The organism is Naasia sp. SYSU D00057, assembly GCF_017916505.1.
Lineage (GTDB): Bacteria > Actinomycetota > Actinomycetes > Actinomycetales > Microbacteriaceae > Naasia.
Window position 1 is genome coordinate 733,245 of sequence record NZ_JAFMSZ010000001.1, and the last position, 56,331, is coordinate 789,575.

Below are 56,331 nucleotides of genomic sequence, written 5' to 3' on the forward strand. Positions count from 1 at the left end.
ACCTCTGCGACCGCCACGGCGGGCCCTTCACCGTCGAGGACGAGGAGCTGCTCTCGGCGCTGGCCGCGTCCGCCGGGATCGCGATCGACAACGCTCGCCTCTTCGGGGAGACACAGCGCCGGCAGCGGTGGGCGGTCGCCTCGGCCGAGGTGAGCGCCGCTCTCCTCGACGTGGACGGCGCCGACCCGCTGGGCCTCATCGCCGAGGCTGTGGCGGGGATGACCGACGCCGGACTCGTGCTGCTCATCATGCCGACCTCGGTCGACGCCCTCGCCGTCGAGTACGCCTGGGGCGAGGGCGCCGACGCCGTGTCCGGCCGCGTCTTCCCGAAGGAGGGAACGGTCAGCGGCAGCGTCATCGACAGCGGGCACCCGCTCCTCGCGACCTCCATCCCCACGAGGACCTACGGCGACGTCGAGCTGCTCGGCGGGCCCGCCATGGTCCTCCCCCTGGCGGGCGGCGGGCGCCCGCACGGCGCGCTGGCCATCATCCGCCGACTCGGCGCACCCCGGTTCCAGGCGTCGGATCTCGACATGGCGACCGACTTCGCGTCGCACGCGAGCGTCGCGCTCGAGCTCCGGGACGCCCGCCGCGCCCGGGAGCGGGTCGCCCTCCTCGAGGATCGCAGCCGCATCGCCCGTGACCTGCACGACAACGTGATCCAGCGCCTCTTCGGCGCCGGCCTCGCCCTGCACTCGATCGACATCGCCGGGGTGCCTCCTGCGGCGGGCACCAAGATCGCGATGGTCGGCGAGCTGGTGGACCAGGCGATCGCGGAGATCCGCAAGTCGGTCTTCGCCCTGCGCTCCACCCAGCCGGACAACGGCACGCCGCGGCACCGTCTCCTCGACGTGCTCGGAGAGGTGGCGAGCGCGTTCCCCGCGCCCCCGCGGATCACCTTCGAAGGTCACGTCGACCGGTGGGCCCCCGACTCCCTCGTCGACGACCTCGAGGCCGTCGTGCGCGAGGGCCTCGCGAACGCGGCCCGCCATGCGGAGGCCCAGGCGGTCGAGGTCACGGTCGCCGCCGACGAGCGCCAGATCGCCGTGCGCATCGCCGATGACGGCGTCGGGCCGAACGGCAGCAGCCGGAGCAGCGGCATCGGCAACCTCGAGGACAGGGCGCGGGCCTGGGGCGGCGTCAGCAGCCTCGCACCTGGCGAGAGCGGGGGCGCCGTGCTCGAATGGAGGGTCCCGACACCGACCGGAAGGGGAGCGGGATGATCCGCGTGTTCCTCGTCGACGACCACGAGCTGGTGCGTCGCGGCATCGCCGACGTCATCGAGCGGGAAGGCGACATGACCGTCGTCGGGGAGGCGGGCGACGTGCGCTCGGCGCTCCTCCGCGTGCCGGCCACCCGTCCGGACGTCGTCGTCCTCGACGTGCGGCTGCCCGACGGCACGGGCGTCGACGCCTGCCGCCAGCTGCGCTCGTCCCGGCCCGACCTGCCGTGCCTCATGCTCACCGCCTTCGAGGACGAGTCGATCGAGGAGGCCGCGCTGCTCGCCGGCGCTCAGGGGTGGCTGCTGAAGGACATCCGCGGCACGGGACTCGTCGCCGCGCTCCGCCGCGTCGCCGCCGGCGAGCAGCTGATCCGCGAGGACCTCCGCCGGCGGGTGCGCGACCGGCTGCTCCGCGAGGCGCACGGCGCCGAGGAGGCCGAGGTCGAGCTGACGCTGCGCGAGCGGCAGATCCTCAAGCTCATCGCCGAGGGGCTGACCAACCGGCAGATCGGCGAGCGCCTCCAGCTCGCCGAGAAGACGGTCAAGAACTACGTGTCGGGCCTGCTCGACAAGCTCGGGCTGGAGCGGAGGACCCAGGCGGCGGTCTACGGGATGCAGCACCGAGGCAACGCCGCTCGGGACCAACGGCCCTGATCCGTCCTCGGCGCGTCGGCGATCCTCGGGGGACGGAGCGCCCGCTCCGTCCCGCTCCCCTCCCGAATCCTGGAGCCCGCTGTGACCGCTGTCGCCCCCGTCCTCCCGCCGATCGTCCGAGTCGCCCCCATCGAGCTGCTGCCCGCGCTGCACAGCGTGCGCACCTACTCGGTGCCGATTCCGGCGGGCCTGGGGGCCGACCGGCTCCCCTGAGCCCGCTCGAGACTTGAGCACGCTCGGACTCGGGCCTGCTCGGGACTTTCGGCCCTACGGGCCCCTCGCGCCTGCGGTCAGCCTCAGGCCAACTCGACGAGGAGTGAGGGGCGCGCATGGGCATTCGCAGGGTCACGGTCGGCGTCGACGGAAGCCCGGGCAGCCGGGCGGCGATCGACTGGGCTGTCGAACGCTCCCGGCATACCGGGATGACGCTCGAGCTCCTCTCGGTGATCCCGGATACGCGCGGCGACTCGGAGTACGAGGCGGCCGTCCGCCGGTACTCCGAGGGGAACCTCGCCGACTGCATCAGCGCGGTCAAGGCGGGCGCGCCCGGCCTGGCCGTCACGTCCGCGATCCGCGCCGGGTCGCCGACCGCCGAACTGGTGCGCGCCAGCGAGGAGACCGACCTGCTCGTCGTCGGCACCGACAAGTCGAGCAAGGCGCGCCGGCTCGTCTACGGCACGGTCCCCCTGCGGCTCGCCGCGCTGAGCGCCTGCCCGCTGGTCGTGGTGCCGAGGTCCTGGCGGCCGGGACGCGAGAGCGTGGTCCTCGCCGTCGGCGACGAGGAGACGCACCCGAACACCGTCGCGTTCGCGGCGGCGGAGGCCGAGGCGCGCGATCTGGCGCTCGACCTCGTGCACGTGTGGAGCGCAGCACCGAACTACCCGACGCCGATGTACCTCACCGACTATCCGTGGGAGCACGTCGTCGAGTCGAGCCGCCGCGTGCTCGAGGACGCGCGCGCCGAGGTCGTGGCGGCGCATCCGGACCTGACCGTGACCACGCATCTGGAGGAGGGGCCGACGATCCCGCGGCTCGTCGAGGCGGCGGAGAACGCCCAGCTGCTCGTGGTCGGCCGCGGCGGACGCGGCATCTTCCGGGACATCCTGCAGCTCGGCTCGGTCGCGCACGACGTGCTCCTCAACCCGCCCGCGCCGATCGCGGTCGTCCCCTCGGAGCGGAAGCAGCATCTGCCCCGGCGCGAGGACCGCCGCCCCACCTCGTCCGTCGCCGGCTGATACCCTCGCCCCCGTCGAGGCGCACCGGCGCGCCGGAAAGGCTCGACGTCGGCCGCGGAAACGGCGAGGCTTACGCACATGACGACCGCACCCGACGCCGTCACCCTCGACGACGACGTCCTCGCCCGCCTCGACGCCTGGTGGCGCACCGCGAACTACCTCTCCGTCGGGCAGATCTACCTCCTCGACAATCCGCTGCTGCGCCGCCCGCTGCGCCGGGAGGACGTGAAGCCGCGCCTCCTCGGCCACTGGGGCACGACGCCCGGACTCAACCTGCTGTACGCCCACCTCAACCGGGCGATCCAGGAGCGCGACCTCGACGCGATCTACGTGACCGGCCCCGGACACGGCGGCCCGGGGATGGTGGCGAACGCCTACCTCGACGGCACCTACAGCGAGCTGTACCCGGACATCGCGCTGAGCGAGGACGGGGTGCGGCGGCTGTTCCGCCAGTTCTCGTTCCCGGGCGGCATCCCGAGCCACGCGGCGCCCGAGACGCCGGGCTCCATCCACGAGGGCGGCGAGCTCGGCTACGCCCTGTCCCACGCCTACGGGGCCGTCTTCGACAATCCCGACCTGGTGGTCGCCGCGGTGGTGGGCGACGGGGAGGCCGAGACGGGTCCGCTCGCCACGAGCTGGCACTCCAACAAGTTCGTCGACCCGCGGAACGACGGGGTCGTGCTGCCGATCCTGCACCTCAACGGCTGGAAGATCGCGAATCCGACAGTGCTCGCCCGCATCCCGGAGGACGAGCTGCTCGACCTGATGCGCGGCTACGGGCACACGCCGCTGCTCGTCTCGGGCGGCTTCGACGGGGAGGACCCGGCGCACGTGCATCGGCGCCTCGCCGCGGCCCTCGACACGGCGCTCGACAGCATCGCCGACATCAAGCGCCGCGCCGCCGACGGCACGCTGGAGGGCCGCCCCTCCTGGCCGATGATCATCCTCCGCACTCCGAAGGGCTGGACCTGCCCGAAGGAGATCGACGGCCATCCGGCGGAGGGCAGCTGGCGGGCGCACCAGGTGCCGCTCGCCAGCGCCCGCGACACCGAGGAGCACCTGCGGCTGCTCGAGGGCTGGCTGCGCTCCTACCGCCCGGAGGAGCTGTTCACCGAGGAGGGGGCGCCCGTCGAGCGGGCCACCGCGCTCGCGCCCTCGGGAGATCGGCGGATGAGCGCCAACCCGGTCGCGAACGGCGGCCTGCTGCGCCGCCCCCTCGTGCTGCCCGACTTCCGCGACTACGCGGTGGAGGTGCCCGCCCCCGGCGCCGCCGTGCACGAGCCCACCCGGGTGCTCGGCGAGTGGCTCGCCGACGTGGTCCGCGCGAACCCCCGCAACTTCCGCATCTTCGGCCCCGACGAGACGGCGTCGAACCGGCTCGGCGCCGTGCTGGAGGCGACGAGCAAGCAGTGGAACGCCGAGTACGCCCCGGACGACGAGCACCTCGCCCGGTCGGGTCGGGTCATGGAGATGCTCAGCGAGCACCAGTGCCAGGGCTGGCTCGAGGGCTACCTGCTCACGGGCCGGCACGGGCTGTTCAACAGCTACGAGGCGTTCATCCACATCGTCGACTCGATGCTCAACCAGCACGCCAAGTGGCTGAAGGTGTCGCGGACGATCGCGTGGCGGCGGCCCATCGCGTCGCTCAACTACCTGCTCTCGTCCCACGTGTGGCGGCAGGACCACAACGGCTTCTCCCACCAGGACCCCGGCTTCATCGACCACGTCGTCAACAAGAGCGCCGACATCGTGCGGGTCTACCTGCCGTTCGACGCGAACACGCTGCTCTCCGCGTACGACCACTGCCTGCGGTCGGTCGACTACGTGAACGTGGTGGTGGCGGGCAAGCAGCCGTCCTTCGACTGGCTGCCGATGCCCGACGCCATCGCGCACATGACGCGCGGCCTCGGCATCTTCGAGTGGGCGGGCACCGAGGTCGACGGGGAGGAGCCGGACGTCGTGCTCGCCTGCGCCGGGGACATCCCGACCCTGGAGGTGCTCGCCGCGGTCTCGATCCTCCGGCGCGAGATCCCGGACCTGCGGATCCGGGTCGTGAACGTGGTCGACCTCATGCGGCTGCAGTCCGAGGGCGAGCACCCGCACGGGCTCAGCGACCGGGAGTACGACGCGGTGTTCGGGCGCGACGTGCCCGTCGTGTTCGCGTACCACGGCTATCCGTGGCTCATCCACCGCCTCACCTACCGCCGCGCGAACAACACCCACCTGCACGTCCGCGGATACAAGGAGGCGGGCACCACGACGACGCCGTTCGACATGGTCATGCTGAACGACATGGACCGGTACCACCTGGTGATGGACGTGGTGGACCGCGTGCCGCAGCTCGCGGCCCGCTACGGCGCCCTCCGGCAGCGGATGCAGGACGCGCGCGTCGCCGCCCGTCTCCACACTCGGGAGCACGGGGAGGACATCCCCGAGGTCGCGGACTGGACGTGGGACGGGACGACGGCGAGCCGGGACGCGAACGTCGGCGTCGGCCAGGTCTCCATCGCCTCCACCGGTGGGGACAACGAGCAGTGAGCGTCCCGCCGCCGCCCCCCGACACTCCCCGCCGGGAGGCGCCGCCGCGCCCGCCCCGGCCGCCGATGTCCGACCGGACGCCGCCGCCCATCCCCCGCGCCGCCCCACTGCCCCGCACCATCCGCGTCGGGCAGGCGCTGTGGACCGCCAGCCTGCTCGCCGGGATCCTGGTGCTCGTGCTCGCGGTGCTGCGCCGCACCGACCAGTTCGAGCGGCTGCGGACCTTCGTCGGCGACCTTCAGGCCGACGCCGCCGACAGCACGATCGACACCGTCGCGACGGTCGCGTTCTGGACGGCCGTCGCCGTGCTCGGCGTCCTCACCCTGATCGAGCTGGCGCTGCGCGGTCGTGCCGAGCGCCGCGCGGGCGCACGCTGGGCACTGCTGCTCGTGCTGCTGCTCCATGCCGGGGCCGCCGTGCTCGGCGATCCCCTCGTCGCACTCGGCCCACTCGCGCCGCCGTCCCGCGCGCTGCTCGCGGTGCAGCTGGGCCTCGCGGCCGCGGCGCTCGTGCTCACGGCGATCGGGGCCCGCTCAGTCGCCCGTCAGCACCAGGCCGGGAGTCAGGGGCGCTGATCGCTCGGCGAGCAGCGCCTCGCAGCTGCGGATGACCACCCGGCAGACCTCGACGGTCGCCCGGTCCGCGAGCGGGCTCTCGGCCAGTCGCCGCCACCGCTGCAGCGCCTCCCGGGCGGCCGGCCCGACCGCATCGGCCGGTGCGTCCTCCGGCAGCGCGAGCCGCTGACCTGCGGACACGCCCTCGCCGCCGAGGAGGCGCTCGGCGTCGGCGGCGCGCTCGCGGGGCAGGGCGACGGTGCCGGTGCGGAGCGCGGCGAGGAGCCGCAGCTCCGCGAGCCCGTGGGCGCGGGCCGTCAGCCGCTCGAGGACCGCCGCCACGGCGTCGGAGTCGGGCGCGGGCCGCTCCCGGAGCAGCGTCTCCACGCCGAGGACGGCGTTCCGCGCCTTCAGCTCGGCGGCGCGCGCCGTGAACTGGTCGCCGAGGAGGCGCAGCAGCGCGTCGAGGCCGCTGCGGCGGGCGAGCTCGTGCGCGAGCGGCGTGGGCTCTGTCACTCCGGAGCGCAGCAGCACGGCGGCGAGGCGGATGCCGAACAGGCCGAAGCGGTCTAGCAGCGACTGGCGCGCCTGTGGCGTCGTCCGCAGCGCGGGATCCGCGCGCACGAACCGGTCGGCCGAGACGAGGAGCCGCTCCCGCGCGTCACGGTCGAGTCCGGCGACCTCGGACAGGGCTGCGAACTCCGCCTGGCTGAGCGTCCGCGCCCCCTGCGCGAGGAGCCCCGCCACGGGCACGACAGCGAGGGCCAGCGCCCGCAGGCCGCCGTCGCGGCGGTACCGGTCCGCGACCGTGCGGGCCGACACCAGAGCGTCGATGCGTCCCGCGCCGATCTCGTCGGCACGGGAGAGCACGGCGAGCGAGTTGACCGTGCCCGAGCGGCCGGCGGCGGTGTCGCGGAACGACTCGAGGAACTGCAGGTCGGTCGCGTGCAGATGACGCAGCAGGTAGACGACGGCGTCCGCCTCCGACGGCGTGTCCTCGGGCAGGAGGAAGCGCATCGACCGCTCCGACACCTCGGTCGACAGGGAGCCGATGCCGGGGGTGTCGATGAGGGTCAGCGCCCGGAGGCCGGCGGCCGGCCAGTCGACGACGAGGCGCGCCACCTCCTCGGGCGGCGTGCCGCCGAGCTCGAGCGCGAGGCGGCCGTCGGTGCGGCGCACCGGCAGGGACCGCGGCTCCCCGGCGACGGGCACGAGCGTGACACGGGGCGTGTGTCCGTAGCGGTACCAGGTGACGACGCGGGTGCACTCCCCCGCATCCGTCGGCGCGATCTCCTCGCCGATGATCGCGTTGAGGAGCGTCGACTTGCCCGCCTTGACCATGCCCGCCAAGGCGACGCGGAGCGGCTCCTGCAGCCGGGCCCGGTAGCCGCGGAGAGTTGCGACGGCCGCCGGGTCGGAGGCGTACGCCTCGAGCGCCCTGTCGACCAGGGCGAGCGCGCCGGCGAGGGCGTCGTCGGTCACGCGGCCGCCGTCCGGGCAGCGGGGGCCGGCTCCCCCGGCACCTGCGCCCGCAGCGCCTCGACCTTCTTGAGCTCGGCTCGCAGCTCCCGGACCCGCTTCTCGCGCTCAGCGGCGTAGAGGTTCACCGACTTCTGGGCCGCGAGCACGGACGCCCCGAGCGAGCGGTGGTGCTCGTCGGCGATCGCGGTGAAGTGGTCGCGGGTGGCGCGCTGCACGAGCCGCAGCCGGTCCCGCAGCTGCTTGCCCACCTGGAAGATCACCTCGTCGAGCTGCTTGTGGATGAGGCTCTTCGCCTCGCTCTGCCGCTTCTTCAGCCGCGCCTCGCGGTCGTCCTTGTAGGCCTTGCGGCCGAGCACGAGGCCGGCGGCGAGCGAGAACGGGTTGATGAGGCTCATGCCGACGATGCTCGTCACGAGGCCGACCATGAGGACGCCGCCGTACGACCCGCGCATCCCGATGAGCACCTTCTGCATCGCGCCGGGCTGCCCGATGTCGAGCGCGGGCACGGACTCGACCGGCGCGAGGACGCTGTCGATGCTCTCCGCCGCCAGGGTGGGCAGCGGCACCTCGCCCTGGCTGAAGTGCTCGGCCACCTGCTCCGACAGCCAGCGTGCCCGCTCGTCCGTCCACACGAACGTGTCGGACACCGCAGCGGTCACACGCTGCTCGAGCCACTCCATCAGCTGGTCCCACGCCGGCCCGGGATCGCCCTCGTCGATCGCCGCATCCGCGTCGCGCTGGATGGCGCGCATCCGGTCGCGGAGGTCGTGCTCCAGGTCGGAGATGAGGTCGGCGACTCCGTCGTTGAGCGTCAGCTGCCAGCGTGACGTGCGCCGGCGCAGCTCGTCGGTGCGCTCCTTGGCCGCCTCCAGCTCGGCGACCACCTGCGGGGTGGTCGACGGATGCAGCAGCGCGCTGAGCTCGGTCTGCAGCGCGAGGCTCAGGTGCTCGGTGACCGAGACGAGGTCGTGCGCGACCGCCCGCCGCTGCAGCGCCTCCGCATGGCCGAGGACCTCCGAGCGCAGGTAGGTGACGAGCTCCGGGAAGCCCGACTCCGCGTTGAGCTCCCGGTCGCTCAGCCGCGCGGCCTGCATGCGCAGCTCGGACGAGACCGCGAAGAGGGGGATGCCGGGCTGGATGCGGTCGAGGTGGCCGCGGTCGAGGTCCGCGATCTGCCGCCAGTGCGGGTACAGGTCGGTCTTCGTGAGGACGGCGGCGACGGTCGGGCAGACGCGGAGCGCCTGGCGGAGGAACTGCATCTCCGGCTCCGTGTACTCCTGCGACGCGTCCGACACGAGCAGCATCGCGTCCGCCATCGGCAGGGCGCCGAGCGTCGTCAGCGAGTGCGCGGAGTCGAGACCCCCGACCCCGGGCGAGTCGACGAGGGTGAGCCCGCCGGCCAGCAGCTTGCGGGGCAGGAACACCTCCGCCGCCACGAGCCCGCGCCGGTTGCCCGGGTTGCCCCGCTCGGAGACCTCCTCGGCCAGGCCGTCGAGCTCGACGGGCCGTCGCTCCAGCACCGGCTCGGCCTCGCTGCTGCCCTCCTTCGGCACCACGATGCGGGCGGACGCGGGATCGCCGTAGCGGACCACCGTGGGCACCGCCGTCGCGATGTCGTCGTCGACCGGGCAGACCGGCGTCCCCACCAGCGCGTTGATCAGCCGGCTCTTGCCCTGCTTGAACTCGCCGACGACGATCACGCGGATCGTCGGCTCCGCGAGCCGCTCCCTCGTCTGCTCCAGCCGGCGGCGCAGATCGCCCCGGTCCCCGGCAGCGGCCAGCTCGATGCCCTGCGCGACCAGGTCGGCCAATCGGACCACGTCGTCTCCCTCGACCTCGGGTTCCCATCCTGCACAAACAGAGGTCGAGCAGGAAGTGGGTGGCTTCCTGCTCGACCTCGGGAGCGCGGCGTTCGGGTCGCCGCGCCCCCTGTTGGGTGGCGGCCGGGTCTAGAGGGCGGCGTCCTCCTCGACGACATCGACGTCGAGGTCGGTGTCGTTGTGGGCGACGACGGTGGAGTCCTCGATGTTCGTGAACTCCGCCTCGATGTCGTCGATCGCGACGTCGGTGTTCGTGGAGTTGTCGTTGAACGAGTCGTCGAGCTCGACGTCCGTCTCGGTCTCGTTGAAGGAGTCGTCCACGTCCACGTCCACGTCGGTGTTGATCGAGTTGTCCGTGTCGGAGTTGTCCGTGACCGAGTTGTCGGAGTTGTCCGTCGTCGAGTTGTCGGAGTTGTCCTGGAACGAGTCGTCGATGTCGACGTCGGTGGAGTTGTCGGAGTTGTCCTGGAACGAGTCGTCGATGTCGACGTCCACGTCGGTGGAGTTGTCCGAGTTGTCCGTCGTGGAGTTGTCGGAGTTGTCCGAGTTGTCGTTGAGCGAGCCGTTCAGCGAGTCGTCCAGGTTCACCGAGTTGTCGACCGAGTTGTCGCTGTTGTCGGAGTTGTCGGAGTTGTCCTGGAACGAGTCCTCGATGTCGACGTCGATGTCGGTGTTGCCGACGTTGATGTCCTCGCCCGCACTGATGTTCGTCGAGTTGTCGGTCGAGTTGTCGACGGCCGCGTCGTCGCCGGCAGCGGCGGCGCCGTCCCCGGAGGCGACGATCGTCTCGTTGTCGAACAGCTGGGTGACGTCTCCGTCGGCCCAGATGTTCTGGTTCACGGACTGGTCGACGATGGTGTCCCGGTCGTCGAGGCTCGTGTACGAGAAGTTGTTGACGACGTGGGTGAGCTGGTGCACCGCCGGCGGGAGCGGGGTCTCCGCGACGGTCGCGCCGGAGCCGGAGCCGCCGCCGGACCCGCCGGAGCCGCCCGAGGATCCGTTCGAGCCGGAGTAGTGGCTGTCTCCGCCGCTGACCTCGTTGCCGCCCGTGTCGTAGTCGCGGCCGCCGACGTGGGCGTCGACCGGGGCGTAGTCGAGGACGACCGGCATCACGGCGTCGACGTCGTCGGTCGTGATGTCGCCGAGGCCGTGCTCGTCGAGGACGCCCTGCGGGTCGTCGAGGAACTCCTCGGCGGCCTTCGGGTCCTTGAGGAGGTGCATGAGGAAGTCGAGCAGAAGCTGGGTGATGGACATTGTCGGGTGGCTCCCTTTGGGTTGTCGGGGCGTCGGGATGGAGTTGGGTTGCGGGTGTTGCTGTTCCGGGAGGGGTGTTGCTATTCGGGTGGGTGTTGCACTTCGGGTGGGTGTTGCACTTCGGGTGGGTGTTGCACTTCGGGTCTCCGGTGAACCGGACACCTGACGGTAGGCCGGGGTCTTCTCGCGCTACATCCGCGATCCGCCCCCTACCGGCCGGCGAGGGGATGGGGATCGGGCTCACCCCCCGTTAGGGGGGAAGGGTCGCAGAACCGCTCTTCCTCGGCTCGCGGGCGCGGCGAAGCCGCTCGTCCTCGTGCGAGGGCGAGGGTCAGGCCCGCTCGTCCTCGGCCTCGAGGGCCAGGCGCAGCTGGGCGAGGAGCTCCGATCGGGTGCTCGCCTCGAGGCGCGAGCGCATGCGGGCGATGTGGTGCTCCACCGTCCGGGGCGAGATGAAGATGGCCTCGCCGATCTCGCGGTAGTTCTTGCCCTCGAGCACCAGGCGGGCCACCTCGCGCTCGCGGGGGCTCAGCACGGCGTCCCCTCCCCGCCGGGGCTCCTCGCCGGAAGGCGCCGCGGGGGCCGGTGCCGGCCCGGCGACGGCGGGGACCGGGCCCGGATCAGCGCCGTGGTGCAGGTCCCGTGCGCACGCGAGCAGCCGCGCGATGTCGCGCCGGTCCTCCGAGTGCGCGGCCGCGTGGCCCGCGAGCCTCGAGCCGTCCCATGCCAGGCCGACGGTCGCGAGGGCGCGAGCGGCCGATTCGACCGTCGGCGCCTCGAAGCGGCCGGCGAGGACCGACATCCAGGCCCGGCCCGCCGTCGCGAGGACGGCGGCGGGGCGGCTGTGCTCGGCGGCGCGGACGAGGGCGGCCGCGTGCGGCGCGACGTCGGAGGGACGGTCGGTGAGGATCGCGGCCCGGACCGCCGACCAGTGCAGCGGCACCGCCCAGAGCGGCGGACTGCCGAGCCGCTCGAGCAGGGTCCACGCCTCGGCGACATGCGCCTCCACGCGAGCCGAATCGTGCAGGCGCGCGGCCGCGACGGCGAGCTCACCGACCGGCAGGAGGCTGAAGAGGTCGACCGGCAGGTGCAGGACCGTCTCCCGAGCCCGCTGCCAGCTCCGGACGAGCGCGGCCAGGTCGTCCGCGCGGCGGGCGAGGCCGACCTCGAGCGCGCGGAGCAGCAGCTCGTCGCGCGGGGCGATGCCCCGCTGCCCCTCCTGCGCCTCGGAGATCGCCGCTCGGGCGCGCTCGGGGCGCTCCCCCTGCATGGCCGTCCAGGCGCGCAGCAGCAGCAGGCGGGACCGCGCCGGGGCTCCGCCCTGATTAGCGGCGATCGCGGTGTCGAGCACCGACTCGGCGATCGCCAGGTCTCCGGCGTGCAGCGCGGCGAGGGCGGCGACCGAGGCCGGCAGCTCCGGCATCGGCAGCGTCAGACCCGACGCGTTCATCATGTCGGAGGCGCGCACCAGCGCCGGCAGCGCGCCGGCCGACGACGGGGCGAGGGAGGCGCGAAGGCCCTGCTCGAGCAGCGCGGCGGCCACCGTGTGCAGGGCCGGGGAGCCGGACGGATCGGGCGGCGTCTCCGCCGCCCTCTCCCCCGCCGCCAGAGCCGCGACCGCGGCGAGGGGCGCCGACGGGCCGAGGCTCCGGCCGCCCAGCCAGCGGTAGGTCTCGGCGGCCCGCGTCCTCATCCCGCGCTCGGTCCAGAGGACCGCGGCGACGTTGGCCGCGCGCACGGCGTCGGGCGGATCCACCGCTGCGAACACCTCCTCGAGCAGGCGCCACGCCTCGTCGACCTCGCCCGTCGCCCACAGCGCCTGGGCACGCCGGGCGGCGATGGGGAGGACGCCGGCGCCGGCGTCCAGCGCCTCGCGGTAGAGCGTAGCCGCCACCGACGGCTGGGTGGCGAGGAGGTGGTCGGCGGAGTGCTCGAGCGCCTCGGCGACCCGGCGGTCCCGGACGCCCGCCCGCGCGAGCGACTCCGCGAGGGGCGCGAGGTCGCGGCCCTCCGCGGCGTACGACTCGAGCAGCGCCCGCTGGAGTCCGCGGAGGCGGTGCGCCGGGGTCGTCTCGAGGAGCGCCTCGCGAACGAGTGGCGCGAGCTCCCCGCCGGGAAGCAGCAGTCCGTCGTGCCGAGCCCGGGAGAACAGCTGGTCCACCCGCCCGTCGAGGTCGCCGAGGGAGGCCGGAAGCGGACCGGACAGGTCGAAGCCGACGGCGAGGGCGACCAGCAGCGAGTGCAGGTCGGCGTCGATGCCCTCGAGCTCATAGCCGAGCTGGTCGAGGAGGTCCGGCGGCACAGGGCCGGGTCGGCCGATCTCGGGGCCGGCCGCGAGGGCACGGTGCACCAGCCACGGCTGGCCCCCGGTGACTCGGCGGATCTCCTCTACGGCCTCCTCGGTGGGCAGCATGCCCCACGCTGCCGCCGCGGCGCGGGCGATCTCGCTCGGCGTCAGCGAGCCGAGAACGACCGGCGGGTGGAAGTGCTCGAGGTCCGCGGCGAGGCGGCGCAGAGCGGGCCGGTCCGGCCAGAGCCGGTAGGCGACGAGCACGTCGAGGTCGTCCCGTCGCAGCGCGGCTCGCAGCTGCGCGATGCGCTCGTCGGGGAGGAGGTGCGCGTCGTCGATGAGGAGCGCCGCACGTCCCCCGTTGCCGGGCAGCTCCTCCAGGTCACGGTAGAGCTTGCGCCCATCGGCCCGGTACGCCGCCGCGAGCTGGTCGAGCAGGGAGCTCTTCCCCGTGCCCCCCGGTCCGGTCAGCCCTGCGACGAGCCGGCCCTCCCGTGCGAGCTCGAGCAGCGCCGAGGCCGCGGCGGTGCCGGGGACGGGACCGGGACGGCCCGTGCCCGAGGAGGACGCGCGCACGCGGCTTCCCCTAGACGAGGGCGACCGGCTGCTCGGCCGGTGTCTCCGCCGGCTGCTCTTCGACGGGCGGAGCGGGCTCCTCGACGGGCGGGTTCTCTACAGGCTGCTCCTCAATGGGCTGCTCCGGCTGTTGCTCGGGCGGGGTGGTCGGGGTGGTGGTCGGCGTCGGCTCCGGATTCGTGGTCGGCGTCGGCTCAGGAGTCGTCGTCGGCGTCGGCTCCGGAGTCGTGGTCGGCGTCGGCTCCGGGGTGGTCGTGGGCGTCGGCGTCGGGGTCGTGGTGGGCGGAGGCGTCGGGGTCGGCGTGCCGTCGGGGCTCGTCGTCGGCCCGGGCGTGGTCACAGGACCGGTCGGCCCCTGCGTCGCCCCCGGCTTCAGCGGACCCGTCGACGGCGCCGCGGTGCCGGATCCGGAGGCCGTCCCCGGGGACGACGTCGCCCTCGACGGGGTCGAGCCGTTGTTCGTCGCCCGGCCCCAGGAGGAGATCGGCTGGGAGCGCACTCCCGGTGCCGGCGTGTCGAAGAGCTCAGGGGTGGTGTCGACCGGTTCCGCCGCGGGTGACTCCCCGGGCAGCTCCTCCGTCGTGTCGGACGCCGCGGCGGCCGCGGCGCCCGTGTCGCCCTCGGTGGCGCTCGCGACATCCGAGGAGAACGGATCGGTGCCGACGGCGGTCGGCGAGGCGGGACCCGCGAGCGCGAAGATGCCGGCGGCGCCCGCGGCGACTCCCGCGATGATCCGCACGCGCACGCTGCGGCCGGTCACCGAGGTGCCGCCGAACGCCGCGACACCCGCCCCGAACCGCGGCGGGTGGGGGCTGAACACGCGCGCGTCGAGGCCGGGCTCCGGCGCGGCGACCGGCACCAGCGCGGGACGCACCGGGACGGCGGCCACGGCGGCGGCGCCGGAGCAGATGGCGGCCTTCGGGTCGACGTCGACGGCGACCGGGCGGCCGAGCTCGGCCGAGATCAACTCCGCGATGAGCGGGATCCGCGAGGACCCGCCGACGAGCAGCACGGTCGACAGCGCCTGCACGCCCAGTCCGGCGGCCTCGGTCGCCGCGACGAGCGCGGCGATGGTCTCCTCGACCGGCTCCTCGATCAGGCTCTCGAACTCGGTGCGGAGCAGGCGGACCTGGGTGGTCAGCCCGGGGAGGAGGACGGGGATCGTCGCCTCGGAATCGTAGGACAGGGTCTCCTTCGCCTCCACGCATTCGCGGCGGAGCCGGGCGAGCGCGAGCGCCATCTCCGGGTCGTCCGGATCGAGCTCGGCGAGGCGGTCGCCGAGCGCGGTGGTGACGTGGCGGACGACGGCGTCGTCGAAGTCGCGGCCGCCGATGCCCTCCAGCCCCTCGGGCCGGCCGAGGAGCGTGAAGCGGCCGCTCTCCTCCTTGCGCAGGATGGCCGCGTCGAAGGTGCCGCCGCCGAGGTCGTACACCGCGATGGTGGTGCCTGCGGCGACGCGCTCCTGCGCGGCGTAGTGCCGTGCCGCGGCGGCGGGCTCGGTCAGCAGGATGGCGTCCGGCAGCCCGGCGCGCTCGAGCGCGTCGCGGAGCAGCTGCACCTTGTAGGGGCCCCAGCCCGCCGGGTGGGACACCGCGAGCCCGGCGGGGGCGCCGCCCTCGCGCTCGCTCGCCTGCTCCACGACCCAGCGGGCCATGGTGGCGATGAGGTCCTCGGGCCGCACCGTGCCCTCGCCGACGACGATCGGCACGTCGTCGCCCATCCGCCGCTTGAAGTCGCGGACCAGCCGGTCCGGCTCGGACATCCCCCGCCGCTCGGCGGCCTCACCGACGAGCAGCGGCCCGTCCTCGGGCAGGAACACGACGGACGGAACGGCGTCACGGCGACTCCCCAGACGCAGCGACTGGGGCATGGCCCCCGCGTCCGCGTCGAGCCGCAGGACGGCCGCAGCCGTATAGCTAGTTCCGATGTCGATACCGAGGACATAGGTCATGGGCAAGGCCTTTCATCGATCGCCAGCGATCGTCGGGTGCCCGAACTGTAACACCGACCAGTGAACGGGAGAATGGGCCTTGCGCCCCCTGGATTCCTTCAGCCTCCGGCGCGGAGGACACTGGATCCGAAGGCGGAGGTGGCCATGTCGGAAGCGGTCGGTCGGCACGTCGTCGTGGGGGTCGAGCCGGGTCAGGCGGTCCTCGTGCTGCAGCACGCGGCGGCCTTCGCGCGGCGCTTCGACGCCCGGTTGGTGTGCGCGTACGCGGACGAGAGCCGGTACGCGGTCGAGGAGCGCGAGGACGGCACGGTCGTGTCCCTGCCGATCGACCCCGATCTCGCGGACGGTCCCCCTCCCGCGTTCGATGCGGGCCTCCGGGCACGGATCGCGGAAGCCCTGGCCGGCGAGGGCATCCCATGGGAGACGCGCTACCTCGTCGGCAGCCCGGCGGATGCGCTCGCCGATCTCGCCGCGCGGCTGGACGCCGCGATGATCGTCGTCGGCTCCCGCGAGTCCGGCACCCGCGGCTCGGTCCGGGAGTTCTTCAACGGCTCGATCGCCGCCCGCCTCAGCCACCGTCAGCCCCGGCCGGTCGTGGTGGTGCCCGTCGCCCCGGTGACGCGCGACGACCGCCTCCCCTGGCTTCCCGGAGAGTGACGCGCGCTCACCGCACGCCCTGCTCCTGCAGCCACAGCTCGAGGACCGCCGCCTGCCAGAGGGAGCTCGCGCCGCTGCGCGGCAGGCGGTCGTCCGGATGCTCGAGCAGTGCGTCGATGTACTCCCGGCGGAACACCCCGCGCTCGCGTGCCTCCGGCGCGGTCAGCGCATCCCGGGCGAAGTCCAGGAACGGACCCTCGAGGTGCACCAGCGCCGGCACCGGGAAGTAGCCCTTCGGCCGGTCGACGAGCCCCTCCGGCAGCACCTCGCGGCCGATGTCCTTGAGGATGCCCTTCCCGCCCTGTGCCGCCTTGAGCTCGGGCGGGCAGGCGGCGGCCAGCGCGACGAGGTCCTGGTCGAGGAACGGCACGCGGGCCTCGAGGCCCCACGCCATCGTCATGCTGTCGACGCGCTTGACCGGGTCGTCGATCATCAGCAGATGCGTGTCCGCGCGCAGCACGGCGTCGAGGGCCTCGTCGGCGCCGTCCCGTCCGAGCTCCTCGCGCATCAGCTCGCCGCTCGCGTCGAAGCCGGGCAGCCGCTCGGGCTGCAGGATCCGCGCGAGCTCGGCGTGGGAGCGGTCGAGGAAGGAGCCGGTGAAGGCGTCCGCGGCCGCGTCGCGGGGAGCCGATGCCGCCGGCTGGTGGTACCCGTAGCCCGCGAAGACCTCGTCCGCGCCCTGGCCCGACTGCACGACGCGGAGGTGCTCGGACACCGCCTGCGAGAGCAGGTAGAAGGCCGTCACGTCATGGCTCGACATCGGCTCGGTCATCGCCCGGATCGCCTCCGGCAGCGCGGGCAGGAGCTCGGCGCCGTCGATGCGGAGGCGCTCGTGCCGGGTGCCGTAGGCCGCGGCGACGATGTCGGAGAACTCGAACTCGTCGCCGGCGACCCCGCCAGCGCCTTCGAAGCCGATGCTGAAGGTGCGCGGCGTCTCGGCGCCCTCCTCGGCGAGCAGGGCGACGAGAAGACTCGAGTCCAGGCCGCCGGACAGCAGCACGCCGACCGGGACGTCCGCGACGAGCCGCCTCCGGACGGCGGTGCGGAGCGCATCCCGGATCGCCTCGCGCCAGTCCTCGCCGCTCCAGTCCGCGCGCTCCGGGTCTCGCGTGTAGGAGGGCTCCCAGTAGACGGTGTCGCGCTGCCGCCCGTCGGCCTCGATCACCCGCACGGTCGCCGCGGGCAGCTTGCTGACACCACGGAGGATGGTGCGCGGCGCGGGGACGATCGAGTGCATCGTCAGGTAGTGGTGCAGCGCCGCCTCGTCGAGCTCGGTGTCCACCCCGCCGGCCGCGAGCAGTGCGGGGAGGGTGGAGGCGAACCGCAGGGCGCCGGGGCGCTCCGTGAGGTAGATCGGCTTGATGCCGAGCCGATCGCGGGCGAGGACCACCCGCTTGCGGCGCACGTCGACGATCGCCACCGCGAACATCCCGACCAGGTGGTGCACGAAGTCCTCGCCCCAGCGGGAGTAGGCCTTCAGCACGACCTCGGTGTCGCTCGTCGAGGTGAACCGGTACTCCCCCTCGAGCTCACGGCGCAGCTCGTGGTGGTTGTAGATGCAGCCGTTGAACACGAGGCTGAGCCCAAGCTCGTCGTCGACGAACGGCTGAGCGCCGTCGGACGAGAGGTCGATCACCTTGAGCCGGCGATGGCCGAGCGCCACCCAGCCGCCGTCCCAGCCGCCGCCGCCGTCCGGGCCGCGGCGCTCCAGCTCGGCGGTCATCCGGGAGACGGCACCGAGGTCGGCCCGTCCCCCGGAGAACACGATGTCTCCGGCGATTCCGCACATCCTCGGGCTCCTCTGGGCTCGCGCCCACAGGGCGCTCTTCCACTGAAGCCCCCCGCCGGGGGCATGTCAGCCCCTTGACTTCCCGCCCGCGGCGGAGGCGGGCCGGTCAGATGCGGCCGGGCGCTCCCGAGAGGACGCGGACGAAGTCGGCGAGGAACGCCTCCCGGTCGACGTCGAGCACGACGTGGGTGTCGGGCGCCGGGGTCGTCTCCCAGCTGACGGGCAGGCCGTTCGCGGTCCGCATGAGATGCGCGCGGGTGGCGAAACCGTCGGTCGTGATGTTGACGGGGCCGCGCTCGGACTTCGTGATCCACTCCGGCTGCACGAGCAGCGCGGCGGCGAGCCCGTCGTGGGCCGGCGAGACGCGGCGGCCCCACGCCACCTGGTAGAAGTCCATGTAGGCCTCGAGCACCTGGGCCGAGAAGGTCCCCCACTTCGTGCCGGCGCGGTGCAGCGCCTGCACCGCCTGCTCGTCGACGATCGTGCCGGCCGTGACGTTGACGCCGACCATCACGAGCTCGCGACGCGGGGACGCGAAGACCCGCGCCGCGGCGATCGCGTCGTTGTGGATGTTCGCGTCCACCATCTGCACGACGCCGAGCGGCGGGAACGGCCCGGAGCCGCCCATGATCACGACCGAGCGGAACAGGGTCAGCAGGTTCGGCTCGATCTCGAGCGCGATGCCGAGGTTCGTGAGCGGCCCCACCGGCAGCAGGTCGTAGTAGCCGGGGCGGGACCGGCCGAGCTCGACGAGCAGCTCCGCCGAGCTCAGGGAGGACATGTTCTTCGGGGCGATGGGCTCCGACCACAGGTCGCCGAGCCCGTCGGCGCCGTGCACGTGCGCGGCGATCCGCGGCTCCCCGTCGATCGGCCCCGCCGCCCCGCGAGCGACGAGGGTGTCATCGAGGCCCGCGACCTCGAGGACCCGGGCGATGTTGATCAGGGCGGAGTCGACGGTCGTGTTGCCGTAGACGCTGGTGATGGCCGAGATCTCGACGTCGGGGCGGCCCGCCAGGTAGAGCAGGGCGAGGGCGTCGTCGATGCCCGTGTCGGTGTCGAGGATGACGTGGCGGAGCGAGGCGTCGGTCATGGCGTCTTTCTGTCGGAGCGCGGAGCGAGGATCAGGACGGGAGGGCGCGCTTCGAGCCGAAGCGCAGGCGGGTGGCGACCAGCACGAGCAGGGTGATCGCGTACGGCGCCGCATCGGTGAGCTGCTGCGGGGCGCCGAGGCCCTGCAGCCGGAAGCCGAACGCCTCCGCGGCGCCGAAGCCGAGGCACGCCACGGGCAGCCACAGCGGCCGGTTCAGCACGAGCATCACGGCGGCGACGGCGATCCAGCCGCGCCCCGCCGTCATGTTCTCGGTGAAGACGGTGACGTTGCCGAGGGCCAGCTGCGCGCCCGCGAGACCGCAGAGCGCGCCGCCGGCGACGGTCGTCCACGTCTGCGTGCGGGCCACGTCGACGCCGAGGCTCGCGGCCGCCTCCGGGTGCTCGCCGATGCCGCGCAGGCGCAGGCCGGGAGCGGTGTTGCGCAGCCAGAGGCCCGCCGCGATGCAGAGCACGAACGCGAGGGGCACGAGCACGGTCTGCCCGCCGAAGACGGGACCGAGGACGGGGATGTCGCGCAGGAACGACATCGACGGGATGCCCTCGAGGCCGCGCGGCGCGAAGGTCCCGGACACGTCGAAGAGGACGCGCAGCAGGAAGCCCGTGAGCCCGAGCGCGAGGAGGTTCGTGCCGATCGCGATGATGATGGGGTCGGCCTTGAACCGGGCGGCGCCGACGGCGAGGACGACCGAGAACAGGGCGGTGCTGACGAGCGCGATCGCGATGCCCGCCCACGCGCTGCCCGTGTAGTAGCTGCCGGCGACGGCGGCGAAGGCCCCCCACAGCATCTGACCCTCGAGGGCGATGTTGAAGACGCCGACCTGCGCGGACAGCGCACCGGCGAGGGCGGCGTAGAGAACGGGCGTCGCGGCGAGCAGCACGGCGGCGACGAAGCCCCACTCGAGGATCTGCATCAGTGCTCGCTCCTCCCGGTCCGCCGGGCATCGAGCACGGTGCGCAGGGCGAGCACCACGATGACGACGCCCTGGAGCAGGTCGGACAGCTGCCGCGGCACATCGGCGGAGCGCTCCATCGCGGCGCCGCCGACCTGGAGCACGGCGAACAGGACGCTCGTGAGCGGGATGAGCAGCGGCCGTCCGCCCGCGAGCAGCGCGGCGGCGAAGCCGGCGAACGTGTAGCCGGGCGAGAGCAGCGCGCCGTCGATGAGCCGGTACGGCGCGGAGAGGACGATGATCGCGCCGACGATGCCGGCGGCCGCCCCGGCGGCGGCCATCGCGCCGAGGGCGAGGCGGCCGACGACGATGCCGCCGTACGCTCCGAAGCGCCGGTTCGCGCCCACCACGCGCAGCTCGTAGCCGACCGCGGTGCGCGAGTCGACGATCCAGAACACGATCATCATGGCGATGATCACGAGCAGCCCCACGTTGCTGTAGGACAGCTCGGGCAGCCGCCACATGCGCGCGTCCTCGGGCAGCTGCGCGGTCTGGGCGACGCCGGAGCCGCGCTCGGCGAGCGGATAGCGGATGAGGAACGAGACGACCGCGACGGCGACCGGCGACAGCAGCAGGGTGCTGATGATGATCGGGATCTTGAACCGGGTGGCGAGCGGGGCCGAGATGGCGCCGAACCCTCCCGCGAGCACGGCTGCGGCGAGGAGCGCGAGCGGCACCGCGAACGGGCCGGGCAGCGCGCCCGCGACGACGACGGCGGCGAGCCCGCCGAGCACCAGCTGGCCGTTGCCGCCGAGGTTGAACTCGCCCATCCGCAGCGGGATCGCCGCCGCGAGGGCCATGCCGCAGGTGAAGCCCCACACCGAGAAGGTGTAGTCGAGGCTGCCCGGCTCGAGCGCGCCCTCGAGGACCGCGGCGTAGGCGACGAGCGGGTCGAGCCCGGCCGCCGCGATGATGACCGCACCGATCAGCAGGGCGAGGACGACGGCCCCGAGCGGGACGACGGCCGGATGCCGCACGGCGACGCCGAGCAGCCGCCGGGCCGCCGCGCTGCGAGGCTCGGGAGGCGCCTCGGTTCCGGTTGACACGGTCACGACGCGGCCTCCTCGTGCTCGCCGGCCTGCCGGTGCTCGGCTGCGCCCGCCATGGCCGCTCCGATCCGCTCGGTGCTCGCGTCGGCGCGCGAGTACTCGGCCACGATCCGGCCCGCGAACATCACGAGCACCCGGTCGGCGAGGGCCTGCAGCTCCGCGATCTCGTGCGAGACGAGGAGCACGGCGCCGCCCTGGTCGCGGTAGTCGAGCAGGCGCTGGTGGATCGACTCGATCGCGCCGATGTCGACGCCCTGCGTCGGCTGCTCCGCGATGAGCACGGGCGCGTCGTGCGACAGCTCTCGAGCGATGACGACCTTCTGCGCGTTGCCGCCGGACAGGGCGCCGACGGGCAGCTTCTCGCCCGAGGTGCGGACGTCGTAGTCGGCGATGAGCCGGCGCGCCATGTCGCGCTGGGCGCGGAGGTTCAGGAAGCCGCGGCGCCAGCCGGTTGAGGCCCCGATGGGCGGGGTGCGGTGATGGCCGAGCGAGAGGTTCTCCGCGGTGCTCATGGTGACCGCGGTGCCCTCGCCCCGCCGGTCCTCGGGCACCACGGCGAGCCCGAGCGCGCGCCGGCGCCGCACGTCGAGCGACGCGAGGTCGCGGCCGAGGAGACGGATCGTGCCGGACTCGATCGGGTCGGTGCCGAGGATCGCGGCGACCACCTCGTGCTGGCCGTTGCCGGACACCCCGGCGACGCCGACGATCTCGCCGCGGCGCACCGAGAAGGAGACGTCCCGCACGCGGTGCACGCCCCGGTCGGTGACGCCGAGGCGCTCGACCTCGAGCACCACCTCGCCGGGCTCGCCCGTGCCGGGGTTGCCGACCTCGCGCACCTCGCGCCCCGTCATCGCCTGCACGAGAGCGCCGCTCGTCGCCTCGGCGGTGCGGAACCGGCCGGTCACCCGCGCGTCCCGCAGCACGGTCACCTCGTCGCTGATGGCGAGGACCTCGTGGATCTTGTGGGTGACGAGCACGACGGTCGCTCCCCCGTCCGCGGCCCGGCGGAGCACGGCGAACAGGGAGTCGACCTCGTCGGGCGTGAGCACAGCGGTCGGCTCGTCGAGGATGAGGATCTCGGCGTCGCGGTGCAGCGCCTTGAGGATCTCGACCCGCTGCCGGGCGCCGGCCGAGAGGCGGCCGACCACCGCATCCGGGTCGGTCTCGAGCCCGTACCGGTCGCTCAGCTCGCGCACGCGCGCGGCCGCGGCCTTCCTGTCGAGGGAGCCGCGCCTCGTCGGCTCGGCGCCGTACACGACGTTCTCGGCGACGGTCATGCTGTCGAAGAGCCGGAAGTGCTGGTGCACCATGCCGAGGCCCGCGGCGATCGCGTCGAGCGGCCCCCGGAAGTGCCGCTCGACGCCGTTCACGACGATGTCGCCCGAGTCCGGGCGCACGAGCCCGAACAGGATCGACATCAGCGTGGACTTGCCGGCGCCGTTCTCCCCCATCACGGCGTGGATGGTGCCGCGCCGCAGCACGAGGTCAACGCCGTCGTTCGCGACGACGGCGTCGAACCTCTTGCTGATCCCCCTCAGCTCGACTGCGGCGGAGGTCATCCGGCGGTCAGCGGGTCCTGAACCTCGAGCTCGCCGGAGACGATCTGGTCGCGCACGGCCTTGACCTGCTCGATGACGTCGGGGAAGTCGGCGATGAGGCACTGCGAGTCCTCGACGCCCTCCTCGAGGCCGGTGAGGCCGACGCCGCCCTCGGCGAGGCCGTAGGCGGTGGTGCCGCCGGTCTTGCCGTCGAGGATGTCGCCGACCGAGTTGAGCAGCGCCACGTCGACCCGCTTGATCGCGTTGTCGACCACGTTGCCGGGAGAGTCCTCGCACTGGTTGGTGTCGACGCCGAAGGCCTTGAAGCCGCCCTCCGCGGCCGCCTCGAACGCGCCGATGTTGCCGCCGGAGGCGGCCGCCTGGATGTAGTCGGCACCCGACTGGCCGAGGATGAGGGCCTGCGCCTTGGCGCGCGCCTGGTCGCCGAACGGGTTGTCGCCGCCCACGTACTGCACCGCGGTGGTCACCCCCTCGTTGACGCTCTTGGCGCCCTCGAAGAACGGGTCGATCCAGCGGTGCAGGAACGGGGTGTCGAGCGACGCGACGACGCCGACCGAGTTGGTCTCGGTCAGGAGGCCCGCCTCGACGCCCGTGAGGTAGGTGGCCTCGTACTCCTTGAAGGCGGCGGAGGTCAGGTTGTCGGCCGGCTCCTCGGGCGTGGTGTCGATGAGCAGGAACTGCTGGTCGGGGTAGTTCGCGGCGGCCTCGGTGAACTGGTCGAGGACGCTGAAGCTGACGCCGACGATGACGTCGGGCTGCTCGCGGATGGCGGCGTCCAGGTTCTGCTGGATGCTCGCCGGGTCCTCGCTCTCGTACACGTCGACGGAGGCGTTGTACTCCTCGCCGGCCTGCTCGGCACCCTCGGCGGCGAGCTGCAGGAAGTTGTTGGAGCCGATCGGCGTGGGGGTGATCAGGATGATCGACGCCTCGGTGTCGCCGCCGCTCGCGGAGTCGCCCGCGCCGCCGCCGGAGTCGGAACCGGAGCAGCCGGCGACCGTGGCGACGAGGCCGACGGCGATCGCGGCGGCACCCGCGCGTCGCGCGAATGAAGTCATGAGTGTTCCCCTTGGGATCTGTGCTGTGAGTTCGCGTGCGCAGGAGCAAGTGGCGCCGCCGCAATCAGGGTAGCCGCGGCATGTTACGGGCTCCTCACGGCGTCGTCACATTCGGTCACCGACTGGGGCGCCGAGCGCGGATCAGCGCACCGCCTGCGGGTGGCTGCGGGACAGGAGGATGACGCCCGCGATCGCCACCGTCCCGCTGAGCACCTGCGCGGCCGACGCCCATCCCGGCATGCCGGCCGCCTCGCCCAGCACCAGGACGCCGAGCGAGACCGCGACGAGCGGGTCGATGATCGTCATGCCGGCGACGATCAGGTCGACCGGGCCGGACGTGTAGGCGCTCTGCACGAAGTACTGGCTGGTCGCCGCGACCGCGATGAGCGCGACGAGTCCGACGACGGTCAGCCAGCCGAGGTCGCCGACCGAGACGCGCGTGACGACGGTCTTCGCGAGCGCCACGACGAAGCCGGACAGCACGCCGGCCGTGAGCACGTTGAGGGTCGCCGGGAACCGGCCCCGAAGCAGCACGATCCCCGCCGCGAGCACCACGGCGGCGACCCCGAGCACCGTGAGGATCTGGCCGAGATCGCTGTCGGACACGACCGAGTGCCGGGCGGTGAGCGCACCGACCGTCACGAAGGTGCCGATGCCCGCGACGCACAGCGCCATGGCGCCCACCGACGCCCACGTCAGCCGGTACGCGTGCGCGGCGGCGTTGAGCAGTGCGGTGGTGATGAGGGCGACCACGCCGAGGGGCTGGACGACGATGAGCGGCGCGAGCCGGAGGCTCAGGAGGTTGAGCGCCATCGCGGCGACCGTCAGCGAGACGCCGCCGAGCCACCGCCGGTTGCCGGGCAGTCGGAAGAGCTGGCCGAAGGTCAGAGCGCCGCGGCGAGCGCCGCGATCCTGCTCCCGCACCCCGGCGAGGCCTCGGTGCTGCAGGAAGGCGCCGAGCGCCAGCAGCACCGTGCCGAGCAGTGCCGTCAGGACGCCGATGATCGAGGTCGCGCCGAGACTCATCGGTCCTCCCCTCCGCTCGCCCCTCCACTATGCCGTCCGAGGGATGAGCGTCAGCACCGCGGCATCCGCGCCGTGCGTCCGGCGACAGACCGCGGACGGCCGCCCGCCCACCGGCTCAGGCCGGGGCTATCCTGACGGCACTCCTCGGCGAGGAGCTCGACGGCATCGCCCGCGCCGCGGGCCGCAGGAGAGGGGTGACATGGCACGACTGCTGCGGGTCGCCGGGGTGCAGGCGCCGCCGCTCCCCGTCCGGGAGGCGCTCCCCCGGTTCCGGGACGACCTCGGCGCGCTGCTCGCGGTGCATCCGGATGTCGATCTGGTGGTGTACCCCGAGCTGCACCTGTTCGGCTCCGAGGAGGAGCACCCCGACTCGCGCGTGCAGCTGCTCCGCGACTCCGCCGTCCCGCTCGACAGCGAGCTGGTCGCCTCCCTCGGCGCCCTCGCCGCAGAGCACGGGATCTGGCTGGTCCCCGGCAGCATCTGCGAGCGAGGTCCCGCGGGCGAGCTGTTCAACACGGAGCTCGTCTTCGGCCCCGACGGCGCGCTCGCCGGGCACTACCGGAAGATCTTCCCCTGGCGTCCCTACGAGCCGTACGACCCGGGCGACCGGTTCGAGGTCGTCGACGCCCCGGGCGTCGGCCGGCTCGGCCTCTCCATCTGCTACGACGCCTGGTTCCCGGAGCTGTCCCGTCACGTCGCGTGGCTGGGTGCCGAGGTCATCCTCAACGTCGTGAAGACGACCACGCCCGACCGCCGGCAGGAGCTGGTGCTCGCGCGCGCCAACGCGATCACCAATCAGGTCTTCATGGTGAGCATCAACTGCGCCGCGCCGGTCGGCGAGGGCCGCAGCCTGATCGTCGATCCGGAGGGCGAGGTGATCGTCGCATCCGACACCGCGGACCCCGAGGTGCTCGTCGCCACGATCGACCTCGACCACGTCACCGCGGTCCGCGAGCACGGGACGCAGGGACTCAACCGCCTCTGGGCTCAGTTCCGCGAGAGCGACGCCCCGATCGAGCTCCCCCTGTACTCGGGTCGCATCGACCCCGCCCGCTGGGCACCTGCCGGAGCCCCCGCACCGGCACCCGTTCCCCCGCCACCCGCCACCGCATCCGCCCCCACGGCATCCGAAGGAGACGCACCCCGATGACGACCGACGCCCGGCTCACCCGCACCCTGCGCCTGCCCTCGCTGGTGCTGTTCGGGCTCGCCTACATGACCCCGCTCATCGTGCTCGGCATCTTCGGCGTCATCGCCGAGACGACGGCCGGCGCCAGCGCGTCCGCCTACCTCGTGGCCCTCCTCGCCATGCTCTTCACGGCGTCGAGCTACGGGCGGATGGCCGCCGCCTATCCGGTCGCCGGGTCCGCGTACAGCTACGTCCGGCGGACCATCCACGAGCGGGTCGGCTTCCTCGTCGGCTGGGCGGTGCTGCTCGACTACCTGTTCCTGCCGATGGTGATCTGGCTGATCGGCGGGGCCTATCTGCAGGCGCAGTTCCCGTCCGTGCCGGCCTGGGTGTGGATCGTGGCCTTCGCCGCGATCACGACCATCCTCAACATCCTCGGCATCAGGGTCGCCGACCGCGCCAACTACCTGCTGATGGCCTTCCAGGTGCTCGTCATCGGCATCTTCGTGGCCCTCTCGCTCGGCACCGTCGTGTCCGACTCGGGCGCCGGCGGGCTGTTCGCAGCGCACCCGTTCGCCAACCCCGAGTCGAGCGTCGCCGCCGTCACCGCAGGCGCCGCGATCGCCGCCTACTCGTTCCTCGGCTTCGACGCCGTCACCACGTTCACCGAGGAGGCCGTGGACCCGCGGCGGACCGTGCCCCGGGCCATCCTGCTCGTCGCCCTGATCGGCGGGCTCGTCTTCGTCCTCGTCTCGTACACGACGCAGCTGGTCGCGCCCGGCGGCACCTTCGAGGACCCGTCGTCCGCCGCCTTCGACATCGCCGGCCGGATCGGCGGCAACCTGTTCAGCGCCATCTTCCTCGCCGGGCTCGTCATCGCCCAGTTCGCGTCGGGGCTCGCGGCCCAGGCGGCCGCGTCGCGCCTGCTCTTCGCGATGGGCCGGGACGGGGTGCTGCCGAAGCGGGTGTTCGGCGAGATCAGCCGCCGGTTCCACTCCCCCGTGGTCAACCTCGTGATCATCGGCCTCGTCGGCCTCATCGCGCTGTTCCTCGACGTGGCCACGTCGACCTCGTTCATCAACTTCGGCGCGTTCCTCGCCTTCACCATGGTGAACGTCGCGGTGATCGTCTACTTCTTCCGCCGCCGGCGCGAGGGCACGGCGCTCAACCCGGTGCTCTATCTGGTGGTGCCCGCGATCGGGGCGCTGGTCACGCTCTACCTGCTCACCCGGCTCGACTCGAACGCGATCCTGCTCGGACTCGGCTGGCTCGTCCTCGGCGTGATCGTGCTCGCCGTGGTGACGCGCGGCTTCCGCCGCAGCACCCCGGAGATCGACTACGCGGAGGTCGAGGAGACGAGCAGGGACGTGCCGCTGCGCTGAACGGGCGGCACCTCGTGACGAGCGATCGGGACTAGAGCGACAGGGTGCTGCGCACCGTGCTCGCAGCCGCCTCAGGATCCTCCTCGAGGGTTGAGGCGCGAGTGCCCCGAACGTACGCCTTGACGGTCGCGAAGCGCTCGCTGCGAGCGTTCGGCCCGCGCCGGACCACGTATGGGCCGACGGCGGCGGGAACGATGAACGTCTCCGCATAGTGGATGACGTAGGGAGCGAATGCACCCGTCGGACTCACGATCTCGACCTCGTCGCCCTCCACCAGGTTCAGCACGTTGACAGTTCCGTCGGTGTCGTGACGCGCCTCCGCGTCGCCCTCGAACCAGTGACGACGGACCTCGATGAATTCGAGCTCGTGCAGGCCGGTGCGCTCCTCGAGCACGCCGTTCCCGCTCGCCACAGGCTGCACCCGGTCGAGCAGGTTGCTCTGCACCCACTCGGTGTCCCGATCCCACTGGATGTTGTTGCCGCCGTGCTCGAGGTGCACCGGCCGGGGGACGCCGTCGAGGCCCACGCGGCCCCAGTCCCAGAGCTTGAAGGTGAAGATGAACGGGGTTGCCGAGATCTCGAGCACCATCGAGTTGGCCCCGGAGCAGTGGATGGTGCCGGCTGGGATGGCGAAGTGGTCGTGCTTCCGCGCGGGCAGGACGTTCACGTACCGCTCGGCATCGAAGAGCTCCTCGCCGCGGGATGCGCGCTCGAGTGCCGCCATCATCTCCGCCGGATCGGTCCCGGTCTTGAGGCCCAGGTAGACGACAGCGTCATCGTCGGCGTCGAGCAGGTAGTAGCTCTCGTCCTGCGTGTAGTGCATTCCGAACGTGCTCTGGATGTAGTCGGTGAGCGGGTGCACCTGGAGCGAGAGGTTGCCGCCGCCCATCGTGTCGAGGAAGTCGAAGCGGATCGGGAACTCCGCGCCGAAGCGCGCGAACGTCTTCGGCCCGAGCAGCCCGACGGGCTGAGACAGGACCAGGTCCATGGCGGGAATCTCCACGATCCGTCCCCCCGCCTCGAGCAGCAGCGAGTTCTCCTCGGGCACACAGTCGAAGCACCACGCGTAGTTGGGCGCGGACGGGTCGAGGTTCAGCCGATCCTTCATCCACTGGCCTCCCCAGACGCCGGGGTCGAAGAAGGGGACGACCCGCAGCGGGCTCTCCACGGCGGCCGAGAGCGCGCCGCGGAAGTCCGCGCCGGAGATCATGCCGGCGGCCGATGCGTCGGCGTTGCCGTCGAGCACGAAATCGACACGGTCGAAGAGGCCCCGCTTGTGCCGGTCGGCGACCCGCCACTCGACGAAGAAGCCGCGCTTGTACTTGCGGAGCACGTCCTCTTCCCCGTTGTCGCACCGCCAGTTGGGGGCGCCGGCCCGGAGGCGCTGCTGGATCTCCCAGCGGGCCATGTCGACGAGCACCAGAGCATCCGGATGCTCGGCCGCGAGGGCGGCGCCCCAGCCGACCAGCACCATCGGGAGGTCGGCGGCGGACACCTCGGTCCGCAACTCGGCCAGCCGGTCCGCGTCGTAGAACTCGTCGAGCGTGGCGTGGCTCAGCACACCGAAGACCCGGTCGTCCGTGAGGTTGGGCTCGATGCGGCGGTCGATGTCCTCGATCGGCAGGGCGGCCCGATCCTCGACATCCACGATCCGATGCCCGGGCAGTGCCGCGTGGAGCTCGCCGATGAGCTCCGGCAGCCGCACGCCGGGGTACGTGTCGACCACGATGACCGGCGCGCGGTCGCCTGCCGACCGCCGTTCGGCCAGCTCGGCCACCGACTGCCACGCTTCGAGTCCCACCAGGATCGCGGCCCCGTCCGGCAGCGGGATGGTGGGCTGCTTGACGTAGGTGGTGGCGCCGTCGCCGGTCCCCTCGGTCGTCGTCACGGGTGCTCCTGTTCTGTCAGAGCCGCACGGGCTCAGCGGAGGCGCGTCGTCGCGCCTCCCCGAGGCGCCCTTCGGACGCCATTTCCGCGGCGACTTCGCGAGGCACGGACCGTGTCCGACGCCGCTTTCGCCGCTCCTTTTGGTAACGTTACCACCGCCGAGCGGTTTCGGTGTTATCGTTACCAAAACCCGCGATCCGCCGACCCGTCGCCGGATTCGGATACCGGCACCAGCAGTCTTGCAATCGAGGAGGATTCAAGAAGATGAACCGCACGCACGGCATGACGAAGCGGTGGAGCACGGCGGCGATCGCCGTCGCACTCGCCGCGACGCTCGCAGGATGTTCCCAAGGCTCGGCGAGCGGAGGCGGCGACTCCGGCGGCTCGGGCGGCAGCACGACCGTCACCCTCAACGGCGACCGGGCCGACTTCGCCGAGGGCTACTCCCTCGCCGGGGACGCGCTGAAGGACATCACCGGCTTCGGTCTGGAGGCGCGCGACGTGCCCTCCACTGAGAACTACCAGCAGATCATCCGCTCGTCGCTGCAGACCAGCAGCACGACCGACCTGCTGAAGTGGTGGAACGGCTACCGGCTCCAGGAGCTCGCGCGCTCGGGCGGCCTCGCCGACATGACCGCCGAGTGGGAGCAGGCCGAGGAGAAGGGCTGGGTCAACCCCGACACCCGCGACAGCTTCTCCTACGACGGCAAGGTCTACGGGATGCCCATGTACAAGAGCTACTGGGTCATCTTCTACAACAAGAACGTCTTCGAGGAGGCGGGCATCACGCCGCCCACGACCTGGGCCGAGTTCGAGGACAACAACGCCAAGCTGAAGGCGGCCGGCGTCACGCCCCTCTTCGCCACGCAGCAGGCCGGCTGGACCTCGTTCATCTGGTTCGAGGAGATCCTCTCCAAGCTGGACCCGGAGTTCTACGCCGACCTCATGAACGGCGAGGCGAAGTACACCGACCCCACCGCGCAGCAGGCCATGGAGATCTGGTCCGACATGTACGCCAAGGGGTACTTCACCGCGGCAGACGTGGCGTGGGACAACGAGCCCGCCCTCCTCGCCGAGGGAGCGGTCGCGCAGGTCCCCATGGGCACCTGGCGCAACGGCACGTTCGCCGGCACCGGCATGACCGACGAGGACTACGGCGCATTCATCCTCCCGCCGTTCGACGAGGGGACCGACCCGTCGGTGATCGTCGAGTCCGGCGTGATCTCGGTGGCGGAGAAGGCCAAGAACAAGGACGCGGCACTCGAGACGATGGCCAATTGGCTGAACCCCGACGTGCAGCAGCCGTGGGTCGACCAGATCAAGGACACCTCGGCGAACCCGGACGTGACCACGAAGGACCCGATCCTGCAGGGCGTCCTCGACGAGGTGGGCTCCGAGGAGCCGACCGAGCTCGTCCGCTACTGGGAGGCCAGCCCGCCCGCTCTCATCGAGGGCGGCGTGCAGTTCCTCGGCAGCTTCATGGCGAACCCGTCGAAGGACAACATCATGCCGACGCTCAAGAAGCTCCAGGCGCTCGCCGACACCGAATGGGCGAACTGGAAGGCCGCCGAGTAGTGCAGACCACCGCGCCAGAGCGCGCCGTCGGGGTGGGAGGCGCCGCCTCCCTCCCCGGCGGGGGCACCTCGCGCCCCACCCGGGACCGCCTGAGCGCGATCCCGTTCCTGACCCCGGGGGTGGCCCTCGTCGGCCTGCTCCTGCTCGTCCCCTTCGTCGCCACCGTCTATCAGAGCCTGACGCGCGACAACGGCTTCGTCTCCTCCTTCATCGGGCTCGAGAACTACGGGCGCCTGCTCCGCGACCCCACTTTCGGGCAGTCGCTGCTCAACACCCTGATGTGGACGATCGGCACGCTGATCCTCCCCGTGGGCATCGGCCTGCTCGTCGCCGTGTGCACCAACTCGATGCCGGGCGGCCGGTGGATCCGCTACGCCTTCGTGCTCCCCTACGCGCTCTCCGGCACGGCCACCGCCGTCATCTGGGGCTTCATCCTGCGCTCCGACGGCGCCCTCAACCAGGCGATCGCCTTCTTCGGAGCGACCCCGCCCGCGTCCGGGTGGCTGCTCGAGTGGCCGACCAACACCATCGTGATGATCCTCGCGAGCACGTGGCAGGCCACGGGCGTCACGGTGATCCTGTTCATGGTCGGACTCCAGGCCGTCCCGCCGGAGACCGTCGAGGCCGGCTCGATGGACGGCGCGTCCGGACTCCGACTCTTCTGGCACATCGTGCTGCCGCAGCTGCGGCCCGTCACGATCGTCGTCATCGGCATGTCGATCGCCAACAGCCTTCGCGTTTTCGACCTGATCTGGCTGCTCACGAAGGGCGGCCCCGGCGCCGTCTCCGAGACCCTCGCCGTCACCATGTACCGGCAGACCTTCATCATCAGCGACTACGGCTTCGGCGCCGCGGTCGCCGTCGTGCTCTCGATCATCGTCGTCGGCGCGTCCTGGGTCTACCTCCGCCAGCAGCTCAAGAGGACCTGACCATGATCGGCAAGGGAATCCGCAACACGGTCGTGATCGGCTTCGCGCTGCTCTGGCTGATCCCCATCTACCTGCTCATCGTGAACTCGCTCGTGCCCGTCGGAGACTATTCGGGCGCTCCGTCCTGGATCCCCACCCGCTTCGGCTTCTTCGACAACCTGGCGATCGCGTGGAACCAGTCGGGACTCGGCGCGGGGATGCTCAACAGCCTCCTGTACTCGACCGCGTCCGCCGCCATCGCGGTGCTCGCCGCAGGGCTGGCCGGCTTCGCCGTCGTCGTCATGCCCACTCGACGGCCGACGCTGTGGTTCTGGCTCATCTACCTGGGGACGCTGCTGCCGCTCCAGATCTTCCTTGCGCCGCTGTTCAAGGCGTACGTGGCGACGAGCCTCTACGACACGAACCTCGGCATGATCCTCATCTACTCGGCGATCTGCGTGCCGTTCGCGTTCTTCATCGTCCGCAACTACCTGACCACGCTGCCGCCGGAGATCACCGAGGCGGCGAAGCTCGACGGCGCCGGCTGGTGGCGCCTGTTCTTCCGCATCCACTTCCCGCTCATCCGGTCCTCGCTCTTCGCGGCGTTCATCTTCCAGTTCACCTGGGTCTGGAACGACCTGCTGTTCGGCATCACGCTGACCACCAGCCCGGACCGCAGGCCGGTGATGGCCGCATTGGCGGAGATCAACGGAGGCTTCTCGAGCCTCGGACCGCCGGTCGTGCTCGCGGCGGCGATCGCGGTCTCGCTGCCGACGATCGTGCTGTTCCTCGCCTGCCAGCGGTTCTTCGTGTCGAGCCTGCGCGCCGTCGGCTGACCCCGGCGTCCTCGAGCCGAGGCCGGCTGCTCGGACTACTCCGGCAGCCGGCCGACGCTGACGGGCAGCTCGACGAGCTGCGGAGGGCTGTCGGCGGCGGGCCCGTCGAGCCGCTCGAGGAGCATCCGCGCGGCCTCGGCGCCGAGGGCCCGAGGGTCATGAGACACGATCAGCAGAGGGACCTGCATCAGGTCGGCGAGCTCGACGTCGTCGAACCCGACGAGCGTTGGCGTGACGGGCAGTGCGCCGGCACGCTGTCGGGCACCGATGGCGTGCAGCGCTCCGATCGTGTTCCGGTTGTTCGCGCTGAACACGGCGGTCGGCGGGTCGGCGAGGTCGAGAAGACGCTCCATGGCGATCCGCGCGGCATGGACGTCCTGCTGGCCGCGAAGGACCAGCTCCGGGTCCACTGCGAGGCCCGCCTCGGTGAGCGCACGCGAATAGCCGTCGAACCGGCGGGATGCCGTGGACACGGACACCGCGTTGCCGAGGAACGCGATGCGCCGATGGCCCGCGTCGATGGTGCGCTTGGTGGCCTCGTAGGCGCCGTTCACGTCGTCGAGGAGGACGGTGTCCGCTTCGAGCCCCTCGACAGCTCGCGAGGCGAGGACCACCGGGATCTGACCGAGCCGGGCCGGCTGCAGGTGCTCCGCTCCCCCGCCGGTCGGCACCACGATGAGGCCCTCGACCTGCCGTCCCACGAAGTCGGCGACGAGCTGTGTTTCGCGGCCGAGGTCCTCGCCGGAGTTGCCGAGCACCATCCGGCGGCCGTGCTGCGCGACGACCTCCTCGACGCCGAGGGCGAACTGCCCGTAGTACGGGTTCGCGAGGTTCGTGATGGCCACCCCGATGAGCCCCGACGAGTGGCCGGGACGGATGCTGCGCGCGTTCTCGTTGCGGTGGTACCCGAGCGCCGCGACAGCGTCCAGCACGCGCTGCTGCACCTCGGCCCGCACGTTCTTGCCGCCGGACAGTGTCCGGGACACGGTCATCGGGCTCACGCCGGCGAGCTGGGCCACCTCACGGACGGTCGGCGCAGGTGCCGACGGGGAATCGTTCGACATCGGATCCTGCTTCCTGCTCCATCAACCTGCGGTCTGATTTTCGCGCACTGAGCCGCCACCAGCGACGGGTGGCGCTCGGGGCGTCTCCTTGTGCGATGGTATCGTTACCAAACTCGACGAGGACCACTGGAGACAATGACCGTCACCTTCGGACGCGACGACAACTCGGCGCCGCCCTTCCCCGCACTTGCCGGCGATCCCGACTCTCCGGCGCACTTCGCCGCTCTGGCCGCGGAGGAGGCGCGCCTGCTCGCCTTCTTCTCGACGGGGGACGACGAGAGTCGCTTCCTCTGGCGGGATCTGCGCGGGCAACCCGATCCGGACCGCCCTGAGCAGCTGTACGCCGCGGCCCGGCTCGTGCACTGCTTCAGCGTCGAGCACCTGCTCGGGCACCCTTACGCGGGCCGCTGGGCAGAGCAGGGCGCGCACCGGCTGCTGACGCGGTTCGCGGACCGGGAGTTCGGCGGCTTCGTCGCGTCCGTCGCGCTCGATGGCACCGTCACGTCCGACACGAAGGAGACCTACGGGCACGCCTTCGCTCTGCTCGCCGGCGTCAGCGCGAAGAAGGCGGGCATCGCGGGAGGGAACGAGCTGTTCTCCGCCGCTGGACGAGCCATCGATGACCACCTCTGGGATGAGCGCCACTCCGCCGCCATCGAGTCCTGCTCGCGGGACTGGAGCACCGCCGAGCGATATCGGGGCCAGAACGGGAACATGCACCTCACCGAGGCCTACCTGGCGGCGTACGAAGCCACCCGCGAGCCGAAGTTCCTCGAGCGAGCCGAGGCGATCGCTGAGCGCCTTGTCCGGGGCGGCGCCGGGGAGGCCGGATGGCGTATCCCGGAGCACTACCGCGAGGACTGGACGGTGGACCGGGACTACGCGGCCGATCGCCCGGACGACCCGTTCCGGCCGTACGGCACTCTCGTCGGGCACTCCCTGGAATGGGCGCGCCTCCTTCTGCAGTTGGGAGCGCTGCGGCCGGGCGCACGATCCTGGACCACGGACGCGGCTGAGGCCCTCTTCGCGCGTGGCATCGCCGACGGCTGGGACGAGGAGCGGGGCGGTTTCGCCTACAGCGTCGATTTCGACGGCGGCGTCGTCAACGCGTCCCGCATGCACTGGACCATCGCGGAGGCCATCGGCGCAGCGCTCTGGCTGTACCGCATCACCGGGAACGGGGTCTACCGCGACCGGTACTCGGAGTTCTGGGACTACGCGGAACGCCTCGTCCTCGACCGCCACCAGGGATCCTGGTGGCACGAGCTCGACGCCGAGAACCGGCCGTCCACCGTCACCTGGGACGGCAAACCCGACCTCTACCACGCCTGGCAGGCGACCCTCTACGCGCGCGTGCACGGCGACCGCGGCCTCGCCGACGCGGCCGCCTCCGGCGGCATCACGCCGCTGCAGCAGGGGACGGAGATCCGATGAGCACGAACGACGTGAACGGGCTCATCCCCGTGCTCGAGATAGGCGGCACCCACCTCACCGCCGCGGTGGTGGACCCCGACGGCTGGCAGGTGGTGCAGGACACCACGAACCGGCTGGCTTTCGACGGCCGCCGGGATGCCGACGCCCTGATCGCCGACATGGCGCGCGCGGCCGCCACACTGGGGGGCCGGCACGGCGCGGACTGGGCGGTCGCGACTCCCGGTCCGTTCGACTACGAGGCCGGCATCGGCCGCTTCGAGGACGTGGGCAAGTTCGACAGCCTCCGGGGCGTCGACGTCCGCGAACGGCTGAGAGCTGCCATCTCCCCTCGGCCGGCGTCGATCCGGTTCGTCAACGACGCCGACGCCTTCGGCCTCGGCGAGTACGCGGGAGGGGCGGCGGCGGGAGCACACCGTGCGGTCTGCATCACCCTCGGCACCGGGATCGGCTCCGCCTTCCTCGCGGAGGGCGAGCCGGTCAACGCGGGCCTTGAGGTTCCCCCGGACGGCAGCGCCCACCTGCTCGTCTATCGGGGACGGCCGCTCGAGGAGACCGTCTCCCGGCGCGCCATCGTGACGGCGTACGGCGAGGCCGCCGGGATTCCCGTCGAGCAGGTGCCCGACGTCCACATCCTCGCCGAGCGCAGCCGGTCCGGCGACGAAGTCGCGCAGCGGGTCCTCGCCGCCGCGTTCGAGCACCTCGGCCGCGGGCTCGCCGAGTCGGTCGACCGATTCCGCCCCGACGTGCTCGTGATCGGAGGCTCGATGTCGCGCTCCTGGGACATCGTCGAGCCGGCCCTCCGGCGGGGACTCGCCGAGGCGGCGCCGCGGCTCGGGTCGCTCCCCCTTCGCCAGGCCCTGCGCCTCGATGACGCCGCGCTCATCGGCGCCGCTGTCTGGTCCCGCCGGCCCTCACCCTGACCCTTCTCGCCGGGTGCCGTCGCGCTCCCGGGACCGTGTTGGTAACGTTACCAGTGACCGTCGTCGCATCGCCCGCAGATCAATGGAGACACTGCATGCCTCGAATCCAACGCATCCTCGTGGCCAATCACACGCACCACGACATCGGCTTCAACGACTACCAAGATGTGGCCTTCCGGCAGCACGGCGAGTTCGTCCGCGGCGCGCTCGATCTGATCGAGGCGACGGCGGCCGAGGACCCGGCGAATCAGTACCGGTGGGTGTGCGAGGTCACGGGTCCGCTCGTCAAGTACCTGCGGAAGGCGGGTCCCGCGGAGGTCGAGCGCTTCCGCTACTGGCAGGAGCGCGGCGCCATCGACGTCGCCGCGATGCAGTACAACCTGACCCCGCTCCTCTCCCCCGAGCAGATGCGACGCAGCCTCTACCCGGTTCGGGAGCTGCGCGAGGAGATGGGCATCACCGTTGAGACGGCGATGCAGGACGACGTCAACGGGGTCAGCTGGCTGTTCGCGGACCTGCTCCCGGCGATCGGCGTCGACTTCCTCACCATGGCGATCAACCAGTCGCGCGGCCGCGCGCCGCGGCCGTTCCCGGGCGGGTTCTGGTGGGAGGGACCGGCGGGGAACCGACTACTCACCTGGAACGGCTTCCACTACCTCTTCGGCCGCAGCCAGGCGAAGCTCGGCGACTGGCGCTTCGTCGACTCGTCCCTGCCCTACTACCTGGACAGGCTCGAGCAGGACGAAGCGTTCCCCTACGACTTCCTCTACTGCGAGTCCACCCACCCCATGCGCGTCGACAACGGCCCGCCCGACGCGAAGATGGCGCAGTTCGTCCGGGAGTGGAACGACCAGGGCAGGACGCCGACGATCGAGTTCACCACGCCGCGCCTCTTCCGGGACGAGCTGAAGAAAGGATGGGCTGCGGACCTGCCCGTGTGGCGAGGCGACTGGACCGACTGGTGGTCCGACGGCGCCGCGTCGAGCGCCTATGAGACCGGCATGAATCGGGCGACGCACGAGGTGCTCGCCGCCGCCGAGGTCCTCGCCGCCTGGCTGATCGCGGACGGGAAGTCGCCCGACCTCGCCCAGGACTTCGTGGAGCAGGTGTACGAGGCGATGACGCTCTACGACGAGCACACCTGGGGCGCCTTCTCGAGCATCGATGCGCCCGAGTCCCTGTTCAGCAAGGCGCAGTGGAACCGGAAGGCGAACTTCGGCTACCAGGCGGCGATGGAGTCGCACGACATGCTGACGCGCTCGGCCCGCTCTCTCGCCGCCGACCGCGGGGAGCGGCTCGCGGAGGGCCGCTTCAACCTCGGCGATCTCGACCCCGAGGACGCTTATCCGACCGACCCCGAGGCTCAGCTCCTCGTGATCAACACCCTGCCGCATGAGCGGACGGTGAACGTCGAGGTGCCCGAATTCCGCTCCGGCGGGGCGCCCGCCGGGATGCTCGAGGGCTTCTTCCCCCGCGACGTGCCGTGGGGCGGTCCCCCGCACACCGCCATCGAGCGGCTCCGCGTCACCGTCCCCGGCTTCGGCTACGCGTTCGCGGATCCCGCCGCGCCGATCCCCGGCGACGACCTCGTCGCCGACGGCCTGCGCATCGAGAACGAGTTCTACCGCGTCGAGATCGACCCGGCCACCGGCACCATCTCGTCCTGGTACGACAAGGCGCTCGAGCACGACTTCGCGGACCGGATGCAGGAGGGCGGTCTGGGCGGCTACGTGCACGAGATCGTGGACTCGGAGAAGGGCCGCGACGCGCTCTACCTGCAGGACTTCGGCAGCTGGGACTTCGGCTACTGGCAGGCGGATCCGCCGTTCCAGCGCAGCGGACCCACCGCCGTCACCTGCGCCCCTGCGCGCATCGAGGCGGGAACGGCGCTGATCGACGTCACCATCGAGGCGCGAGGCGTGCGGAAGGCTGTGTGCCGCATCGCGCTCCCCAGCCGATCCCCGGTGCTCGAGGTCGACTGGCTGCTCGACAAGACGCCGCAGACCGACCCGGAGTCCGTGTACGTGCTCTTCCCCGTCCGCCTCGACGGTCAGGACTACACGGTGGACCTCAACGGGATCCCCATCCGACCCAACGAGGACCAGCTGCCCGGCGTCGTCTTCGACTGGTACCCGATCCGGCGCTGGGCGGACGTCAGCGACGGCCGGCACGGCGTCACGCTCGTCGCCCTTGACGCGCCACTCGTCCAGCTCGGCGGCATCACGACCAACAAGATCGCCGAGCGCCTCGAGCCGGAGCGACCGGCGATCGTGTCGTGGCCGCTCAACAATCACTGGATGGTCAATTTCAAGGCCAGCCAGGAGGGCGAGATCCCGCTCCGCTACCGCCTCACCACACACCCGGGCGGGTGCGACATTGCGGCCGCGAACCGGTTCGCCGAGGAGCAGGCGGTGGCCCCGGTCGTCCTCCGCGACTACCGGCCGACCGGCGCATCTTCGGGTTCGCTGCTCGAGGTGCCGTCCGTCCCCGGGCTCGAGGTGCACCTCAAGCCGGCCACCTACGGCGACGGCCTGATCGTGCGCATCCGCAACATCACCGACGGCGCGATCGCCCTGCCACTGGACGCGTTCCGGACGCTAGGGACGGTCTCCGCGGTCGGCGCGCTCGAGGAGGACCTTGCGGAGGGCGTGCAGGAGGTGCCCGCATTCGGCGAGGTGGGGCTGCGGATCACCCTCGGCGACTGACCGGCCGCCGGCGGGTTCTCCGGCCCGCCGGCCCGCCGCTTCGCCGCTTCGGCAACCCTGCCGTCGGCCCCGTTCCTGTCCCTCAACAGGCATTCCTCCCGCCAATAGGCGAAAACCGCCCGATTCTGCCTGTTGAGGGGATTCCTGCCTGTTGAGGGACAGACGGGGCGTCCCCGGCTTCAGCCGTCGAGCATGGCGCGGAGCGTCCACGCGTTGCGGACGGCGTTCCCGCCGCCGTCGTTGTTGAAGTAGGCGAAGACCTCCTTGCCGGCGCCGCGCCACTCGCGGATCCGGTCCGCCCACCACGCGAGATCGTCGTCCGAGTACGAGCCGGCGTAGAGGGAGCCGTGGTCCGGCCCGTGCAGCCGCACGTACACCGTGTCGGAGGTGGCGCGCAGCACGCAGGGCAGCCCGGCGCCGCTCATCACGCAGTACGCCGTCCGTCGCTGCTCGAGCAGCTCGAAGACGTCGTCGGTGTGCCAGCTCGGGTGCCGCGGCTCGACCGCGACCCGCATCCACTCCGGCAGCTGGTCGAGGAAGTAGCGGAGGCGGTCGTCGTCCCGCTCGAAGGCGGGCGGAAGCTGCACGAGCAGCACCGCGCGCTTCTCCCCCAGCTCGTGCCAGCAGTCGGCGATCCGCCGCACCCAGGCCTCGGGAGCGTAGAGGCGCTTGGCATGGGTGAGGCCGCGCGGTGCCTTCACCGAGAGCAGGAAGCCGGGCGGAAGGCGCCGCCGCCAGCTCGCGAAGCTCGACGTGCGCGGCCAGCGGTAGTAGCTGGCGTTGAGCTCGACGGTGCCGAACGAGCGGGTGTAGAAGCCCAGCCGATCCCAGGAGGGCAGGCCCGCCGGGTAGAGCACGTGCTCCCAGTGGGCGTAGCTCCACCCGGACGTGCCGATGTGCACGCGCTCCACGACCCACCTCCCCGGCAGACGCGGATGTCGCCGGCCGTGCCAACCGACACGGTAGGCGATGCCGACGACGCGGCAGAGCTACGAGCGGGGCGGCAGCGGTCCGGCCCCGGTCAGCGCGATCGGCGGCGAGTAGGCCTCCGTCACGGTGTACTCGTTCCACTCACCGGGGCTCACGGCGAAGACCACGAAGCCGCCGTCGTTGCCGATGGTCGTCACGCACGGGATGGGCCCGAGAGCGGGGGCGTCCTGCGGCAGGTCCCACGGCAGGGGCTCACCGCACCGCACGTCGTTGTCCCGGACCAGGAGGCCGTCGGAGAACACCTCGCGGAGCCCGTCGACGGCGTCCCTGGTGGCCAGGGATGCCGGCACCTCCTGTCCCTCCCGCACGAGGCGGATGAGCTCGGCCACCTCGTCGCTGCCGTCGTGGAGTGCCACCTCCGAGGCGGACACGGCACCGGCACGCCAGGCGAACACCGCCTCCGCGGAGCCCAGCCCGCAGCACATCGCGTCGGTGTCGAGCGTCGTCCGCCACCCGACCCGGAAGCCGCCCTCCGGGGCGGACTCGACGAACTCGGCGCTCTCGCGGCCCCCGCCCGTGAGGCCGTCGAGCGCGAAGCCGCCAAGCAGCTGGAAGTCCCGAGTCCAGAGCACGATCGCGTCGGGCCAGCCGACACCTCCTCGGTCGCACTGCAGCACCGCGGCCACCTGCGGCTCCCCCGTCTCGGAAGGACCGACGGCGGCGAGTCGCGTCGTCTCGGCGCCCGCCAGGATGTCCTCGACCGTGCTGTCGGGAAGCTCGACGCCCCCGTCGCCCTGCGGAATCCCGGCCAGCCGCCCCGCGCTGAGGGTCCCCGGCGGGTGGTCGCAGAGCGAGGGAACCGGCGCGGTGAGCAGGCCGGCCAGGTCGACGCCGTCCGGGGAGGGCGACGGCGCCGGCTCCGCTGCGGCGGGAGGGCTCTCCGCCGGCTCCGGCTCCGGCGCCGGCGCGGGTGGAGCGGCGGGCTCGGAGGCCGGCACGGGAGGCTCGAGGGGCGGCAGCGGCGCGCTCGGCGACTGCCCCGAGCACCCGACGAGAGCGGAGGCCACGAGGGCGAGCGCCACCGGCGCGGTGATGCCGCGGTGCATCATGGCGCGGAGCATAGGACGCGGAGGTCCCGCCGACCAGGGCCGATGTTCGGCCGGCCCTACCGGACGCCCCGCTGATGCGACAGGCTCGCATAACCGGCTCCGCGCGTCGACTGTACGGGCGGCCGGGGAATCCGGGAGGAAGGGGACCGTCGTGGCCGACAGCAGGGACGACGAGGCGCCGGACGAGGTCCGTGCCTTCGTCGACGGCGTCGCCCATCCGGTGCGCCGGCGCGACGCGGAGACGCTGCTCCGACTGCTCACGCGCATCACGGGCCAGCGGCCCGGGCTGCAGGGCACGATCATCGGGTTCGGCACCTACCACTACAAGTACGCGAGCGGCCGCGAGGGCGACGCCGCGGCGGCCGCCTTCTCGCCGCGGAAGGCCGCGACGACGATCTACCTGCCCGATGGCGTCGGCGCCCACGAGAAGCAGCTGGAACGCCTGGGCCCGCACACCACCGGCGTCGGCTGCCTCTACCTCAAGGACGTCAGCGCCGTCGATCTCGATGTGCTCGAGTCCATCCTCGAGGAGTCGTACCGCTCGGTGGCGAGCGGTGTCTACGTACAGCGCGCACGCGACTCCGAGGACGGCCACCGCGAGTAGCGGAATCCGCGCGAGTAGCGGAATCCGCGGTCAGGCGGCGAGCGCCGAGGTCGTCGCCAGCGGGGACGGCGGCGGCAGCACCGGCTGCACGGCCGTCCAGGTGAGCAGGATCGCGGCGAGGACCGCCGCTCCGACGAGCAGGAACAGCGCGACCAGGAGAACGGTCTGCAGCACAGCGCTCCGGCCCGGATGCCGGTCCGGCTCGATCTCGCTCCCCTCGAAATCGGGCAGCGGCGAGGACATGCGACGAGCCTAAGCGGCCAGAACGGCGACGCGCCCGACCCGTCCTGATGCGGAGTGCACCGTCATCGCCGATAGTTGCCCAACGCTCAATACCACCGCCGGCGCGGATGCGAACGTCGGCCGAAAGGCGGACTTTCCGCCGGCCGGGTCTCATGGTCGGGTCATAGGACGATCGGCTCCGCGAGAGCGACACCTCCCTCCACCCGGCGCGGGGCCCGACTTGGAGGTACACAGTGCAACAACTCCGACGCCGAGCGCTCGGCGCTCTGCTGGGCGGCGCCACGGCGCTGACGCTCGCGACCGCGATGGCCGCCCCCGCGAGCGCCGACGACCACGGCAACCTCCCCGGCGAGGAGACCCTCACCCTTCCGATCAACGACAGCGAGGCCGGCGGCACCTACGACCAGGACTTCACGCGGGCCTACGCCGGGACGACTCCGGACGGCACCCCCGTCTACATCTACGTGCCCGTCGGCACCCCGCTGGACGGCGGCGCCCCGACCGGCGTCGCGAGCCTCGATCCCGCATGGGACCCGACGCCCGGCGACGCCTTCACCCCCTGCTCCGCGTCCGCGGCGGACGAGTACACGCTCACCCAGGCGCAGATCGACTACATGGGCGACCAGCTCGCGAACCACATCGTCGCCGTCGACGAGGAGCACTTCGGGCTCCTGGAGGCGGCCGATCCCGCCGAGCCGGCGAGCGACTCGCTCGTCATGGTGGTCTACAACGTGCAGGACGCGCAGTACTACGACTGCGAGGAGACGAGCTACACGGCCGGCTACTTCGCTCCCGACTTCATCGACTCGGCCGGCATGAACGTGATCGTCGTCGACGCGTTCGACTGGGCGAACCGCGTCGGTCCCGCGGACTCCGAGTGGAACGACGAGGACCCGGCCAACGACCGGCCGACCCTCTACGAGGGCACGATCGCGCACGAGCTCGAGCACCTGCTGCACAACTACAGCGACCCCGGCGAGCTGTCCTGGGTGGACGAGGGACTCGCCGACTTCGCGATCTTCCTGAACGGCTACGACGTGGGCGGCTCGCACCTGACCTACCACCAGGTGTTCTACGCCGAGACGTCGCTGACCCGCTGGGGCGGCGGACTCGAGAACTACGGCGCCGCGTACACCTACTTCCAGTACCTGTGGGAGCAGGCCGGCGGCAACGGCGACGGCACCTTCGAGCCGGACGGCCAGTACGACGCCGCGGGCGGCGACCTCCTCGCCAAGCTGATCTTCGCGAACCAGGGCGACGGGATGGCCGGCGTCCAGGCCGCGATCGACGAGTTCAACGCGCAGATCGGATCGGACCTCCGCAGCGCCGACGCGCTGTTCGAGGACTGGGCGGTCGCCGTGTACCTCGACGACGAGGACTCCGAGCGCTTCGACCTGAAGGCCGCCGACTTCGGCGACCCCAAGTCGACGAGCTGGACCATCGACCTCGCGGACGACGAGTACTGGGACGGCCGCGGCAGCAACCGCGGCGCGCAGCCGGCCTCGAAGTGGGCGAAGCGCGACAGCGCGCAGGCTCCCGTCGCCCTCCCGTACGGCCTCCAGGTCGAGCGGTTCAGCAACCCGGGCCCGAACGCGACGGTCGCGCTCGACGGCGAGGACGAGACGCGGGTGGCGCCGCACACCGGGGACACGCACTGGTATGCGGGCTACGAGAGCCAGTCGGAGAACATCCTCGACGTGGACGTGACGGGCACGGCGACGTCGCTCGACTTCTGGACGTGGCACTTCATCGAGGAGGGCTGGGACTACGGCTTCGTCGAGGCGCTCGTCGACGACCAGTGGGTCACGGTTCCGCTCACCGACGACACGGGAGCTGTCGTGACGAGCGACGACGACCCGCACGGCGGCAACACGGAGGGCAACGGGCTCACCGGAACCTCGGGCGGCGCCTACTTCGTCGACGAGCCGGAGTACGTGCACTACACCGCACAGCTCCCGACCGGCGCCACGGACATCCGCTTCCGCTACTCCACCGACGCGGCGTACCTCGACACCGGCTGGTTCGTCGACGACGTCAGCGTCAACGGCGCGGCCGCGGCCCTGACCTCGGACGACTGGTTCGAGACCACGGGTGCCCAGGACAACAACTGGACGCTGCAGGTGGTCGCCACCTGCGACCTCACGCCGGGCGTCACCTCGGCGGGCGAGATCACGGACGGCGCCGGCAACTTCGTCTACCGCTTCGAGGGCGACGCGATCACCTCGAGCGGCCTCAACACGAAGTGCGCGAACGGCCAGAACCGCGACTTCGCGACCCTGGTGTCCAATCTGCCGAGCGGCGACCTGACGTTCCTCGACGCGGGCTACAGCCTGACCGTCACGAACAACGGGAACGGCAAGAAGAAGTAACAGGCCGGGGGGAAAGGCGGCGGCGGGAACCGGAAGGTCCCGCCGCCGCTCCCGTTCCCGGAGTCCGATCGCCGGTGGCGTCCCGCCGTCGAGGGCTGATAGACCGTCCGCGAGCAGCGAGACCCCGAGGCGGTGCCATGAGCTATCGGCAGTGGCGCACCATCGAGCTTCCCGACGTCCGCCTCGAACTCCTCGACCGCGCCTCCGGGGATCCGCTGCTGCTCATCCCGACGGCGCTCACCGCCGACGAGTTCGAGCCGGTCGCGGACCGGCTCGCCCGCTCCGGCCGGTACCGGGTCCTCACCCATCGCCGACGCGGCTACTCGGCGCTCAGCCCGCAGACTGGTGTCCCCTCGGTCGGCCGCGACGCACTCGACTGCCGGCGCCTGCTCGAAGCGGTGGGCGTCCGGCGCTGCCATGTCGCCGGACTCTCCTACAGCGCGGCCGTCGCCCTCGAGCTCGCCCGCGCGGCACCCGGCCTCGTGGCCTCGCTCACGCTCCTCGAGCCGCCCCCGCTGTTCGTCTCGAGCACCCCCGAGTTCCTCGAGGCGAACGAGCGACTGATCGCGGACTTCGCCTCCGCCGGCGGGGCAACGGCGCTCGACGGCTTCCTCAGGCGGTTGATGGGCGACGACTGGCGCGAGGCGTACGAGCGCCTCCTGCCCGGGTCGGTGGCGCAGATGGAGCGGGACGCCGCCGCCTTCTTCACGGCGGACGCCCACGCCCTGCTCGCCTGGCGGTTCGGCGACGACGAGGCGCGGCACATCCGCTGCCCGGTGCTCCACATCGGCGGCACCCGCAGCGGCACCTGGTTCGCCGAAGTGCGCTCGCAGCTCCTCGCCTGGTTCCCCTCGGCGCGCGACGTCAGGGTCGAGGGCGCCGACCACTCGCTCGCCCTGACGCACCCCGACGACATCGCGACCGCGATGGACGCCTTTCTGCGGGATCAGCCGCTCAGCGGCTCGGCGCGTTGAACCGGGCGCATCCGGAACGCGAGCCGCACGTGGGGCAGCTCGTCGCGCGGCACGACCACGGTGAGCAGCCGGTCGCCGAGGTCGGCCCCGAGGCCCAGGACGTGGGGGTCGGTGTCGATGCGGATCCCCGGCACGTCGCTGCCGTCGAGACGGATCGGGACGTCGCGCTCGATGTGCCGCTCGGTGACCGCGCCGGTCAGCATGCCCGGAAAGCGGCCGCGGACGCGCTCCTCGCGGAACACGTTCATCACGACGTAGTTGACGTGGGCGACGAGCTCCTCCTCCACGGTGCGGAGTGCGAGCGGGCCCGGGAAGCAGGTGGTGCGCACCGCCTCCCACAGACTCGGATAGCGGCTCGCCTCCCGCATCCGGAGGAACCACTCCGGCGCCGGCTCGGGCAGCGGCAGCTCGAGCTCCGCGGCCTCGACCACGGAGAGCTCACGGAGGTTGCGCGGGTCGGCGCGGTCCTCCGGATGGCGCCACAGCAGATAGGTGAGCGAGGCGGCCGCGGCCATAAGCCGCCCGTTGCGCGTCTCGGTGGCCTGGCTCACGCTCAGCTCCTCGAGGGACGGCTGCTCCTCGAACCCGATCAGGCGCACGGGGAACACGGCGGCCACCTCGTCGGGGGTGGGCGGGGCCGGCAGGTCGACGAGCCGGCGGCTTGGATCGACGTACATGCAGGGACTCTGGTCGCACTCGCGCCCGGTCACAAGCGCCGGACGGCGGTGGGGCGCATTCAGCCGACCGCCCGCGGCCGGCGTCGCCCGTTCGCGTACTGCTCGAGAGCGGCGAGCGACTCCTGCCAGGAGCCGAAGCAGCCGCACACCGACGGAGCGGGATTGAGTGCCAGCACCTCGTAGCCGTCGTCCCGCCGCTCGATGTAGCCGAGGATGCGCCGCGCGTCGCCCTCGTCGATGCGACCGTCGCAGATCCGCCACTCGCATCGACTGAGCGCGACGATCTCGAGTGGGATGTGCTTGCTGTGGTCCACCTCGGCCACCTCCTGATCCCCGAAAGGTAGGTCGCGCTAAGCAATCAGGACGAGGGGATTGACTTTCCGCCGAGCGCCCTCTCACGGGGGCGCGAGGACGCTACAGTCCGAGGACCATGTCGACGGAAGCTGAAGCCCGCAACGCACCGCATCGCCCAGCTGAGCGTCGAAACCGCGTCCGCCGTCGCGCGCTGCGAGCGCGCGTCCTTCTCAGCGGCGGCACCATCCTGATGCTGGCCGGGTGCGTGATCGCCGGGCCGGAACCCGGAGCGGTGGCCGAGCGATCGAGGGAACATGCGAGCCCCCTCGAACTGGCGCAACTCGCCCTCGACTCCTACTTCGATGCCGCGGACGGCGCATCTGCGGGCACGGACTGGAAATGGGCGGTCTACTTCCTGGGTCTGGAATCGGTGCGGGAGGCGACGGGGCGCGCGGAGTACGCGGACCGCATCCTCGCCTGGGGCAAGCGCAACGGTTGGGACCCGTCCGTGCCGGATACACCGACCTCCAACCCCGACAATCGAGCCGCGATCCAGGTATGGCTCCAAGCCGACCGCGCCGGGCTCCCCGTCGAACTCGAGGCCGCCGCCGACCTGATGGCCGAGGATGCCACCGCACCCGCCTCGACCTACTGGTGGATCGACTCCCTATTCATGGGACTGCCACTGTGGCCGATGTGGGCTGAGCGGAGCGGCGACAGCGGAGCCGGTCGGAGGTCGGCCGAGTTCTACGATTTCCTCAAGGAAGATGCGGTGACGAAGTGGCGCCCGGAGTGCACCCCGGGTGGGCTTTTCGATGAGACCGAGAACCTCTGGTGGCGGGACTGCCGCTATGTCGGAGAACGAGACGAACTCGGGAACAAGGTCTTCTGGTCACGGGGCAACGGCTGGGTGCTCGCCGCCATGGCCCGCATGGTAGAAGAACTGCCCGCGCCTGGGCCGGAGCGAGCGGAGTACGCGGCCATGCTGCAGCGGATGGCGGCGCGACTCGTGACGCTACAGGGCGAGGATGGCCTGTGGCGATCCAGTCTTCTGAGTCCGTCGCTGTTTCCGGAGCCCGAAACGAGTGGCACCGCGCTCATGCTCTACGCCATCGCGTCGGGCGTCCGAGGAGGGGTGTTGGACGAGGCGGTGTACCGCCCGGCGCTGGAGCGTGGATGGGAAGGCCTCGCCTCGGCAATCGACGACTCCGGCTTCGTGTCCCACTGCCAGGCCGTCGGCGAAGCTCCGGGGCCGTCCAGCACGACGGAGTCGACTCCGTTCTGCGTAGGCGCGGTCGCCCTGGCTGCCGCCGAGTATCACGCTCTGAAGGCGCGGCTGTGAGATCGCAGCTTCAGGACAGTGTCTTGAGCGGGGCGTCGGAGCTCAATACGAATCCGCGACCTTCCCCGTCGGTGCACTTCGCGCCGACGCTGGCGGATAGGACGCATTCGAAGTCACCGGCGACGTAGCGCACATCCCGCTCGAGCCGCTCGCCGACTTCCGGCACAGTTGAGACACAAGGAGTCGAGACACCGCTGGCATCCAGGGCGACCGCCACCGCAACCGCGCTCTCCGGGCACCGAGCCTGAGGAGACCCGTCATAGGTGACCGCCCGCACCGCACACTGCACTGCGTCCTGGTCGAAGTGACACCAGAGATTGCCAGACGCGCTCACGAGATCCACGGGTCCCGCCGCCACGTCGATGACCTCCACGGGCAAGGTCGGCGTCGGAACAGGCGCGGGCGTGGCCGCGGGGCCGGCAAGCGATGCCTGCGCGAACAGCGCGGACAGGGTCCACGCTCCACCCGCGATCACGAGCACCGCAGCGACGGCGGCAGCGGCGATCAGGCCTAGCCGTCGTCGACCGACTGGGAGCGCATCCGCGGCCGGGGTCGACGACGTGGGAGGCGGGGGCAGCAGACCGGACGGTGCCGGCGGCACTGCCAAAAGCGGCGCCGGCGGCAGCACAGGCGGCGAGGGCGAGCTGGCTCTGCCTACACCTGCCTTGCGAGTTGCCGGAGGCAGGACTTCCGCCTCCGACTGCTCGCGGACGCCCCCTGAAGCTGGCGCTGAGGAAACGGCACGGGGAGTCTCCCGTTCGACCTCGAGAACCTGCGCGGGAGGGGCAGCCGAACCTGCGGCAGGAGGGGCCGGGGGCATCGGGACATTCCCGCCCTGTGCGGCAGCGGTCCCATGAGGTCCGCCCGGCGCAGCCGTAGCGCTCCCTGGAAAGAGCGGCGGCGCGACGAGCGGGGGCGGGACGACCTGCGGCCGCCGCTCGCCCTTTGCGGTCGTGATTGCACTGACATCAGCGGGAAATACCGGAGGCGAAGCAAGAGGCGCGGGGATGGCCGACGCTGTCGTGGGACCGACGACATCTCCCTCGAGCACCGGATGGTCCCCCGACCCTGCGCCCGGAAAGCGAGGAGGAGCAGCGGGCGGCGGAGGAGGCACCGGCAGTGCTCGATCCTCCCTGCTCTCGACTTCCAGTGCGAAGGGCCTTTGTGAAGCTGCGTCGATCACAACGGCAGCGCCACACGCGGCGCAGAAGTTCGCTCCCTCGAGGAGCGGGGAACCGCAGTTATGGCAATAGCGAGACGGCATGAAGCATTTCCGGGTGGCGGCGTGACAGTCGGGTAATCGCAAACACTACAGGCAGACGGACGCTTTTACTTCCCGCCGTTATCACTGCTACTTTCTTCGCACCCGCATATCTAGGAGTTCCCCAATGGCGTCCACCCCCACGCCTTCCTCTTCCGTCCCATCCGGCTGGTACCAGGACCCTGCTGAACCGGCTCAGCAGCGCTACTGGGACGGCTATTCATGGACCGATCACATCGCTCCGATACCTGACACCGCTTCCGACTCGCAGGAGTCGTCATCACTGAAAACCGACGTTTCTGCCGCTCCTGCAGTGCGAATATCGAGACGGAGGTGGGTGGTCATCGCCGGCACCGCACTGATTGCCCTTCTCCTGGCCACGGGGGGCATGGTGTGGAAGACGACCAGCGACGCAGCAGCAGCGGAGGAGGCGCGAGAAGTGGCGGCGGCTGCCGCGGCGGCGGCGGAAGCACAACAGAAGGCCGAAGCTGAAGCGCGGGCCCGCGACGACCAGGAGCGAAAGGACGAGGCGGAGCGAGCAAGTCGCCGCGACGCTGTTCCGGGAATCGAGGCGAGCGTCAAGAAGATGGCCGAGGAACACGTCGCCGAGGGCATGATCGACGGGGCCATCATCGATGTCACCTGCTCTCCCGTCGGTGGCGGATCGACCGATGACCTCACAGAGCAAACGACGGTATTCGACTGTTTCGTGGCCAACGAGGACAACGGTGACGGCACCATGAGCGGCTTCTCGTACAACGCGACTATGAACTGGTCCACAGGCTCGTACACCTACGGTTTCGGCTCCCCATAGGGGCGGAATCTCCCTTTCTGCATTGTCATCGCCCTCTGCTTCCCTACGCCGTGCAACCGAAGGACGCCATGTCAAATCCCACTGAACAACCGATCCCGGCCGGTTGGTACCAGGACCCCCAAGCGCATCAGCAGCAGCGTTACTGGGACGGCTCCGCCTGGACGGAGCATGTGGCACCGATTCCGCGACTGCCCGCACCTTCCGCCTCTGAAGCACCAAGCGCCGTACCGGGGGTCACAGCGACGCCTGCGGAGACTCCCGTCGCCCCGTCACCCCGCGCGCTTTCGGCTGGAGTGCCTAACGGCCTCGGGATCGCGGCGCTGGTCGTGGGCGCCGTGGGACTCGGGCTTTCGTTCATCCCTCTCATAGGCGGACTCGGAGGCTTCATCGCGTTCGTAGGTCTCGTCCTCGGAGTCGTGGCCCTGTTCCTTCGAGGCCGACGCAAGGGCATCGCAGTTGCGGGCACGGTCGTCTCGGGAATCGCGCTGGTCCTGTCCATCGCAATGGGGCTGTTCTACACCGCCGCCTTCGTCGCCTCGGTTGACCAAGCGGTCGAGGACCGCGCGCCGTCCGTCGTCGAGCCGGAGGATCAGGCAGCAGGCGCTCCCGCAGATGACACGGCGCCGCCGGCCGAGCAGGTCGATGAGGCCACTGCAGGAAGCCGTGAGAACCCGAGCGCATTGGGCACCACCATCTCCGTCGAGGGGGGTGACGGCGTCGATTGGGAGATCACTCCGACGTCTGCGCTCCTCGATGTGACCGCTCAGGTGAAGGCGGCCAACACCTTCAACCCCGATCCCGCCCCCGGCAACGTCTATGCGCAGCTCAACGTCCACGTGAAGTACGTCGGGCCCGACAGCGGAAGCCCGTCCGAGCTCGTCTTCACCTACGTCTCCGACGAAGGACGCGAGTACAACGGGTCGTTCGTGGTGATGGACGGACAGCTCAGTGACGTGTCCGAGCTGTTCTCCCCCGGCGAGGCAGACGGATCGGTGATCATCGAGATTCCCGCCGACGGCGCGGATCAGGGTGTCTGGGGCGTCGAGTACGTATGGGGCGATCCGCACTTCTTCGCCGCAGTCTGATCGACTCAGGTAGGCCCTTGCGCTGGTGCGAATGGCGGTCGCCTCCGTCGAGGTTTCCCTTCGGACCCGGAACACGGCTCTGACCTGCGGTGTTGTATTCATGGACACCCACGAGGAGGACACATGAAGGGCGACCGTGTCGAGGTCGTCGTCGATGCCGGCGGCGACACCAGGACGTACGAGATCGAGGCGACCCGGGCGGGCCGCCGGTTGGACATCACTCAGGGGCGCGGCCTCGTCGAGGTGACCGAGGTGACCCGGGGCGGAACCCCCGTGCGCACCGCGCGGTTCATGGCGAACCGGGTGATCGCGCTCGTCGAGCATCCCGCGACGCAGGAGCCGACCGCCGAGGAGATCGTCACCCTGCGCCGCGCCGCGTGACTCTCGACGACCTGCCCCGCCGGGCGGTCGTCGTGCTCGTCGGTGCGCCGGCGTCGGGGAAGACGACCCTTCGCCGCCGGCTGCTGGCGGCGAAGGCGGGGCCCGACGCCGTCCTGAGCCCCGACGACGAGCGCGCTCGGCTGCGCGACCGGGACGTGGCGGCGGGCCGGGAGCCGCGGCCGCTGCAGGACTACTCGCTCGCCGCCATCCGGCGCTGCGAAGCCGACGCGGACCGGCTCCTCGCCGCCGGCCGCGGCTACCTCTACGACGCGACCGGCCTCCGCCGGCGCGAGCGGGTGCGCCACGTCGACGCGGCGCACCAGGCCGGGCTGCCGGCCATCGCGGTGCTCCTGCCCGCACTCCCCCTGCACGTGCTGCTCGAGCGCAACGCTCCGCGCACGGAGGATCGGCGAGTGCCCGACGACATCGTCGCCCGGCACGCACACCGGCGCAGCCTGCTGAGCCCCGGGCTGCTCCGCGAGGAGGGCTTCGACGAGGTGCTCGAGGCACCGGAGCTCGACGTGCCGCCCCAGTCCTAGTGCTTCGCGTCCCTCAACGGAACGATGGCGTTCTCCCAGCCCCTCCGCAGGCCGGCCTGTGCCTCCCGATATGCGGGCACTCGACGGTGGGGTGCAGCCCCTCAATCCGGAGGGGCGGGATGAGGAGAAGGAACATGACCAAGCGCAGAACGCTGGCCGTCGCCGGCGCGACCCTCGCGGCGACGCTCACCGCCGGAGGGCTCACGGCCGCGGCCCTTCCGGCGGTGGCGGAGACGGAGTCGTCGACCTCGACCGAGACGCGGCCCGAACGCGGGCCGCACGAGGCGAACGGCATCACCGAGGAGGAGCTGACCGGCGACACCGCCGACCAGGTCGAGGCGGCCGTGCTGGCCGAGTACCCGGACGCGACGATCGACCGGATGGAGACGGACGCGGAGGGCGCGGCGTACGAGGCGCACATCACCCAGGCCGACGGCACCCGCGCGACGGTGAAGCTCGACGAGTCGTTCGCGATCACCGGCACCGAGACGGGCGGGCCGGGAGGCGGCGGTCGTGGCGGCCCGCGCGGCGACGAGGAGGAGCTGACCGGGGACGTCGCCGACCAGGTCGAGGCAGCGGTGCTCGAGGAGTACCCGGACGCGACGATCGAGCGGATGGAGACCGACTCGGACGGGGCCGCCTACGAGGCGCACATCACTCAGGCCGACGGCACCCGCGCGACCGTGAAGCTGGACGAGTCGTTCGCCATCACCGGCACCGAGACGGGCGGCCCCGGCGCCCGCGGCCACGGTCCGGGCTCGGCGGACGAGGACTCGGCGGACGAGGACGCTGCGGATGACGGCACCTCGAGCTCGGACGGCAGCGAGAGCACGAGCTGAACCCCGGCCGCGGTCGGCGGGTGTGGAACCGTCCCGCCGGCCGCGGCGCCCGAGGAGCATCCCAGCCGGAAGGAGCCCCGGCGTCGCTACGCCGCCGGAGCCTCCGCGATGGTGATGACGACCTTCGCGCGGGCGTGCTCCGTCTCCAGATACCTGATGGCCTCGGGCGCCTGCTCGAGCGGGTAGGTCCGGTCGACGGCGGGGCGCACCCGTCCCGCCTCGATGAGCTCGCGGAGTTCGGCGAGGTGCTCGGCGATCGCCGGCTCCCCCGTCATCGGCACCAGACGCTGGGGCACGAAGCGCCCGGTGGCCTGCGCGGCGATCAGCCGCCCGATCGGGCCGAAGACGCTGCCGCCCGTCGAGCTGCCGCCGCCGGACAGCAGGCTGGTGCCGCCGGGCTTCACGACCCGGCGCAGGTCGCGCAGCCGCCGGTTGCCGACCAAGTCGAAGAGGACGTCGTACCGGGCTTCGGTGCGGGTGAAGTCCTCGCGCGTGTAGTCGACGACGTGGTCCGCGCCGAGCGAGCGCAGCTGGTCGGCGTTGCGCGGACTGCACACGCCGGTCACCTCCGCGCCGAGCGCCTTCGCGATCTGCACGGCGAAGGTGCCGACCCCGCCGGAGGCGCCGTTGATGAGGACCGACTGCCCGGGCCTGACCTTGGCGAGGTCGCGGAGGCCGAGCAGCGCCGTGCTGCCGGAGAGCGGCACGGCGGCGGCCTGCTCGAAGGTGAGGTTCTCGGGCTTCCGCGCCACTCGGCTCACCGGCACGACCGCGTACTCCGCGAACGCGCCGTCGGCGAGCCCCAGGTCGCCGTACACCTCGGCGCCGACCGGGAGGTCGGTCGCTCCGGGCCCGACCGCCTCCACCGTTCCGGCGAAGTCGCGACCGCGCACCGGCCGCTTGGGCCCGCGCCGACCGAAGACCTGGGGCGCCATCAGGCGGGCGATGTAGGGGTCGCCGCGCATCACATGCCAGTCGGCGGCGTTGACTGCGGCCGCACGCACCCGCACCAGCACCTCGTCCACGGCGGGAGTCGGGCGGTCGAGCTCGGTAAGGGCGAGAGCCTCGGGCCCTCCGTAGCGGCTCTGGACGATCGCGCGCATCGGTCGATCCTCTCAGGCGCTCTGCGGGACGGGACGGCCGTCACCGGAGTGGGACGACGCCGTGATCGGCGACGGCCGGAACCCGTGGAAGGTGAGGTAGATCGCGAGGAAGGACTCCCAGACGATCTCGGGAAGGGTCAGCAGCCCCGACCACACGGATGTCTGCTCGTACGCGCCGAACAGCACCGCGATCCCGGACACGAACACGACGGGCCCGCCGATCAGCCCCACGAGCGCCATGGGCCGCGGTACGAGTCCGGAGCGGTAGAGGAGGTAGCCGAGCAGCAGCCCGTTGCCGAAGCCGGCGAGCAGCCCAGGCCCGAGCAGGAACGTCCACCCGTGCAGCGCCACCAGGGCTTCGCCCGCGACGAGGAAGGCGCCGGCGTCCGCCTCGGAGCCGCCCGCGTACTGCTGACGCAGGGTGACGACGGAGAGGACGCTCAGGATGCCGACCGCGATGAGCACGGATTCGGCGATGCGCGACGCCACGTAGCCGAGCGCGACCGCCTCGTTCTGCCGGCGGACGAGGGGGAACAGCACCACCGCGGTGCCGATGTTGGCGATGCAGACGAGGATCTCGAAGAGGGCGCCGAGCGCGATCTGGCCGTCCGCGCCGGGGCCGGTGATGTATCCGGGGTCGGTGAGGATCGGGGTGTAGAGGAGCGCGCCGGGGATCGCGGCGGCGATGGTGACGGCGAAGAGCAGGCCTGTCAGAAGGGCGGTCTTGCGGGTCCTGTCCATGGGGAGCTCCGTACGGGCCGAGGGGGAAGCGGAAGGGTCAGCCGACCGCGACGGGCGCGGTCGGGACAGGAGAGGCAGGTGCGGTGCGGGAGGGCTGGGAGCAGAGCACCGCGAGAACGACGACGCCGGCGATCGGGAGGAACAGCCAGAGGGCGTGGCCCCAGCCGAAGCCTGCGTCGCGCAGGCGGCGGACGGCGACGGCGAGCGTCGGGACCAGGACGGCCATCGTCCAGAGGCCGCTGAGGCTCGGGCCGGCGGGAACGTAGCCCGCAGCGGAGGAGATCCAGAGCGGAACGGCGTTGAGCACGGCGTTGACGAGCGTGGTGAAGAGCACCCACCACCAGAACTCGGACCGGCTCGCACGGACGGTGAAGTCGGCGTACTTGCGGAATCCCGTGCGGATCGACTGCCAGAGGTTCATGATGCGCCTTTCGAAGTGGGGAGCCTTCGGTGTACGTTGTACACCTGATGCCGAAGACGATAGGTGTACGACGTACACCTGTCAAGAGGCTCTCGGCATCCCGTCGACAACAGAAGGAGGAGGGACCGCGTGACGAGTGCACAGGAGGCGCCTCGGCGAGCGCGGCTGAACCGCGACGCCGTGCTGCACACCGCCGTCGCGCTCGCCGACCGCGCCGGGATCGACGGGCTCACCATGCGGACCCTCGCGCAGGAGCTCGGAGTGGTCCCGATGGCGCTCTACAAGCACGTCGCGAACAAGGAGCAGCTCCTCGACGGCATGGTCGACATCGTGTGGAGCGAGGTCGAGCTTCCGACCAGCGACGACGGCTGGCGCGCCGGGATGCGTCGGCGGTCGGTCTCGCTGCGGGACGCGCTCTCGCGGCACCGCTGGGCGATCGGGCTGATGGAGTCGCGGATGAGCCCGGGACCGGCGAACCTACGCCAGCACAACGCGATGATGGGCTGCCTCCGCTCGGCGGGCTTCTCGTTCCGCACCACGGTGCACTCGACCTCCACCCTCGACGCGTACATCTACGGCTTCGCCCTGCAGGAGAAGACGATGCCGTTCGAGACGCCGGAGCAGTCCGGGGAGGTGGCCCAGGCGCAGCTCGAGGCGCAGGAGGCCGCCGCCGCGCTCTACCCCTACCTCGTCGAGGTGGTCGTCGAGCTCGCGAAGGCCGGCTACGACGGGAGCGCGGAGTTCGAGATCGGTCTCGACCTCATCCTCGACGGCATCGAGAAGCTCCGGCCGGAGTGGATCAGCGCCGACTGACCGCGATGCGCCGCCGCAGGCGGCCCAGCAGGTCGAAGAGGATCGCGGCGAGGAAGAACCCGACCACCACCGCTCCGGCGCTCGCGACGAGCCCCGCGTATCCCGCCGGCCCGCGCGGGTCGAGGAAGGGGTACGGGTACCAGTCGACGATCGCGCCGCGGACCAGCGAGTAGGCGAGGTAGGCGACGGGATACGCCATCCACGCGAGGAACCGCCACCAGCGGGCGGGGCGGGCGGCGGGGATCAGCAGCCAGTCGATCAGGAGCACGACCGGCATGAGCCGGTGCACGACGGTGTTGACCCACGGGGTGATCGTTCCCGCGGTGGGCAAGCCCTCGAGGAGCACCGCGAACACGACGAAGGTGACCACGAGGTAGACCGCCGCCGCGCCCCGGAGCCCGTCCCACCAGCGCGGCAGCCGCTCCCGCGGGAGCAGTCCGGAGATGGCGAGCACCGCCCCGGCGTACAGGTTCGCCTCGTTCGTGAAGAAGCTGAGGTAGTTGCCGAGGTGCAGCCCTTCGGGCAGGGCGGCTACGACGAACATGTTGATGATCACCGTCGAGAAGCCGAGCAGCCCGAGGAAGATGCGGAGCGTGCGTACCGCCGGCTGGTCGTGGTGGAGCACCGGCAGTCGCTCCTCGCTCCGGGTCAGCGCGGCGGTCGACGGTTGAGGCAGCCCCATCAGGACATTGTCGCGTCCCTTCGCGCGGTCCGGCCTGGAACGGCAGCAGTGGAGCCGCGTCGGCGCGTCGGCGGCGCGCTGCCGGACCCGACTCCTTCGTCTGCCTAAACTTGTTCCGCGCCGGCCGCCCTGCGGTCGCGCGCCGGCGCCACCGGCGCCTTCCTGAGACAGCGCGCCGCCGTGCCTAGGCTGCGCTCATCCCGCGACGGCCTTGCGGCCCGACCAGCCCGTCGCGTGCGCCCGACGTCCGCCCCGTCCCGAAGCCGCGGAGTCGTCGGGCCACTCGTCGCGCCCGGATTTCCGGCGCGCCGACGGGGGCTGTCGTGATGCACCACCTCCATGAAAGGCAATTCGTTGTTCACTCGCTCCACTCCGGGTGCGGTCGGCGCCCGGAACACGCGGCTCGCGGCCATCGCCGCGGCCGTCGCGGCCGTCGCTGGGTTCGCCGTCCTCACGCCGGTCCAGTCCGCGTCCGCCGCACCACTCGGCAGCACCTCGA

Annotated in this window: 50 protein-coding genes and 2 pseudogenes (2 of these 52 running past the window's edge); 27 read left to right on the forward strand and 25 right to left on the reverse strand. The window is 71.8% G+C overall.

All coding sequences use genetic code 11. The features are described 5' to 3' along the window. The 6 genes from J3P36_RS03480 to J3P36_RS03500 form a co-directional block, all read left to right on the forward strand. Window positions 1–1,223 carry the 3' portion of a GAF domain-containing protein gene (locus J3P36_RS03480; protein WP_210505848.1) on the forward strand. It extends 472 nt beyond the left edge of the window, so 1,223 of the gene's 1,695 nt are visible here — the last part of the coding sequence; its start codon lies off the left edge, out of view; it ends in the stop codon at window positions 1,221–1,223. Next, a complete protein-coding gene (locus J3P36_RS03485; RefSeq protein ID WP_210505849.1) occupies window positions 1,220–1,876 on the forward strand; it encodes a response regulator transcription factor in 657 nt (218 codons plus the stop codon). The genes J3P36_RS03480 and J3P36_RS03485 overlap by 4 nt, the downstream gene beginning before the upstream one ends. An 81-nt stretch (window positions 1,877–1,957) precedes the next feature. Then, window positions 1,958–2,089 (forward strand): hypothetical protein, encoded by a 132-nt coding sequence (locus J3P36_RS16510; protein ID WP_282595079.1) that lies wholly within the window; start codon window positions 1,958–1,960, stop codon window positions 2,087–2,089. 116 nt (window positions 2,090–2,205) lie between these two features. After that, the gene (locus J3P36_RS03490; protein ID WP_210505850.1) at window positions 2,206–3,111 is read left to right on the forward strand and encodes a universal stress protein; all 906 of its coding nucleotides are present in this window, start codon (window positions 2,206–2,208) and stop codon (window positions 3,109–3,111) included. 78 nt (window positions 3,112–3,189) lie between these two features. Further along, entirely contained in the window at window positions 3,190–5,649 is a 2,460-nt protein-coding gene (locus tag J3P36_RS03495) for a phosphoketolase (RefSeq protein ID WP_210505851.1), read from the forward strand. A gap of 65 nt (window positions 5,650–5,714) precedes the next feature. After that, the gene (locus J3P36_RS03500; RefSeq protein ID WP_210505852.1) at window positions 5,715–6,224 is read left to right on the forward strand and encodes a hypothetical protein; all 510 of its coding nucleotides are present in this window, start codon (window positions 5,715–5,717) and stop codon (window positions 6,222–6,224) included. On the opposite strand, the gene J3P36_RS03505 is transcribed toward J3P36_RS03500, so the two are convergent. The 5 genes from J3P36_RS03505 to J3P36_RS03525 all read right to left on the reverse strand — a co-directional run bounded on the left by J3P36_RS03505 (window position 6,183) and on the right by J3P36_RS03525 (window position 15,576). Then, complete coding sequence (locus J3P36_RS03505; protein WP_210505853.1) at window positions 6,183–7,685, reverse strand: dynamin family protein; 1,503 nt, start codon at window positions 7,683–7,685, stop codon at window positions 6,183–6,185. The genes J3P36_RS03500 and J3P36_RS03505 overlap by 42 nt on opposite strands. Continuing rightward, entirely contained in the window at window positions 7,682–9,505 is a 1,824-nt protein-coding gene (locus tag J3P36_RS03510) for a dynamin family protein (protein WP_210505854.1), read from the reverse strand. The genes J3P36_RS03505 and J3P36_RS03510 overlap by 4 nt, the downstream gene beginning before the upstream one ends. A 129-nt stretch (window positions 9,506–9,634) precedes the next feature. Next, complete coding sequence (locus J3P36_RS03515; RefSeq protein ID WP_210505855.1) at window positions 9,635–10,759, reverse strand: IniB N-terminal domain-containing protein; 1,125 nt, start codon at window positions 10,757–10,759, stop codon at window positions 9,635–9,637. 331 nt (window positions 10,760–11,090) lie between these two features. Next, window positions 11,091–13,625, reverse strand: a complete 2,535-nt coding sequence (locus tag J3P36_RS03520) for a LuxR C-terminal-related transcriptional regulator (protein WP_307806934.1) — start codon at window positions 13,623–13,625, stop codon at window positions 11,091–11,093. 10 nt (window positions 13,626–13,635) lie between these two features. Next, window positions 13,636–15,576 (reverse strand): Hsp70 family protein, encoded by a 1,941-nt coding sequence (locus J3P36_RS03525; protein WP_210505856.1) that lies wholly within the window; start codon window positions 15,574–15,576, stop codon window positions 13,636–13,638. A 144-nt stretch (window positions 15,577–15,720) separates the two neighbouring features. On the opposite strand from J3P36_RS03525, the gene J3P36_RS03530 reads away from it, so the two are divergent. Beyond that, complete coding sequence (locus tag J3P36_RS03530; RefSeq protein ID WP_210505857.1) at window positions 15,721–16,233, forward strand: universal stress protein; 513 nt, start codon at window positions 15,721–15,723, stop codon at window positions 16,231–16,233. 7 nt (window positions 16,234–16,240) lie between these two features. Here J3P36_RS03530 and J3P36_RS03535 read toward each other — a convergent pair whose 3' ends face one another. The 7 genes from J3P36_RS03535 to J3P36_RS03565 all read right to left on the reverse strand — a co-directional run bounded on the left by J3P36_RS03535 (window position 16,241) and on the right by J3P36_RS03565 (window position 24,771). Then, window positions 16,241–18,022, reverse strand: a complete 1,782-nt coding sequence (locus tag J3P36_RS03535) for an N-acetylglutaminylglutamine amidotransferase (RefSeq protein ID WP_210505858.1) — start codon at window positions 18,020–18,022, stop codon at window positions 16,241–16,243. Window positions 18,023–18,128: 106 nt separating this feature from the next. Then, window positions 18,129–19,112 (reverse strand): nucleoside hydrolase, encoded by a 984-nt coding sequence (locus tag J3P36_RS03540; protein WP_210505859.1) that lies wholly within the window; start codon window positions 19,110–19,112, stop codon window positions 18,129–18,131. A 31-nt stretch (window positions 19,113–19,143) separates the two neighbouring features. Then, window positions 19,144–20,043 (reverse strand): ABC transporter permease, encoded by a 900-nt coding sequence (locus tag J3P36_RS03545; RefSeq protein ID WP_210505860.1) that lies wholly within the window; start codon window positions 20,041–20,043, stop codon window positions 19,144–19,146. Then, window positions 20,043–21,134: an ABC transporter permease gene (locus J3P36_RS03550; RefSeq protein ID WP_210505861.1), complete on the reverse strand. Its 1,092-nt coding sequence runs from the start codon at window positions 21,132–21,134 to the stop codon at window positions 20,043–20,045. The genes J3P36_RS03545 and J3P36_RS03550 overlap by 1 nt, the downstream gene beginning before the upstream one ends. After that, the gene (locus J3P36_RS03555; RefSeq protein WP_210505862.1) at window positions 21,131–22,690 is read right to left on the reverse strand and encodes an ABC transporter ATP-binding protein; all 1,560 of its coding nucleotides are present in this window, start codon (window positions 22,688–22,690) and stop codon (window positions 21,131–21,133) included. The genes J3P36_RS03550 and J3P36_RS03555 overlap by 4 nt, the downstream gene beginning before the upstream one ends. Continuing rightward, window positions 22,687–23,745, reverse strand: a complete 1,059-nt coding sequence (locus tag J3P36_RS03560; RefSeq protein ID WP_210505863.1) for a BMP family ABC transporter substrate-binding protein — start codon at window positions 23,743–23,745, stop codon at window positions 22,687–22,689. The genes J3P36_RS03555 and J3P36_RS03560 overlap by 4 nt, the downstream gene beginning before the upstream one ends. 141 nt (window positions 23,746–23,886) lie before the next feature. Then, a complete protein-coding gene (locus J3P36_RS03565; protein ID WP_210505864.1) occupies window positions 23,887–24,771 on the reverse strand; it encodes a DMT family transporter in 885 nt (294 codons plus the stop codon). A 199-nt stretch (window positions 24,772–24,970) separates the two neighbouring features. Between J3P36_RS03565 and J3P36_RS03570 the strand changes: the two genes are divergently transcribed. Then, entirely contained in the window at window positions 24,971–25,921 is a 951-nt protein-coding gene (locus J3P36_RS03570; protein WP_210505865.1) for a carbon-nitrogen hydrolase family protein, read from the forward strand. Continuing rightward, the gene (locus tag J3P36_RS03575) at window positions 25,918–27,282 is read left to right on the forward strand and encodes an APC family permease (protein ID WP_210505866.1); all 1,365 of its coding nucleotides are present in this window, start codon (window positions 25,918–25,920) and stop codon (window positions 27,280–27,282) included. Before J3P36_RS03570 ends, J3P36_RS03575 begins: the two co-directional genes overlap by 4 nt. Before the next feature lie 31 nt (window positions 27,283–27,313). Here J3P36_RS03575 and J3P36_RS03580 read toward each other — a convergent pair whose 3' ends face one another. Continuing rightward, entirely contained in the window at window positions 27,314–29,170 is a 1,857-nt protein-coding gene (locus J3P36_RS03580) for a class I mannose-6-phosphate isomerase (RefSeq protein WP_210505867.1), read from the reverse strand. 263 nt (window positions 29,171–29,433) lie between these two features. On the opposite strand from J3P36_RS03580, the gene J3P36_RS03585 reads away from it, so the two are divergent. From J3P36_RS03585 to J3P36_RS03595, 3 genes are read left to right on the forward strand one after another with little or no spacing between them, the layout of a single operon-like run. Further along, window positions 29,434–30,744 (forward strand): ABC transporter substrate-binding protein, encoded by a 1,311-nt coding sequence (locus tag J3P36_RS03585; RefSeq protein ID WP_210505868.1) that lies wholly within the window; start codon window positions 29,434–29,436, stop codon window positions 30,742–30,744. Then, entirely contained in the window at window positions 30,744–31,673 is a 930-nt protein-coding gene (locus J3P36_RS03590) for a sugar ABC transporter permease (protein WP_307806935.1), read from the forward strand. The genes J3P36_RS03585 and J3P36_RS03590 overlap by 1 nt, the downstream gene beginning before the upstream one ends. 2 nt (window positions 31,674–31,675) lie before the next feature. Beyond that, the gene (locus J3P36_RS03595) at window positions 31,676–32,488 is read left to right on the forward strand and encodes a carbohydrate ABC transporter permease (RefSeq protein ID WP_210505870.1); all 813 of its coding nucleotides are present in this window, start codon (window positions 31,676–31,678) and stop codon (window positions 32,486–32,488) included. A gap of 35 nt (window positions 32,489–32,523) precedes the next feature. Here J3P36_RS03595 and J3P36_RS03600 read toward each other — a convergent pair whose 3' ends face one another. Next, window positions 32,524–33,552 (reverse strand): LacI family DNA-binding transcriptional regulator, encoded by a 1,029-nt coding sequence (locus tag J3P36_RS03600; protein WP_210505871.1) that lies wholly within the window; start codon window positions 33,550–33,552, stop codon window positions 32,524–32,526. A 135-nt stretch (window positions 33,553–33,687) separates the two neighbouring features. On the opposite strand from J3P36_RS03600, the gene J3P36_RS03605 reads away from it, so the two are divergent. From J3P36_RS03605 to J3P36_RS03615, 3 genes are all read left to right on the forward strand, one after another. Then, on the forward strand, window positions 33,688–34,986 hold the full coding sequence (locus tag J3P36_RS03605; RefSeq protein ID WP_210505872.1) for an AGE family epimerase/isomerase: 1,299 nt from the start codon (window positions 33,688–33,690) through the stop codon (window positions 34,984–34,986). Then, entirely contained in the window at window positions 34,983–35,906 is a 924-nt protein-coding gene (locus J3P36_RS03610) for an ROK family protein (RefSeq protein WP_210505873.1), read from the forward strand. Before J3P36_RS03605 ends, J3P36_RS03610 begins: the two co-directional genes overlap by 4 nt. Window positions 35,907–36,001: 95 nt before the next feature. Beyond that, window positions 36,002–38,611, forward strand: a complete 2,610-nt coding sequence (locus J3P36_RS03615; RefSeq protein WP_210505874.1) for a glycoside hydrolase family 38 C-terminal domain-containing protein — start codon at window positions 36,002–36,004, stop codon at window positions 38,609–38,611. A gap of 179 nt (window positions 38,612–38,790) precedes the next feature. Here J3P36_RS03615 and J3P36_RS03620 read toward each other — a convergent pair whose 3' ends face one another. Both J3P36_RS03620 and J3P36_RS03625 read right to left on the reverse strand, forming a co-directional pair. After that, on the reverse strand, window positions 38,791–39,522 hold the full coding sequence (locus J3P36_RS03620; RefSeq protein ID WP_307806936.1) for a DUF72 domain-containing protein: 732 nt from the start codon (window positions 39,520–39,522) through the stop codon (window positions 38,791–38,793). A 78-nt stretch (window positions 39,523–39,600) separates the two neighbouring features. Next, window positions 39,601–40,650, reverse strand: coding sequence for a hypothetical protein (locus J3P36_RS03625; RefSeq protein ID WP_210505875.1), 1,050 nt, complete (start codon window positions 40,648–40,650; stop codon window positions 39,601–39,603). Between the two features lie 151 nt (window positions 40,651–40,801). Between J3P36_RS03625 and J3P36_RS03630 the strand changes: the two genes are divergently transcribed. Beyond that, a complete protein-coding gene (locus J3P36_RS03630; protein ID WP_307806937.1) occupies window positions 40,802–41,254 on the forward strand; it encodes a DUF1801 domain-containing protein in 453 nt (150 codons plus the stop codon). 30 nt (window positions 41,255–41,284) lie between these two features. On the opposite strand, the gene J3P36_RS03635 is transcribed toward J3P36_RS03630, so the two are convergent. Then, window positions 41,285–41,497 carry a hypothetical protein gene (locus J3P36_RS03635; RefSeq protein WP_210505877.1) on the reverse strand — a complete coding sequence of 71 codons (213 nt, stop codon included), beginning with the start codon at window positions 41,495–41,497 and terminating at the stop codon, window positions 41,285–41,287. Between the two features lie 233 nt (window positions 41,498–41,730). On the opposite strand from J3P36_RS03635, the gene J3P36_RS03640 reads away from it, so the two are divergent. After that, window positions 41,731–43,866, forward strand: coding sequence for a hypothetical protein (locus tag J3P36_RS03640; RefSeq protein ID WP_210505878.1), 2,136 nt, complete (start codon window positions 41,731–41,733; stop codon window positions 43,864–43,866). Window positions 43,867–44,003: 137 nt separating this feature from the next. Next, window positions 44,004–44,840 carry an alpha/beta fold hydrolase gene (locus J3P36_RS03645; protein WP_210505879.1) on the forward strand — a complete coding sequence of 279 codons (837 nt, stop codon included), beginning with the start codon at window positions 44,004–44,006 and terminating at the stop codon, window positions 44,838–44,840. Here the strand turns inward: J3P36_RS03645 and J3P36_RS03650 are convergent. Both J3P36_RS03650 and J3P36_RS03655 read right to left on the reverse strand, forming a co-directional pair. Further along, on the reverse strand, window positions 44,813–45,517 hold the full coding sequence (locus J3P36_RS03650; protein ID WP_210505880.1) for a hypothetical protein: 705 nt from the start codon (window positions 45,515–45,517) through the stop codon (window positions 44,813–44,815). The genes J3P36_RS03645 and J3P36_RS03650 overlap by 28 nt on opposite strands. 59 nt (window positions 45,518–45,576) lie before the next feature. Beyond that, a complete protein-coding gene (locus J3P36_RS03655; protein ID WP_210505881.1) occupies window positions 45,577–45,831 on the reverse strand; it encodes a hypothetical protein in 255 nt (84 codons plus the stop codon). Window positions 45,832–45,947: 116 nt separating this feature from the next. On the opposite strand from J3P36_RS03655, the gene J3P36_RS03660 reads away from it, so the two are divergent. Continuing rightward, on the forward strand, window positions 45,948–47,153 hold the full coding sequence (locus tag J3P36_RS03660; RefSeq protein WP_210505882.1) for a glycoside hydrolase family 88 protein: 1,206 nt from the start codon (window positions 45,948–45,950) through the stop codon (window positions 47,151–47,153). Between the two features lie 10 nt (window positions 47,154–47,163). Here J3P36_RS03660 and J3P36_RS16195 read toward each other — a convergent pair whose 3' ends face one another. Further along, complete coding sequence (locus J3P36_RS16195; RefSeq protein WP_246854127.1) at window positions 47,164–47,634, reverse strand: hypothetical protein; 471 nt, start codon at window positions 47,632–47,634, stop codon at window positions 47,164–47,166. A gap of 711 nt (window positions 47,635–48,345) precedes the next feature. Continuing rightward, a pseudogene (locus tag J3P36_RS16885) lies at window positions 48,346–48,417 on the reverse strand (zinc-ribbon domain-containing protein); the annotation flags it as partial. A gap of 124 nt (window positions 48,418–48,541) precedes the next feature. Here J3P36_RS16885 and J3P36_RS03670 point away from each other — a divergent pair. The 6 genes and pseudogenes from J3P36_RS03670 to J3P36_RS03690 all read left to right on the forward strand — a co-directional run bounded on the left by J3P36_RS03670 (window position 48,542) and on the right by J3P36_RS03690 (window position 52,072). Next, window positions 48,542–49,228 (forward strand): DUF2510 domain-containing protein, encoded by a 687-nt coding sequence (locus J3P36_RS03670; RefSeq protein ID WP_210505884.1) that lies wholly within the window; start codon window positions 48,542–48,544, stop codon window positions 49,226–49,228. 68 nt (window positions 49,229–49,296) lie between these two features. Next, window positions 49,297–49,404: pseudogene (locus J3P36_RS16890) on the forward strand (DUF2510 domain-containing protein); the annotation flags it as partial. Between the two features lie 240 nt (window positions 49,405–49,644). Next, window positions 49,645–50,313, forward strand: a complete 669-nt coding sequence (locus J3P36_RS03675; protein WP_246854128.1) for a hypothetical protein — start codon at window positions 49,645–49,647, stop codon at window positions 50,311–50,313. A 123-nt stretch (window positions 50,314–50,436) separates the two neighbouring features. Beyond that, entirely contained in the window at window positions 50,437–50,694 is a 258-nt protein-coding gene (locus J3P36_RS03680) for a hypothetical protein (RefSeq protein ID WP_210505886.1), read from the forward strand. Continuing rightward, the gene (locus J3P36_RS03685; RefSeq protein WP_210505887.1) at window positions 50,691–51,233 is read left to right on the forward strand and encodes an ATP-binding protein; all 543 of its coding nucleotides are present in this window, start codon (window positions 50,691–50,693) and stop codon (window positions 51,231–51,233) included. Before J3P36_RS03680 ends, J3P36_RS03685 begins: the two co-directional genes overlap by 4 nt. 134 nt (window positions 51,234–51,367) lie before the next feature. Continuing rightward, window positions 51,368–52,072, forward strand: a complete 705-nt coding sequence (locus tag J3P36_RS03690; protein WP_210505888.1) for a hypothetical protein — start codon at window positions 51,368–51,370, stop codon at window positions 52,070–52,072. An 86-nt stretch (window positions 52,073–52,158) separates the two neighbouring features. Here J3P36_RS03690 and J3P36_RS03695 read toward each other — a convergent pair whose 3' ends face one another. The 3 genes from J3P36_RS03695 to J3P36_RS03705 are packed head-to-tail and all read right to left on the reverse strand — an operon-like array spanning window position 52,159 to window position 54,337. Further along, entirely contained in the window at window positions 52,159–53,175 is a 1,017-nt protein-coding gene (locus tag J3P36_RS03695; protein ID WP_210505889.1) for an NAD(P)-dependent alcohol dehydrogenase, read from the reverse strand. 12 nt (window positions 53,176–53,187) lie between these two features. Next, a complete protein-coding gene (locus J3P36_RS03700; protein WP_210505890.1) occupies window positions 53,188–53,916 on the reverse strand; it encodes a DUF4386 domain-containing protein in 729 nt (242 codons plus the stop codon). A 37-nt stretch (window positions 53,917–53,953) separates the two neighbouring features. Further along, on the reverse strand, window positions 53,954–54,337 hold the full coding sequence (locus J3P36_RS03705) for a DUF805 domain-containing protein (RefSeq protein WP_210505891.1): 384 nt from the start codon (window positions 54,335–54,337) through the stop codon (window positions 53,954–53,956). Between the two features lie 129 nt (window positions 54,338–54,466). On the opposite strand from J3P36_RS03705, the gene J3P36_RS03710 reads away from it, so the two are divergent. Next, window positions 54,467–55,150, forward strand: a complete 684-nt coding sequence (locus J3P36_RS03710; RefSeq protein WP_307806938.1) for a TetR/AcrR family transcriptional regulator C-terminal domain-containing protein — start codon at window positions 54,467–54,469, stop codon at window positions 55,148–55,150. Here the strand turns inward: J3P36_RS03710 and J3P36_RS03715 are convergent. Continuing rightward, window positions 55,137–55,832 (reverse strand): Pr6Pr family membrane protein, encoded by a 696-nt coding sequence (locus J3P36_RS03715; protein WP_210505892.1) that lies wholly within the window; start codon window positions 55,830–55,832, stop codon window positions 55,137–55,139. The genes J3P36_RS03710 and J3P36_RS03715 overlap by 14 nt on opposite strands. A 354-nt stretch (window positions 55,833–56,186) precedes the next feature. On the opposite strand from J3P36_RS03715, the gene J3P36_RS03720 reads away from it, so the two are divergent. Then, on the forward strand, window positions 56,187–56,331 hold the beginning of the coding sequence (locus J3P36_RS03720; protein ID WP_210505893.1) for a hypothetical protein. 896 nt of this gene lie beyond the right edge of the window; only the first 145 of its 1,041 coding nucleotides appear in the window; the start codon lies at window positions 56,187–56,189; its stop codon lies beyond the right edge, outside the window.

Excerpts from the sequence above, each read along its gene's own strand:
- J3P36_RS03485 (WP_210505849.1), top strand. The coding sequence starts at position 1,220 with ATGATCCGCGTGTTCCTCGTCGACGACCACGAGCTGGTGCGTCGCGGC.
- J3P36_RS03490 (WP_210505850.1), top strand. The coding sequence starts at position 2,206 with ATGGGCATTCGCAGGGTCACGGTCGGCGTCGACGGAAGCCCGGGCAGC.
- J3P36_RS03495 (WP_210505851.1), top strand. The coding sequence starts at position 3,190 with ATGACGACCGCACCCGACGCCGTCACCCTCGACGACGACGTCCTCGCC.
- J3P36_RS03500 (WP_210505852.1), top strand. The coding sequence starts at position 5,715 with ATGTCCGACCGGACGCCGCCGCCCATCCCCCGCGCCGCCCCACTGCCC.
- J3P36_RS03515 (WP_210505855.1), bottom strand. The coding sequence starts at position 10,759 with ATGTCCATCACCCAGCTTCTGCTCGACTTCCTCATGCACCTCCTCAAG.
- J3P36_RS03525 (WP_210505856.1), bottom strand. The coding sequence starts at position 15,576 with ATGACCTATGTCCTCGGTATCGACATCGGAACTAGCTATACGGCTGCG.
- J3P36_RS03530 (WP_210505857.1), top strand. The coding sequence starts at position 15,721 with ATGTCGGAAGCGGTCGGTCGGCACGTCGTCGTGGGGGTCGAGCCGGGT.
- J3P36_RS03535 (WP_210505858.1), bottom strand. The coding sequence starts at position 18,022 with ATGTGCGGAATCGCCGGAGACATCGTGTTCTCCGGGGGACGGGCCGAC.
- J3P36_RS03540 (WP_210505859.1), bottom strand. The coding sequence starts at position 19,112 with ATGACCGACGCCTCGCTCCGCCACGTCATCCTCGACACCGACACGGGC.
- J3P36_RS03545 (WP_210505860.1), bottom strand. The coding sequence starts at position 20,043 with ATGCAGATCCTCGAGTGGGGCTTCGTCGCCGCCGTGCTGCTCGCCGCG.
- J3P36_RS03555 (WP_210505862.1), bottom strand. The coding sequence starts at position 22,690 with ATGACCTCCGCCGCAGTCGAGCTGAGGGGGATCAGCAAGAGGTTCGAC.
- J3P36_RS03560 (WP_210505863.1), bottom strand. The coding sequence starts at position 23,745 with ATGACTTCATTCGCGCGACGCGCGGGTGCCGCCGCGATCGCCGTCGGC.
- J3P36_RS03565 (WP_210505864.1), bottom strand. The coding sequence starts at position 24,771 with ATGAGTCTCGGCGCGACCTCGATCATCGGCGTCCTGACGGCACTGCTC.
- J3P36_RS03570 (WP_210505865.1), top strand. The coding sequence starts at position 24,971 with ATGGCACGACTGCTGCGGGTCGCCGGGGTGCAGGCGCCGCCGCTCCCC.
- J3P36_RS03575 (WP_210505866.1), top strand. The coding sequence starts at position 25,918 with ATGACGACCGACGCCCGGCTCACCCGCACCCTGCGCCTGCCCTCGCTG.
- J3P36_RS03585 (WP_210505868.1), top strand. The coding sequence starts at position 29,434 with ATGAACCGCACGCACGGCATGACGAAGCGGTGGAGCACGGCGGCGATC.
- J3P36_RS03595 (WP_210505870.1), top strand. The coding sequence starts at position 31,676 with ATGATCGGCAAGGGAATCCGCAACACGGTCGTGATCGGCTTCGCGCTG.
- J3P36_RS03600 (WP_210505871.1), bottom strand. The coding sequence starts at position 33,552 with ATGTCGAACGATTCCCCGTCGGCACCTGCGCCGACCGTCCGTGAGGTG.
- J3P36_RS03605 (WP_210505872.1), top strand. The coding sequence starts at position 33,688 with ATGACCGTCACCTTCGGACGCGACGACAACTCGGCGCCGCCCTTCCCC.
- J3P36_RS03610 (WP_210505873.1), top strand. The coding sequence starts at position 34,983 with ATGAGCACGAACGACGTGAACGGGCTCATCCCCGTGCTCGAGATAGGC.
- J3P36_RS03615 (WP_210505874.1), top strand. The coding sequence starts at position 36,002 with ATGCCTCGAATCCAACGCATCCTCGTGGCCAATCACACGCACCACGAC.
- J3P36_RS03625 (WP_210505875.1), bottom strand. The coding sequence starts at position 40,650 with ATGATGCACCGCGGCATCACCGCGCCGGTGGCGCTCGCCCTCGTGGCC.
- J3P36_RS03635 (WP_210505877.1), bottom strand. The coding sequence starts at position 41,497 with ATGTCCTCGCCGCTGCCCGATTTCGAGGGGAGCGAGATCGAGCCGGAC.
- J3P36_RS03645 (WP_210505879.1), top strand. The coding sequence starts at position 44,004 with ATGAGCTATCGGCAGTGGCGCACCATCGAGCTTCCCGACGTCCGCCTC.
- J3P36_RS03650 (WP_210505880.1), bottom strand. The coding sequence starts at position 45,517 with ATGTACGTCGATCCAAGCCGCCGGCTCGTCGACCTGCCGGCCCCGCCC.
- J3P36_RS03660 (WP_210505882.1), top strand. The coding sequence starts at position 45,948 with ATGTCGACGGAAGCTGAAGCCCGCAACGCACCGCATCGCCCAGCTGAG.
- J3P36_RS03670 (WP_210505884.1), top strand. The coding sequence starts at position 48,542 with ATGGCGTCCACCCCCACGCCTTCCTCTTCCGTCCCATCCGGCTGGTAC.
- J3P36_RS03680 (WP_210505886.1), top strand. The coding sequence starts at position 50,437 with ATGAAGGGCGACCGTGTCGAGGTCGTCGTCGATGCCGGCGGCGACACC.
- J3P36_RS03690 (WP_210505888.1), top strand. The coding sequence starts at position 51,368 with ATGACCAAGCGCAGAACGCTGGCCGTCGCCGGCGCGACCCTCGCGGCG.
- J3P36_RS03695 (WP_210505889.1), bottom strand. The coding sequence starts at position 53,175 with ATGCGCGCGATCGTCCAGAGCCGCTACGGAGGGCCCGAGGCTCTCGCC.
- J3P36_RS03700 (WP_210505890.1), bottom strand. The coding sequence starts at position 53,916 with ATGGACAGGACCCGCAAGACCGCCCTTCTGACAGGCCTGCTCTTCGCC.
- J3P36_RS03705 (WP_210505891.1), bottom strand. The coding sequence starts at position 54,337 with ATGAACCTCTGGCAGTCGATCCGCACGGGATTCCGCAAGTACGCCGAC.
- J3P36_RS03715 (WP_210505892.1), bottom strand. The coding sequence starts at position 55,832 with ATGGGGCTGCCTCAACCGTCGACCGCCGCGCTGACCCGGAGCGAGGAG.